Annotated in this window: 40 protein-coding genes, 1 tRNA gene, 19 pseudogenes and 1 riboswitch (1 of these 61 running past the window's edge); of the genes and pseudogenes, 38 read left to right on the top strand and 22 right to left on the bottom strand. The window is 56.9% G+C overall.

Features of this window, described 5'->3' with window-relative positions; translation table 11 throughout:
- Window positions 1–328: 328 nt before the first annotated feature.
- Window positions 329–472 carry an SRPBCC family protein gene (locus MUBE_RS15710; RefSeq protein WP_165849755.1) on the top strand — a complete coding sequence of 48 codons (144 nt, stop codon included), beginning with the start codon at window positions 329–331 and terminating at the stop codon, window positions 470–472.
- Here MUBE_RS15710 and MUBE_RS07160 read toward each other — a convergent pair.
- A pseudogene (locus MUBE_RS07160) lies at window positions 465–1,661 on the bottom strand (aminotransferase class I/II-fold pyridoxal phosphate-dependent enzyme). The gene MUBE_RS15710 and the pseudogene MUBE_RS07160 overlap by 8 nt on opposite strands.
- 181 nt (window positions 1,662–1,842) lie before the next feature.
- Between MUBE_RS07160 and MUBE_RS07165 the strand changes: the two are divergent.
- Window positions 1,843–3,054 carry an acetyl-CoA C-acetyltransferase gene (locus MUBE_RS07165; RefSeq protein WP_116540022.1) on the top strand — a complete coding sequence of 404 codons (1,212 nt, stop codon included), beginning with the start codon at window positions 1,843–1,845 and terminating at the stop codon, window positions 3,052–3,054.
- A 4-nt stretch (window positions 3,055–3,058) separates the two neighbouring features.
- Complete coding sequence (locus MUBE_RS07170; protein ID WP_116540023.1) at window positions 3,059–5,203, top strand: 3-hydroxyacyl-CoA dehydrogenase NAD-binding domain-containing protein; 2,145 nt, start codon at window positions 3,059–3,061, stop codon at window positions 5,201–5,203.
- A gap of 159 nt (window positions 5,204–5,362) precedes the next feature.
- On the opposite strand, the pseudogene MUBE_RS20135 reads toward MUBE_RS07170, so the two are convergent.
- Window positions 5,363–6,533: pseudogene (locus MUBE_RS20135) on the bottom strand (FAD-dependent monooxygenase).
- Between the two features lie 241 nt (window positions 6,534–6,774).
- On the opposite strand from MUBE_RS20135, the gene MUBE_RS07180 reads away from it, so the two are divergent.
- The 5 genes from MUBE_RS07180 to MUBE_RS07200 all read left to right on the top strand — a co-directional run bounded on the left by MUBE_RS07180 (window position 6,775) and on the right by MUBE_RS07200 (window position 10,931).
- A complete protein-coding gene (locus tag MUBE_RS07180) occupies window positions 6,775–6,999 on the top strand; it encodes a hypothetical protein (RefSeq protein ID WP_116540024.1) in 225 nt (74 codons plus the stop codon).
- Between the two features lie 2,510 nt (window positions 7,000–9,509).
- Window positions 9,510–9,737, top strand: coding sequence for a DUF6545 domain-containing protein (locus tag MUBE_RS07190; protein WP_133297074.1), 228 nt, complete (start codon window positions 9,510–9,512; stop codon window positions 9,735–9,737).
- Window positions 9,738–9,773: 36 nt separating this feature from the next.
- Window positions 9,774–9,944 carry a hypothetical protein gene (locus MUBE_RS15715; protein ID WP_165849756.1) on the top strand — a complete coding sequence of 57 codons (171 nt, stop codon included), beginning with the start codon at window positions 9,774–9,776 and terminating at the stop codon, window positions 9,942–9,944.
- A gap of 309 nt (window positions 9,945–10,253) precedes the next feature.
- The gene (locus MUBE_RS15720) at window positions 10,254–10,403 is read left to right on the top strand and encodes a hypothetical protein (RefSeq protein ID WP_165849757.1); all 150 of its coding nucleotides are present in this window, start codon (window positions 10,254–10,256) and stop codon (window positions 10,401–10,403) included.
- Between the two features lie 297 nt (window positions 10,404–10,700).
- Entirely contained in the window at window positions 10,701–10,931 is a 231-nt protein-coding gene (locus tag MUBE_RS07200; RefSeq protein WP_116540028.1) for a cytochrome P450, read from the top strand.
- 575 nt (window positions 10,932–11,506) lie between these two features.
- On the opposite strand, the pseudogene MUBE_RS17670 reads toward MUBE_RS07200, so the two are convergent.
- Window positions 11,507–11,790, bottom strand: a pseudogene (locus tag MUBE_RS17670) (putative quinol monooxygenase).
- Between the two features lie 468 nt (window positions 11,791–12,258).
- Here MUBE_RS17670 and MUBE_RS07210 point away from each other — a divergent pair.
- Window positions 12,259–13,310: pseudogene (locus MUBE_RS07210) on the top strand (thiolase C-terminal domain-containing protein).
- Here MUBE_RS07210 and MUBE_RS07215 read toward each other — a convergent pair.
- Window positions 13,307–14,956, bottom strand: a pseudogene (locus tag MUBE_RS07215) (DNA repair helicase XPB). The pseudogenes MUBE_RS07210 and MUBE_RS07215 overlap by 4 nt on opposite strands.
- A gap of 41 nt (window positions 14,957–14,997) precedes the next feature.
- Window positions 14,998–17,211 (bottom strand): annotated as a pseudogene (locus tag MUBE_RS07220) (helicase-associated domain-containing protein).
- A gap of 171 nt (window positions 17,212–17,382) precedes the next feature.
- Between MUBE_RS07220 and MUBE_RS07225 the strand changes: the two are divergent.
- From MUBE_RS07225 to MUBE_RS07240, 4 genes and pseudogenes are all read left to right on the top strand, one after another.
- Window positions 17,383–17,583 carry a hypothetical protein gene (locus MUBE_RS07225; RefSeq protein ID WP_165849765.1) on the top strand — a complete coding sequence of 67 codons (201 nt, stop codon included), beginning with the start codon at window positions 17,383–17,385 and terminating at the stop codon, window positions 17,581–17,583.
- 10 nt (window positions 17,584–17,593) lie between these two features.
- Window positions 17,594–18,125, top strand: a pseudogene (gene moaC / locus MUBE_RS07230) (cyclic pyranopterin monophosphate synthase MoaC).
- Window positions 18,119–18,611 (top strand): annotated as a pseudogene (locus tag MUBE_RS17675) (molybdopterin-binding domain-containing protein). Before moaC ends, MUBE_RS17675 begins: the two co-directional pseudogenes overlap by 7 nt.
- Window positions 18,608–19,026, top strand: a pseudogene (locus tag MUBE_RS07240) (molybdenum cofactor biosynthesis protein MoaE). The pseudogenes MUBE_RS17675 and MUBE_RS07240 overlap by 4 nt, the downstream one beginning before the upstream one ends.
- A gap of 41 nt (window positions 19,027–19,067) precedes the next feature.
- Here MUBE_RS07240 and MUBE_RS07245 read toward each other — a convergent pair.
- The 4 genes and pseudogenes from MUBE_RS07245 to MUBE_RS17685 form a co-directional block, all read right to left on the bottom strand.
- On the bottom strand, window positions 19,068–19,760 hold the full coding sequence (locus tag MUBE_RS07245; RefSeq protein WP_116540030.1) for a transglycosylase family protein: 693 nt from the start codon (window positions 19,758–19,760) through the stop codon (window positions 19,068–19,070).
- An 8-nt stretch (window positions 19,761–19,768) separates the two neighbouring features.
- Window positions 19,769–19,962, bottom strand: a riboswitch (cyclic di-AMP (ydaO/yuaA leader).
- A 234-nt stretch (window positions 19,963–20,196) separates the two neighbouring features.
- Window positions 20,197–20,465, bottom strand: a pseudogene (locus MUBE_RS17680) (MoaD/ThiS family protein).
- A gap of 23 nt (window positions 20,466–20,488) precedes the next feature.
- Window positions 20,489–21,594 (bottom strand): annotated as a pseudogene (locus MUBE_RS20140) (radical SAM protein).
- 56 nt (window positions 21,595–21,650) lie between these two features.
- A pseudogene (locus MUBE_RS17685) lies at window positions 21,651–21,998 on the bottom strand (YccF domain-containing protein).
- 158 nt (window positions 21,999–22,156) lie between these two features.
- Here MUBE_RS17685 and MUBE_RS07270 point away from each other — a divergent pair.
- The 6 genes and pseudogenes from MUBE_RS07270 to MUBE_RS07295 all read left to right on the top strand — a co-directional run bounded on the left by MUBE_RS07270 (window position 22,157) and on the right by MUBE_RS07295 (window position 26,956).
- On the top strand, window positions 22,157–22,567 hold the full coding sequence (locus MUBE_RS07270; RefSeq protein ID WP_116540032.1) for a cold-shock protein: 411 nt from the start codon (window positions 22,157–22,159) through the stop codon (window positions 22,565–22,567).
- A 112-nt stretch (window positions 22,568–22,679) separates the two neighbouring features.
- On the top strand, window positions 22,680–22,919 hold the full coding sequence (locus tag MUBE_RS07275) for a hypothetical protein (protein WP_116540033.1): 240 nt from the start codon (window positions 22,680–22,682) through the stop codon (window positions 22,917–22,919).
- A 268-nt stretch (window positions 22,920–23,187) separates the two neighbouring features.
- Window positions 23,188–23,553, top strand: coding sequence for a hypothetical protein (locus MUBE_RS07285; protein ID WP_133297075.1), 366 nt, complete (start codon window positions 23,188–23,190; stop codon window positions 23,551–23,553).
- Window positions 23,550–23,681: a hypothetical protein gene (locus MUBE_RS18955; RefSeq protein WP_279386689.1), complete on the top strand. Its 132-nt coding sequence runs from the start codon at window positions 23,550–23,552 to the stop codon at window positions 23,679–23,681. Before MUBE_RS07285 ends, MUBE_RS18955 begins: the two co-directional genes overlap by 4 nt.
- Window positions 23,682–23,906: 225 nt before the next feature.
- Window positions 23,907–25,761 (top strand): annotated as a pseudogene (locus MUBE_RS17690) (acyl-CoA dehydrogenase family protein); the annotation flags it as partial.
- 225 nt (window positions 25,762–25,986) lie between these two features.
- A pseudogene (locus MUBE_RS07295) lies at window positions 25,987–26,956 on the top strand (glutathione S-transferase family protein).
- 77 nt (window positions 26,957–27,033) lie between these two features.
- Here the strand turns inward: MUBE_RS07295 and MUBE_RS07300 are convergent.
- Window positions 27,034–27,534, bottom strand: a complete 501-nt coding sequence (locus tag MUBE_RS07300) for a DUF2771 domain-containing protein (protein WP_116540036.1) — start codon at window positions 27,532–27,534, stop codon at window positions 27,034–27,036.
- Entirely contained in the window at window positions 27,531–29,237 is a 1,707-nt protein-coding gene (locus MUBE_RS07305) for an MFS transporter (protein ID WP_116540084.1), read from the bottom strand. The genes MUBE_RS07300 and MUBE_RS07305 overlap by 4 nt, the downstream gene beginning before the upstream one ends.
- 141 nt (window positions 29,238–29,378) lie before the next feature.
- Between MUBE_RS07305 and MUBE_RS07310 the strand changes: the two genes are divergently transcribed.
- Entirely contained in the window at window positions 29,379–30,197 is an 819-nt protein-coding gene (locus MUBE_RS07310) for a DUF3027 domain-containing protein (RefSeq protein WP_116540037.1), read from the top strand.
- 116 nt (window positions 30,198–30,313) lie between these two features.
- Here the strand turns inward: MUBE_RS07310 and MUBE_RS07315 are convergent, their stop codons facing one another.
- Window positions 30,314–30,589, bottom strand: a complete 276-nt coding sequence (locus MUBE_RS07315) for a DUF2530 domain-containing protein (protein WP_116540085.1) — start codon at window positions 30,587–30,589, stop codon at window positions 30,314–30,316.
- A 178-nt stretch (window positions 30,590–30,767) separates the two neighbouring features.
- Between MUBE_RS07315 and MUBE_RS07320 the strand changes: the two are divergent.
- The 3 genes and pseudogenes from MUBE_RS07320 (at window position 30,768) to MUBE_RS07330 (ending at window position 32,336) form a co-directional block, all read left to right on the top strand.
- Window positions 30,768–31,204, top strand: a pseudogene (locus tag MUBE_RS07320) (MarR family transcriptional regulator).
- A gap of 105 nt (window positions 31,205–31,309) precedes the next feature.
- Window positions 31,310–32,030 (top strand): annotated as a pseudogene (locus MUBE_RS07325) (TrmH family RNA methyltransferase).
- Window positions 32,031–32,039: 9 nt separating this feature from the next.
- Window positions 32,040–32,336 (top strand): DUF2537 domain-containing protein, encoded by a 297-nt coding sequence (locus MUBE_RS07330; protein ID WP_116540038.1) that lies wholly within the window; start codon window positions 32,040–32,042, stop codon window positions 32,334–32,336.
- 28 nt (window positions 32,337–32,364) lie between these two features.
- Here the strand turns inward: MUBE_RS07330 and sepH are convergent, their stop codons facing one another.
- Both sepH and serC read right to left on the bottom strand, forming a co-directional pair.
- A complete protein-coding gene (gene sepH / locus MUBE_RS07335) occupies window positions 32,365–33,120 on the bottom strand; it encodes a septation protein SepH (protein WP_116540039.1) in 756 nt (251 codons plus the stop codon).
- A 117-nt stretch (window positions 33,121–33,237) separates the two neighbouring features.
- The gene (gene serC, locus MUBE_RS07340) at window positions 33,238–34,368 is read right to left on the bottom strand and encodes a phosphoserine transaminase (RefSeq protein WP_116540086.1); all 1,131 of its coding nucleotides are present in this window, start codon (window positions 34,366–34,368) and stop codon (window positions 33,238–33,240) included.
- 234 nt (window positions 34,369–34,602) lie between these two features.
- On the opposite strand from serC, the gene MUBE_RS07345 reads away from it, so the two are divergent.
- Together MUBE_RS07345 and MUBE_RS07350 are read left to right on the top strand one after the other, a co-directional pair.
- Window positions 34,603–35,628 carry an AurF N-oxygenase family protein gene (locus tag MUBE_RS07345; RefSeq protein ID WP_116540040.1) on the top strand — a complete coding sequence of 342 codons (1,026 nt, stop codon included), beginning with the start codon at window positions 34,603–34,605 and terminating at the stop codon, window positions 35,626–35,628.
- Window positions 35,629–35,643: 15 nt separating this feature from the next.
- Complete coding sequence (locus MUBE_RS07350) at window positions 35,644–37,365, top strand: FAD-dependent oxidoreductase (protein ID WP_116540041.1); 1,722 nt, start codon at window positions 35,644–35,646, stop codon at window positions 37,363–37,365.
- Window positions 37,366–38,048: 683 nt separating this feature from the next.
- On the opposite strand, the pseudogene MUBE_RS07355 reads toward MUBE_RS07350, so the two are convergent.
- Window positions 38,049–39,033: pseudogene (locus tag MUBE_RS07355) on the bottom strand (citrate synthase).
- Window positions 39,034–39,142: 109 nt separating this feature from the next.
- Between MUBE_RS07355 and pdxH the strand changes: the two are divergent.
- From pdxH to MUBE_RS07370, 3 genes are all read left to right on the top strand, one after another.
- Complete coding sequence (gene pdxH, locus MUBE_RS07360; RefSeq protein WP_165849766.1) at window positions 39,143–39,802, top strand: pyridoxamine 5'-phosphate oxidase; 660 nt, start codon at window positions 39,143–39,145, stop codon at window positions 39,800–39,802.
- Between the two features lie 247 nt (window positions 39,803–40,049).
- Window positions 40,050–41,345, top strand: coding sequence for a citrate synthase (locus tag MUBE_RS07365; RefSeq protein ID WP_116540042.1), 1,296 nt, complete (start codon window positions 40,050–40,052; stop codon window positions 41,343–41,345).
- A gap of 731 nt (window positions 41,346–42,076) precedes the next feature.
- On the top strand, window positions 42,077–42,262 hold the full coding sequence (locus tag MUBE_RS07370) for a hypothetical protein (protein ID WP_116540043.1): 186 nt from the start codon (window positions 42,077–42,079) through the stop codon (window positions 42,260–42,262).
- Window positions 42,263–42,651: 389 nt separating this feature from the next.
- Here the strand turns inward: MUBE_RS07370 and MUBE_RS07375 are convergent, their stop codons facing one another.
- Window positions 42,652–42,891, bottom strand: a complete 240-nt coding sequence (locus tag MUBE_RS07375; RefSeq protein ID WP_133297076.1) for a hypothetical protein — start codon at window positions 42,889–42,891, stop codon at window positions 42,652–42,654.
- A gap of 593 nt (window positions 42,892–43,484) precedes the next feature.
- Between MUBE_RS07375 and arfB the strand changes: the two genes are divergently transcribed.
- Complete coding sequence (arfB, locus tag MUBE_RS20720; protein ID WP_481318832.1) at window positions 43,485–43,706, top strand: channel accessory protein ArfB; 222 nt, start codon at window positions 43,485–43,487, stop codon at window positions 43,704–43,706.
- A 453-nt stretch (window positions 43,707–44,159) separates the two neighbouring features.
- On the opposite strand, the gene MUBE_RS07385 is transcribed toward arfB, so the two are convergent.
- From MUBE_RS07385 to MUBE_RS07395, 3 genes and pseudogenes are all read right to left on the bottom strand, one after another.
- Window positions 44,160–45,500 (bottom strand): sensor histidine kinase, encoded by a 1,341-nt coding sequence (locus MUBE_RS07385; protein ID WP_116540045.1) that lies wholly within the window; start codon window positions 45,498–45,500, stop codon window positions 44,160–44,162.
- 17 nt (window positions 45,501–45,517) lie between these two features.
- Window positions 45,518–46,228 carry a two-component system response regulator PrrA gene (gene prrA, locus MUBE_RS07390; protein ID WP_116540046.1) on the bottom strand — a complete coding sequence of 237 codons (711 nt, stop codon included), beginning with the start codon at window positions 46,226–46,228 and terminating at the stop codon, window positions 45,518–45,520.
- A 437-nt stretch (window positions 46,229–46,665) separates the two neighbouring features.
- A pseudogene (locus tag MUBE_RS07395) lies at window positions 46,666–48,133 on the bottom strand (carboxyl transferase domain-containing protein).
- A 27-nt stretch (window positions 48,134–48,160) separates the two neighbouring features.
- On the opposite strand from MUBE_RS07395, the gene MUBE_RS07400 reads away from it, so the two are divergent.
- The 8 genes from MUBE_RS07400 to MUBE_RS07440 all read left to right on the top strand — a co-directional run bounded on the left by MUBE_RS07400 (window position 48,161) and on the right by MUBE_RS07440 (window position 54,163).
- A complete protein-coding gene (locus MUBE_RS07400) occupies window positions 48,161–48,904 on the top strand; it encodes an enoyl-CoA hydratase (RefSeq protein WP_116540047.1) in 744 nt (247 codons plus the stop codon).
- A gap of 5 nt (window positions 48,905–48,909) precedes the next feature.
- Complete coding sequence (locus tag MUBE_RS07405) at window positions 48,910–50,028, top strand: MBL fold metallo-hydrolase (RefSeq protein WP_116540088.1); 1,119 nt, start codon at window positions 48,910–48,912, stop codon at window positions 50,026–50,028.
- Window positions 50,029–50,269: 241 nt separating this feature from the next.
- Complete coding sequence (locus tag MUBE_RS07410; RefSeq protein WP_116540048.1) at window positions 50,270–50,500, top strand: hypothetical protein; 231 nt, start codon at window positions 50,270–50,272, stop codon at window positions 50,498–50,500.
- 482 nt (window positions 50,501–50,982) lie between these two features.
- Window positions 50,983–51,321 carry a hypothetical protein gene (locus MUBE_RS07415; protein ID WP_133297077.1) on the top strand — a complete coding sequence of 113 codons (339 nt, stop codon included), beginning with the start codon at window positions 50,983–50,985 and terminating at the stop codon, window positions 51,319–51,321.
- 789 nt (window positions 51,322–52,110) lie between these two features.
- Window positions 52,111–52,299, top strand: a complete 189-nt coding sequence (locus MUBE_RS07425) for an antitoxin (protein WP_165849767.1) — start codon at window positions 52,111–52,113, stop codon at window positions 52,297–52,299.
- A 4-nt stretch (window positions 52,300–52,303) separates the two neighbouring features.
- A complete protein-coding gene (locus MUBE_RS07430) occupies window positions 52,304–52,777 on the top strand; it encodes a type II toxin-antitoxin system Rv0910 family toxin (RefSeq protein WP_116540051.1) in 474 nt (157 codons plus the stop codon).
- A 715-nt stretch (window positions 52,778–53,492) separates the two neighbouring features.
- Window positions 53,493–53,717: an ACT domain-containing protein gene (locus MUBE_RS17695; protein WP_243632923.1), complete on the top strand. Its 225-nt coding sequence runs from the start codon at window positions 53,493–53,495 to the stop codon at window positions 53,715–53,717.
- A gap of 2 nt (window positions 53,718–53,719) precedes the next feature.
- A complete protein-coding gene (locus MUBE_RS07440; RefSeq protein WP_116540052.1) occupies window positions 53,720–54,163 on the top strand; it encodes a hypothetical protein in 444 nt (147 codons plus the stop codon).
- An 18-nt stretch (window positions 54,164–54,181) separates the two neighbouring features.
- Here the strand turns inward: MUBE_RS07440 and MUBE_RS07445 are convergent, their stop codons facing one another.
- The 3 genes and pseudogenes from MUBE_RS07445 to MUBE_RS07455 form a co-directional block, all read right to left on the bottom strand.
- Window positions 54,182–54,409, bottom strand: coding sequence for a hypothetical protein (locus MUBE_RS07445; protein ID WP_116540053.1), 228 nt, complete (start codon window positions 54,407–54,409; stop codon window positions 54,182–54,184).
- A 215-nt stretch (window positions 54,410–54,624) separates the two neighbouring features.
- A pseudogene (locus tag MUBE_RS07450) lies at window positions 54,625–56,119 on the bottom strand (carotenoid oxygenase family protein); the annotation flags it as partial.
- A 586-nt stretch (window positions 56,120–56,705) separates the two neighbouring features.
- Window positions 56,706–56,778, bottom strand: a tRNA-Arg gene (locus MUBE_RS07455).
- A gap of 768 nt (window positions 56,779–57,546) precedes the next feature.
- On the opposite strand from MUBE_RS07455, the gene MUBE_RS07460 reads away from it, so the two are divergent.
- Window positions 57,547–57,671, top strand: the 5' portion of a protein-coding gene (locus MUBE_RS07460; RefSeq protein WP_243632924.1) for a DUF1918 domain-containing protein. It continues 40 nt past the right edge of the window; 125 of the gene's 165 nt are visible here — the first part of the coding sequence; the start codon lies at window positions 57,547–57,549; the stop codon falls past the right edge of the window.

Raw genomic sequence — 57,671 nt, forward strand, 5'->3', positions numbered from 1 at the left:
AGGGGCGACGGTCTTGCATCACGACATCACCATGGTCACACTGGCTAGACTCTCCCCAGATAAGAACAGACCAAAACCTCGCTTCAACACCACCAACCAACAACACAAAACAACACAAAACAACACAAAACAACACATTAGGTGAGATATTTGCGTGGATATAGGCCACCGAACATGGTGGCGACTCAGCAACCGGAATCGTCGAGTGGGGACTGCTCGAATTACACTGGGGATCTGACTGGGCGATGTAGTATTCTTACAAGACGTTGCACCAGCACGGCCAGCACATTTAGGTATACCCTGCAATTGGTGGGAGGACGAAACATGGGTGTGTTTCGCCATCACCCTAGAGCCGTCGGCGCCGCTACCGGAGTTTTTGCGTAATCCAGGTCGCGAGAAAATGATCAAAACTGCAACGGAAGGCCTGCGAGACTTCGTCATGAATCGAGACCGTGTGGACGAGTCTAAGTAGTGGATCCGTTCCCGAGCATCGAGAGCCGATCGATTGCCTTGTCTAGAGTATCGTCGTTTTTGTGGAAGGTAAAGTACACCAAGTTATTCCACATGTCGGCTTTTGAGAATTACTCGGCTGCTAGATCGCAGAATGTCGACGTCGGCTGGCGGCTATTCCGACCTTTTCCGACAAGGTCACGCAGAACTCTGCGCTGTCGTCGTAACCGAGCGTACACGGGTCGGCGCAGAGGAAGTACGTGTCGTAGCTGTTGTGCACTTCGAAGCTGATTTTAGTCCAGGACAGATGCCAGTCGATGGTGCCTTGTCTGCCAAGAGCTCCGAGATGCAAACACCCAGGCGTCCTGTGTCCAACGCCAAGATCACCGCTGGCGGGAACGGCGCACCACCTACAATAGCTCAGGTACTGTTTTGCGGCCCAAAATCCGGTGATGCGATCGGATGGGCCGTATGCCCACCCGATCTTGCAGCCGATGAAGTTGAATATCTTGTTGGCCGCGTTGGAAATGGTTATCGTGCGTTCAGCCATGTCGTTAAAGCTGGCCAACAGCAGGTCTTTTCGGTACTTGAACATCAGACGCTCGATACACCTCATCGGTAATCACTAACAGGTCTGCTGCCACCGTGATCTCCACTATCTCAGCCAATTCTTTTGCGCTTAGCACCACGCCGGTGGGATTATGCGGTGAGTTGACGATAAACGCGCGGGTCTGAGGGGTCAGCGCTCAGTGCAGTGCGTCAATATCCAGCGCAAAGCCACGCACATCGAGTGACAGCGGTACGGTTATTCAATTAGCGCCGGCCATTGTCACCGCTGGGGACTATGGAGTCGTAGAACGGTTCGATTGCAATACTTGCGAGCTGGGTTTGATCAGAACGATAACCACCGCAGCGATGGCCTCGGTGGCTCCAACCCTCACCAGAACGTTGATGTCGGAATCGTACTCGACGCCAAAATGCCGCTGGTGTTGCGCGGCGATGGTTTACTACAGCGGGGCGATGTCTATTCTCGCTGGGTACTGGTTGACTCCGCTGGCGATGTCGTCTTGCGTGACCTTGCAATATCGCCGGAGGTCCCTCACTCTTCGGGTGAAGCCTTGCCCGAGGTTCACTGTACCGACGCGCTCAGCCAGAGCCAACATTTCGGCGAATACCTTGGCCGCGTAGGACCTTAGTCGTGATACCGTCATGGTGATTGAGCTTAAGGGTATCGTCGCCAGCGCGACCGCGGCGTCACGTTCGGGCGCTGACTAATGCAATATTGCCCAACCAACAGGTTTGGCCGAACTCCCTGTTAATGTGCTTGTACTGGACCTAATCTTTAAGACGGATCTAAGATTTTATAATCGTCATTGCGAACAGGAAGTCGACATGTCCGAAGAAGCTTTCATCTACGAGGCCATCCGCACTCCTCGCGGTAAGCAGAAGAACGGATCGTTGCAAGAGGTCAAGCCGGTGAGCCTGGTCGTCGGGCTAATTAAGGAGCTGCGGAAACGCCACCCTAACCTAGATGAGAGCCTGATCAGCGATGTCATTTTGGGGTGCGTCTCACCGGTGGGTGACCAGGGTGGCAACATTGCCCGCGCTGCGGTGCTGGCCGCCGGTCTACCCGTCACCGTTGGTGGAGTACAGCTTAACCGGTTTTGTGCCTCGGGGCTTGAAGCCGTCAACGTCGCCGCGCAGAAGGTGCGTTCCGGCTGGGAAGACTTAGTTTTGGCCGGCGGTGTGGAGTCGATGAGTCGAGTGCCGATGGGATCTGATGGCGGCGCGATGGGCCTAGATCCGATAATCAACTACGATATCATGGTAATCCCACAGGGCATCGGCGCCGACTTGATTGCCACCATTGAGGGTTTTTCGCGTGACGACGTCGATACCTACGCGCTGCGCAGCCAGGAGAAGGCGGCGGCCGCATGGTCGGGCGGCTACTTTGCCAAGTCTGTGGTACCGGTGCACGACCAGAACGGCTTGTTGATCCTCGATCACGATGAGCACATGCGGCCCGACACCACCAAGGAGAGTCTGGCCAAGCTGAAGCCGGCTTTTGAGGGTCTGGCGGCGATGGGTGGTTTCGACGATGTGGCTTTGCAGAAATATCACTGGGTGGAGAAGGTCAACCACGTCCACACCGGCGGCAACAGCTCGGGCATTGTCGATGGCGCCGCACTAGTGGTGGTCGGTAGCGAAGCTGTTGGTAAGTCGCGAGGCCTGACGCCACGGGCGCGCATGGTGGCCACCGCTACCAGCGGGGCTGATCCGGTGATTATGCTGACCGGGCCGACGCCCGCTACCCGCAAGGTGCTCGACCGCGCCGGGCTCACTGTCGATGACATCGACCTGTTCGAGCTCAACGAGGCGTTCGCGTCGGTGGTGCTGAAGTTCCAGAAGGACCTCAACATCCCGGACGAGAAGCTCAACGTCAACGGTGGCGCTATCGCGATGGGCCACCCGCTAGGTGCCACTGGCGCGATGATCCTCGGGACCATGGTCGATGAACTGGAGCGCCGCAACGCCAGGCGTGCGCTTGTCACGCTGTGTATCGGGGGCGGCATGGGTGTCGCAACCATCATCGAGAGGGTTTAATCGCATGGCAGACAATACAATTCGGTGGGAAAAGGATGCGGACGGCATCGTCACGCTGACCATGGACGACCCGTCCGGATCGGTCAATGTGATGAACGACGCCTATATCGAATCGATGGGCAAGGTGGTGGATCGCATTGCCGAGGAAAAGGATTCGATTATCGGTGTGGTTATCACCAGTGCAAAGAAGACGTTCTTCGCTGGCGGTGATCTTACCGCGATGGTTAATGCCAGACCCGAGGACGCCGAGCAGTTCTTCGACACCGTCGAGACGGTCAAGAAGCAGCTGCGCACTTTGGAAATGCTGGGTAAGCCCGTAGTTGCCGCTATCAACGGGACCGCGCTGGGCGGTGGCTTGGAGATCGCGCTCGCATGTCATCATCGGATCGCCGCAGATGTCAAGGGCAGTCAGCTCGGCCTGCCCGAAGTCACGTTGGGCCTGTTGCCTGGCGGTGGTGGGCTGACTCGTGTGGTGCGGATGTTTGGTATCCAAAACGCGTTTGTCAACATCTTGTCGCAGGGTACCCGTTTCAAGCCGGCCAAGGCCAAGGAGATCGGGCTAGTCGACGAACTGTTGCCTACAGTCGAGGAGCTGGTTCCGGCCGCCAAGGCGTGGATCAAGGTCAACCCCGAGGCGCACGAGCAGCCGTGGGACAAGAAGGGCTACAAGATGCCCGGCGGTACACCGTCCTCCCCAGGGCTGGCGGCCATTTTACCGTCGTTCCCGTCGCTGCTGCGTAAGCAGCTCAAGGGCGCGCCGATGCCGGCTCCGAAGGCGATCTTGGCCGCCGCGGTCGAGGGTGCGCAGGTTGACTTCGACACCGCCAGCCGCATTGAGAGTCGCTATTTCGTTTCGCTGGTCACCGGCCAGGTCGCCAAGAACATGATCCAGGCATTCTTCTTCGATCTGCAGCACATCAACGGTGGAGGTTCGCGTCCCGAGCGAATTGGTAGAACCCCGATCAAGAAGATCGGTGTGTTGGGTGCAGGCATGATGGGTGCCGGCATTGCCTATGTTTCGGCTAAGGCCGGCTATGATGTGGTGCTTAAGGACGTGAGTTTGGAGGTTGCACAGAAGGGTAAGGGCTACTCGGAGGAGTTGGAAGCCAAGGCGTTAGAGCGGAGCCGCACCACGCAGAAGAAGAGTGATGCCCTGTTGGCACGCATCACTCCGACGGCCGACTCTGGCGATCTCAAGGGTGTCGACTTTGTTATTGAGGCGGTATTCGAGAGCCAGGAACTTAAGCGCAAGGTGTTTCAAGAGATCGAAGATATTGTCGAGCCTAGTGCTGTCCTCGGGTCCAACACTTCAACATTGCCGATTACAGGTTTGGCGACCGGTGTCAAGCGGCAGGAGGACTTTATCGGGATTCACTTCTTCTCGCCGGTAGACAAGATGCCACTGGTCGAAATCATCAGAGGCGAGAAGACTTCCGACGAGGCATTGGCCCGGGTTTTCGACTATACCCTGACTATCGGTAAGACCCCGATCGTGGTCAATGACAGCCGTGGTTTCTTCACTTCGCGGGTGATTGGCACCTTCGTCAACGAGGCGCTGGCAATGCTCGGTGAGGGGGTGGAGCCGTCCAGCATCGAGCAGGCAGGGTCGCAAGCCGGGTACCCGGCGCCGCCACTGCAGTTGTCCGATGAGCTCAACCTGGAGCTGATGCACAAGATCGCAGTCGCTACCCGCAAGGGTATTGAGGATGCTGGCGGCATGTATGAGCCGCACTCGGCAGAAGCCGTGGTGGAGAAGATGATTGAGTTAGGCCGGTCCGGCCGGCTAAAGGGGGCCGGCTTTTACGAGTACGTCGACGGCAAGCGGTCCGGGTTGTGGCCGGGGTTGCGGGAGACATTCAAATCCGGCTCATCGCAGCCGCCGTTACAGGACATGATCGATCGAATGCTGTTCGCCGAGGCGCTGGAAACCCAGAAGTGCCTCGATGAGAACGTGCTGACGTCCGCTGCTGACGCCAACATCGGGTCCATCATGGGTATCGGATTTCCGCCATGGACCGGTGGCAGCGCGCAGTTCATCGTTGGCTACTCTGGCCCGGCTGGTATCGGCAAGGAGGCCTTCGTGGTCCGAGCCCGTGAGCTAGCGGCCCAGTATGGCGACCGCTTCGTACCGCCGGAGTCGCTGCTATAGTCACTTTGGTGTCTGGTCGTGTTCAGCCAGTCCCAGTGTCGAAGCATAAAGTTACGGTGCATTATTTTGGCATGTCGTTGTGGCTGGTTGAACGTCGCGGCGCTGAATGCCGCCGGTCTAGTCGACTGTTGCTGCGCTGTAGTTCTGAACTGCATCGAGTCATAGAGCCACGCGCCCTTTGACGTTGAACTCAGCTAACGTCCTGGTGAGTAGGGTCGGCAGCAGTGAGATCAGTCGTGCGCTGTGAGTCAGCTCCTACACTCCAGCAGCGGAGTTGGGGACGAGGTCCTGGGCTACAGTGCGAGTAAAGGTGCGACTGCGGCGTACAGGATCGGCCGTCTGCCGTTCGTAGGCGGCGAACGCTTGCGTGTAGCCTTTATTCGTCTGCGCTAGCTGGTCGACTAATACGTAGGGGCCAAACACCAAAAAGACTGGTGTTGTCACCTGCCGCGGGCCCCGGATAATACTCAGATATCACATTACCAGCGTGACCCGTTCGCTTGACCAGCTAGCCAGTTGCAACTGGATGATCGAGTCGAAGTAGAACGCGGATGTGTGGTCGAGTTCGCCCAATCAGCTTTCCACCGCGGATGCATCCTCGGCGAACGTCGCGTGCAGCAGCTTTTGCTGCCGTAAGGCAGCTCGGTAGTGATACTCCAGTTCGTTTTCGGTGTGGAACAGGAACACCGCGCGTGTATCTTCGAGGGCTGCGCGATTGTAGATCGCTGCCAGACAGTCAGCGCCGATGTTCCTGATTTACTTAGCCTTCGTGAACAAGCGTTTTTGGCATCGACTCCACCGCCAAGTACCTGCAGGAACTGTGTATTCTCGGCGTACTCACCGAAAGCCAGGTGCTGAACGTTTGAGTACAATCCGTCGGCGCCTACCATGAGGTCCAACTTGCGTGGCGCCGCGCGCTCGAAGATCACTTTGTCGTCGGGGAGATTGCCGCGGTCGAGTTATCGAATAGGTAGTCGACGTGGTCGCGGCCGGCGGCGTAGTAAGCTTTGTTAAAATCGTTGTACAGGATTTCCATGTACTGATCGGCTACGGCGTCAATGGCTTTGGTGATATCGATGCGGACCGGCTGGTGTATGTTCTCACGGTAAATCGTCGCAGCGTTCGTTCCGGTGGTTAGCGCCTTGATCCGCGACAGCACGCCTATCTTCGCCGAAATTTCCATCGACGGTCGGAATAGGTCAACGGTGTGACCACCCGTCTTTCGCAATGCCGGCACGCATTCGATAACGGTGATCTCGAATCCGTACCGGGTGAGCCAGTACGCTAGCACAAGACCAGAGATGCTGGCTCCGGCGATCAGAATCCGCATGACGCGCTACTAACTTACCTAGCGTTCGGTAAGTAACGTGGGTGCTTACCTATCGGTAAGTAAATTAAGCTCGTTGAGTGGGTAGTCCGCGGTCAAGAACCCGCCAGTGCATCCAAGAAGGTCGCTCGGTATTTGTTTCTTCAGCAAGACGTGCAGCACACCAGCCTGCAAAACATCGCCGACAAGCTGGGGATCCTTAAAATCTGCGTTATGTCACCATTTCCTTTAACGAGACAACCTGGTGTGCAGCATTCTGGTACCGTTGATCGACGAGGGCGAGCAATTTGTTACCAACCAGGAAAACCTTGGCTACACTGATACTCGCCAGTTCCTGCAGGGCTATTTCGATTTCCACTACTGGCAACATGAGGGCCCCGTGCTAGCGTTGGCCGAGCTGGCCGGCACTGGGCTGACCTTGGCCTTGTTGACAAGGTGCTGGCGTGGGGTGACCGGCTCAGCAAGCTAGCATCCGGGCCGAAGCCGACGCTCGCTTGAGTCTACTCACGCGGTGGGTGCATGTAGTGGGCTGCAACACTGTTGTCTGTGGTTTCCCCGATGTACGCTTATGAATCGTTAAGCGTGTCCTGGGTAGACGTTGAACTGGGCAAATGCGACTAACCTCCTCAACCAAACTCGCAACGTCGATGATGACTGCAGCCTAGAACTCTAAATCGAATCTGTTGCGCGCAAATGCCAATAAGTCATCGAGTAATGCGTTGGCGCTACCCCAAACTTATTGCAGGTGAAAGTGTGCTTCCTCATTGGGGGTAAGATCTTTTGGTGGCTAGTCGATTCCGTGGTCTACTTTGGTTAGGCTCAGCAACTACTGGCGGCTAGCGGCATTATTGAATCGCGCGAGATATCCGGCACCGCCAGCGTGGAGGTTGAGTTTGATCACGGGGTTGTTGACGAGTACATAAGCACTGAGCGCCCCATAGACCAAGTCCGATAGAGCTAACCTGGTACAGGTAGTACTCGGGTCGGAAAGTTTGTAGCCCCGCTCGTCACCTTCGGGCGCGACCCAGGATGCGAACGCGTTGTCATTGATGCCAAACGTTCTTTAGATGCTGTGACTGGTAACCAGGAAGGCTGGCGTGTTGGCTGCGACATAAGGCTGACGAGCCGCGATTCGTTTGGATACCGAGACCGCAACGCTGTGACCATGGGCTGGGTTGAGGCTGTTCGGGAAGGTTGCGAGAGTCGTATTGTATTGATATAAGTAAATTTTCGATGTTGCAACATGCTACTAAAATAAATATAATATCTCGATCCCCGAGGTCGTGTAGCAACTTCGGCACATACCGCGATACCACATATGCAACTAGGGTATATTGACCAGCGCGGTTGAGTCAGATAGCTCCTCGGGAGAATTTGAATTGTCGGTGAAGTTCGACAAACTCTTCAAGATCATGCGGAACTCCGCTGTCCAACGTGGCCGAGGCCATCAACAACACCAAAAGGCCGGGGTGTCGATCAGCTCGGCTTACACGTGGTAACCCCGTATCGGGGTCAAAAACAACCCGACCGTCCAACATCTACGGGCGACTGTTGAATTCATCAGCGTTGTCCCATCCTCTCCTTGTAGACTCTGGTCTCGATCCCCACACCGACGTCCAATCCAACCTCGTCTAAGCGCTATCCAAGCGCGATGTGACCTGGAGCACGTGATCTGGCAGTGTGTGTATTTGGCTTAATTTCTCAGTCTCTCAACCGCTTGACAACAATGGCTGATCATGTGCGTCAGCTTGAGCAATTGTCTCCGATAACCCCTTCTCAGGAAGGTGACATCAATGACAGCGCCTAGTGCTGAGCTACTCACTCTAGCACGTATACTGTTTATTTCTGTGCCCGAGAATAGAGATGTCTTCACTGAGAACCTCACCCACCGAAGAGATCGGCCCATCCGGCTAATCCCTACCGATATCTCGGCGTTCACCGAAAGCCTCTATGGTTTAGGGTTAATCTGTGACAATGATTTCAGCACACCGAGGCGGTAGATTATTGTATAGATAAAATTATGTGTCACGAAATCGGACATATGGTGTTGAGTTACGTCGGTGGCCGCCAGGCTGATACCAGTGTAAAACTAAACTTCTTGATTCTTCACAAACTGCTATCCAAAAGTGATTCTGCTACCGTGTAAAAACGTGCTTAGGTGTACAGTCCTTGTGGACGATCAAGAGTGTGGCACTGAAATGTTCGCGAATATGCTTATGATCGTCACAATCGAAGCCAACGAGTAGACCTTGATTATGCGCAATGCTTTTTCCATCGCACATAATTCAGACAATCTATCGATGAGCTCGACACTGCCCGGTGTGATCCATATTTACGGTCATCATTGTCGTCGCGCGCTACCGATAGTTAAACAACAATCTTTACGGTAGATACCTCAACAACTTGATGGCATTGACGCTATTGGCGCATATTCTCCATGAGCACCTAATGGAGAATATGCTCTTCCTGGCTTCCGCGGACGTTCGGCAACTGTCTAGAGCTGTGTTGGGCTTGGCTGCCACTGAATTTATTGGGTTCACCCTGTTGTGGACGGACCGGTCGTCGGCCGAAAGGTGCCGAAGACACTGCTATTATCGTCTGGCTGCGCTGTTTTTGTGCGCGACATACCTCACATTGTGGCATCCGCTCTCGGACCTTCAGCGAGTCTCTTGAAATCGCCGGCAGCTGGGACCGGGTAGCCGCCTAGACCTTCTCCGTATGTGTGTCCGTGGTCCTTAGGTGTGTACTTGCTCTGAGGGTATCTGCTTGAGCGGCATACCGTCACCCAGCACCGCGAACGTCTGATCCCCATCAGTATACTGCTGCTGAGTGCAATTCTTGTACTTACCGTTCTGTAAGAGGTGAGCCTACAGTATATTTCTGACCAGCTTGGCTAGACGAGCACGGCTGATTACAGGCTTCGGTATTACAGGTCCACTAATTTCTGGACGGTGTTCGGCATCTGCATGATTTAGTGCTGTGCCGTGCCTGATGAAGCTACTCGGCGGGTTTAGCTTGGATCTAATCAGCCGCAGCTGGCGTAAGTTGCAGCTGTTGTGGCAGAGCATGAAAATCACGTTCCCAGAATGTGTTTTCGACTTTGACGATCATCAACACCTCAAAACCACGTTGCAACTACACTGCATTGTCGTCGAAATCCGTGACACCATCTTGCAACTGCGTCCCTTTTGTCGCGAAATGTTCTGACACCATTTGGTTAGTTTCCTAGGAAAAGCTAGCATTGTGCCTGCTCGCGAACGCAACGTCGCGATCGAGATTTTCCACCCGACTCAGATTGTCAGAGCCAAGATGGTCGACGTCACGTCTCAACTACGTGAGGTAGCGCTGATCTGGGGGTCGCGTGCATCTAGCCTTGAGAAAGGAGTAACCGAACTATTAAAGTTGGCGAAGTAGTAGCGGGCTGCTTACGCTACAGTTGAGCGTATCACAGTATCTGGCTCTGACATGAAAGTGAGCTCTTCAGTATTACTTTGATTATTGCCATACCGATTTCTCATTCTTGTTTTCGATTGCCTTTCCTTGGTGGTTTCTTCATGACCGACTTCGCCAAACTCGCTCAGGGATTCTAGTGTCGAGTTCGACAAGCTGGACAGTGGAATCAGCGAGCAACGCATCTTTGGTATGTAGCTAATAGCGCTGGCCAATCCCGAACTGATTGACGAGGTCAACGATGAAACCGTGTGAGACAAGTACATCGGACACGTGATGCGCAAACTGCGCTTCTTGATGAGCGATGGGCTGTTCACCGCTTATAAGCATGAGCCCAACTGGCGCAAGGCGTACACTAATTTTAATGATTTTAATGCCGGACTTTACCAAAAAAGTCATGATGATTTTTCTATTGTAGCATAACTGTTACGGTCGGCGAACTCATCGAAGTTTGGCGCGCTTATAACGCCGACTAATCTTGAATCGGTATCCTTGCCTATGCTAATTGGCGCAACATCGCAATCATCGTTCGAGCCGGATCGGGCTACTAGTTCAGTACGCTCAGTGACCCCAGCGACAACGTGTTTATCGTCGTTGTTATCTGTGAACTTTCCTACTTCAGGCTCACCGCCCGCACCGACGCCATACCGTATCTATACCAAACTCTTTGGACAAAACAGAAACAACAGGATGTCGTAGATAACACCTACATCTGCTGGTATGTCTGCGACATTGTCGACACTCGCCGCCGTAACTGCGATAGCAGGTCCTCACGACGACATGCTCGACATCATGTTGCACAGCATCGGTTCCGATACCGACGATCAGCTCGACACCGACAACGTCATCAACTCTATCTTTACGCTGCTGGTTGCCGGCAGCGAGACCTTGGCCAACACCATCGCATTCGCCCTGCGTTATCTGTCCGCAAACCCCGGCATCGCTGCCTAAGCTCACTGCGAAGTCGACCAATGCCGGTCCGACCGCAGCATCCCAATATATCGTTTCATTAGGTGACGTCGCCAAGCTGCGCTACCCACTCCGCGTCATCGATAAAATCCTGTACCTGTGGCCGGTAACGCCCGACTAACTACGTAAAGCCTGTCGCGACACCATCCTCGGAAACAGCAAACACCTTGTGTGCGCAAGTGATTGAATTTTTATCCTGCTTACGATCACTCACTGCTACTGAAACTGGGAAAATGCTAACGAATTCAACCCCGACCGTTTTTGCCTGAAAATCTACCAAGCTATCTGCTTACACTTATAAGCCCGTTGGTACCGGGACCCGGGCCTGCATCGGCCGCTAATTCGCTCTCCACGAAATGGTGTTGGCGTTGGCTGCGATAGTGCATAAATTCACCGTGAAACCACAACCTAGTTACCAACTCCAGGTTATGACACTTAAGCCCAAGGGCCTGCTCTTACGTCTCCACCGTCGTCCCGAAGCCAAAGGTGCGGCCGACTGGGTACAATGAAGCTGGTGTTGAACTTGAGCTCTTTTGCTAATTGATTCCTGCGTTGAGTTAGATATCGGTCGTGATGTATTTCGCTTTGATCGGAGGCACAGTTGGCAACGAAGGCAGCTCCGTCAATCGACCTTCGCGGGCACGAAATCTGCGGTAGGCACTTGTAGTGTTCGATCGTGTCCCAGAGTTCGTAGATGATCCAGTGGCGCTTCGTCGTCCTGATCGACGAGTACGTCAGTGTGGAGATTGCCGTCGAATGCTCGGGTGTCCTGTAGCGCCCGACCCATGATGCCGTGAGCCGCCTACACCACTTCCGTTTTGAATTCAAGTTCGAGTAGCATTGTCACCGGTACGATAGCCTCCTAAGGTTGAGATTGTTATCTCAAAATAACTGTCTTCGTGCGGTTGCCTCATCAGCTTCGCGCGGTGCATGGGTACCGTGCGGGGAGCACTACATGATCTGGGAAAGCGATATCGCGAGTGGTACCTCTTCGGCGGCTCGCCTATTGGTCGATGTTCCGCATCGTTACGGCAGTTAGAACGTAATTTCCACCTAGTCGGGCACTTCTACACTTTTCAGCGAGTAGCGTTATTGTGCTGTGGACTTTGGACGATCCTGGGGATTCCTCGATGCAGAAGGTATTCGTCTTCGAAAGCTCGTCCTGGCCTGCCGAGAACCCACAGCTAGTCGGCGGTTAATGCGGTGACTGTGGTGCCACCACCTACCACCGAATCAAGATTCGGTAACAAGCCCCTTACGTACACGGTTACATCGGTAGGAGTCGGAGATGGCCAGTGCTGACTAATGTATAGCCATCGTTGGCGTGAGCCTGTATCCCTTTGACAGGTTCGACCAGACCGCAATTGCAGATGGGTTACGAGGTTATCCAATCCGCGCTGACGGACGTTGGGTGCAATTGGAAAGACATGCAATTCGGCTTAGACTGCAGCCACGAAGTGTCCAACCTCGATACGGTGACGCGTCTGGTCGGGCTGGCCAGTATCCCGTTCACCAACGTGTTTAACGCCTGTGCCACGGCAGCCAGCGTCATTCAACAGGCCGTTGACACGATTCGGTATTGCCGTTGGCCTGGACGAGCGTCTCCGCGGCGCCTTCACTGACTATTCAGCTAAGTTGACGTTGCCACAATGGTACGGGCAGAGCGGACAGTTCGTCACCACCAAGTTTTTCGGAATGAAGGAGAACAAATACTTACACGACCACGACATCTCTCAGACCATGCTGAACAAAATCGCCGCTAAAAACTACCGTAACGGTGCACTTAACCCGAATACATTCCTTCGCAAGCCGATGATTGAGGACGAGATCATCAAACTCAACTGTGCTATGTTGTTGATTCACGCAATGCATGTTCTGTGTGTCCGACGAGGGTGTTGTCGCCATGACTGCGTGCCTCGGCTATACGGCGCTTACAACGTGTATGCTGCCTTTGCTCCGTTCGCGGAAGATGCCTCGCCGGTGGTGTACGTGGCCAAAGTCGTTTACGAATCCGCAGGTATCGGACCCGAGGACATCGGCCTCGTCCTAGCTGCAGGACATCGATGCCTGTGCTTAGGTCATCCACATGGCCGAGATGGGCCTGTGCGCTGACGGCGAGCAAGAAAAACTGATGGCTGACGACGCCACTTAGATCCACGGATCGATTCTGATCAACACTGATGACGGGTTGATTGCAAACGGCGATTTGATCGGAGCACTAAGGCTGCGACAGACGCGCGAGCCGATTATTCAGTTGCGAGGCGGGCGAACATCAGGTATTCGACAACTTGCGTGTTGGTCTGGGTCAAGTGTGTGTATGGTGCGCTGAGGGCTTCGTCAACGACCATCCTGTCGGTCTAGATCGCCGGTCCCAGTAGGTCGTCGGTGTCGTGGATAATGTAGCGGTAGCCCTGCTCGGCTAGGAATCGCTGCCGGTGTGCTGCGTACTCGGCGTCCAGGCTGTCGCGGGCGACCACTGTGTAAAAGATGGCTCCATTGTCGTCGGCCTTGGGCCGCAGCAACCGGCCCAGACGCTGCGCCTCCTCTTGACGTGAGCCAAAAGTTCCCGAAACTTGTACTGCCACAGTTAGTTCTGGAAAGTCGATGGAAAAGTTGGCGACCTTGGACACCACCAGTGTTGAGAATGCACCGTGACGGAACGCGTCGAACAGCGCTTCGCGTTGTTTGGTTCTTGTTGCCCCCCTGAATGACCGGAGCGTTGAGCTCGACGCCAAGCTCGTCGAGCTAATCCAAGTAGGCACCGATCACGAGGGTTTGCTCGCCGGGGTGGCGACCCAGCACCGACTTGACCACTGCAATCTTCGATTGCGCCGTCGCGCAAACACGGTAGCGCTCTTTGGGTTCGGCGGTGGCATAGGCCATTTTCTCGTTGTCGGTCAACGTTACCCGAACTTCAACGCACTCCGCTGGCGCGATCCAGCCCTGCGCCTCAATCTCTTTCCACAGCGTGTCATAGCGTTTCGGGCCGATCAAGGAAAACACGTCACCCTCGCGACAGTCTTCGCGAATCAACGTGGCGGTCAGACCCAGTCGTCGCTTGGATTGCAGGTCGGCGGTCATCCGGAACACTGGTGCCGGCAACAGGTGCACTTCGTTGTAGATGATTAACCCCAGTCTCGGCTGCCGAACAGTTCCAGATGCCGGTACTTGCCCTTGGTACGGCGGGTGATCATCTGGTAAGTTGATATGATCACTGGTCGGATTTCCTTGCGTTCTCCGGAGTACTCACCAATTTCGCCTTCAGTCAACGAAGTGCGCGCGACCAGCTCGTTTTTCCACTGTCGCGCAGCTACGATGTTGGTGACCAGGATCAGCGTCGTCGTTCCGGCTTTCGCCATCGCGGCCGCCCCCACCAGCGTTTTGCCGGCGCCGCACGGCAGCGCCACCACTCCGGAGCCGCCAGACCAGAACGAGTCAGCGGCCAGCTGCTGGTAGTCGCGCAGCTGCCAACCGTCTTGCTGCAAGCTGATTGGGTATGTCTCACCGTCGAAGTAACCAGCGAGATCTTCTGCAGGCCAACCAATCTTGAGTAAAAGTTGTTTGATTCGGCCGCGTTCGCTGGGATGGACGATGACGGTTTCGTCGTCAATCCGGGATCCCAGCATCGGTGCGATTTTCTTGTTACGCAATACCTCCTCAAGCACTGTGCGATCCAGGCTTACCGATGTCAGGCCGTGGGCAGGATTCTTGACCAGCTGCAGCCGCCCATAGCGGGCTATAGTGTCGACGATGTCGACCAGCAGCGGCTGCGGCACCGCGTAGCGGGAGTGACTGATCAATGCGTCGACAACTTGCTCAGCGTCATGGCCTGCGGCTCGGGCGTTCCACAACGCCAACGGTGTGATGCGGTAGGTGTGCACGTGTTCGGGTGCGCGTTCCAGCTCGGCGAACGGCCCTATAGCGGCACGTGCAACATTGGCCAGCTCATGGCCCACTTCGAGCAGCACTGTTTTATAGGACTGCACTATCAACGGCCCGTCGGTCACTAGTACCGCTCCTTTTCATCGCTGGCGGTCATGGGATTCCATTATTGGTCGTCGGGCGACATCATTGACGTGATGTGGTGGATGGCAAAATCGCGTAGCCGCCCGGGCTCCGAATCGAAGGCCATCAGCTGATTGCCCCGTATGGCGATTGGCAATATCACCTGCTGGGTGGTCACGCCGGCAGCTTCGCGATAGCCGATCCTTAGCGTGATCTGTTCTCTCGTGGCGCGTTGCAACAGCGACATGGTGACGGCAGGGTCGATGCGGATATTGCTAAACGGTGTAGCGGTCACGTTACGTAGCACTGCGATGACCGCGTTTAGGGTTTCAGTGCTTGGGTGCTGCGGTGAGTGGTATAGCCATCGATGCTGTGGTGTGAGTAACCGTGCTCCGCGAGGTCGGATGTCAACGACGGAGCCGGAGGAGTCTTCGGCGGCTGGAGCGAACCCTGCGGCCCGCAATGCAACGAGGACTTTGACGATGGGGCGGGAGATATCGCCACTGTGGGAGCCAGGGCCCTTAGCTGCAGCTCTTCTGCGGCCGTCACAGCTTGGGCCAGCAGCGCCGGGTCCTCGCACCGGATAAACGATGCGGCCATGCCAACCCGGAGTTGGCCATGTCGACGCGCAACATCATTAATGAGATATATAAGTCCTTGTGGCACTGGCATTTTAGAATGTTTTGTAAAGAGTGCATGCATCCAATCGCGAGTTTTACTGATGTCTAACGCATGCCGGATTGACTGCTCGCTGATGCGGTATACGCACGCTGCGCCGGCTGATTCTAGGGTGGCCACCGCGCCAAGTTCCTTGGCGAGATCGCGTTGTAGCGGCCCGGGTACGACGATCGTCAGGTCAGCCTGCACGAGAAAATAGTCGGTCGGTTTGGGCAGTGCCCGTGTCATCGCCGTGACCGTGGCCGCGAGGTCAGCGGAGGCAACGGTCTCGTCCAGCAGCGCGCGTCCGGGTATGCTGATCGCGCCGCGACCCACCAGGCCCATTGTGTGGCTTTCGGCCAACAGGTCGGCGATAGGTTCGGGCTGCAGCCTCTTGGCCCAGTGTGGGCGCCGCCAGGTCAGCGCCGCCGACACTTCAGCTGCGCCGACACCGGCTCCGGCTGGTAGTTCGGCGAGCAGGCCAAGCAACAGCCGGCGATCTAGCGGTGCTGCTGTTGAATACAACGAATCTGAAAGGGCGACATACGGTTTAGCGTCGGTTCCGCGGCTGCCTATCAACGCGGGCCGGCACGGCAAGTCAAGCCAGGTGCTGGCCAGCAGATACCAACGCTCCGCGAGCGACATCGCGGTGAACCGGTCGGCTGTCACCGTCGGTGCCCAATAGGGGCTGTCACCAATGGTTGGTTCAGAGTCGGGCATGCCGCTGGCGATTAATCCAGCCGCGGCCGCGACCTCGAGGAGCAAGCCCAGCCGCGGCTCGTCGATGCCGGTAGCTTTGGCCAGCCGCTTGACTTCACGAACTCCTAGTCCGCCGTTGCGTAGCTCGGAAACCGGTGCGTTGCCGAGGATCTCAAGCAGGACATCAAGTTCGTGTAGCGTCTCGATGACCGCCCCGGCGGCCGCGGCGTCGGCGTCATTAGGGTGTGGTTGTCGAAACCACCGGATCCGGCTGCGTCAGCTGTCGTGGACCGGGATACTTGCCGCGCAACACCTGCCCGACGCGGCGGGGCAGAATCACCGTTTCGGTATTGATCCGTCGTAGTAGACCTATTTTAATTAGCTGGGATACTGGCTGATCGGGTGAGGCTTCAGGTATGGCGTCGCGGGTGTGCTCCAGCGGGGCCCCTTCGAGCAATTTCTGTAGCACGTCCAGCTGCGCTTGGTTGAGTCCGGCTATCAGCTCGGCGATCTGTTCGCTGGTGCGCGAAACGTCCTCGAGCGTGACTTGCCCCGGATGCCATAGCAATGCCGTAGCGGAGTTGGCGGCTATCCGGACCGTTGTCTCGCCCCAGGCCAGAGCGCGTTGTCGAAGGCAGTCTAGCGCGCTGACCACATCGGCCTGGGGAGCGCGGTCGCCGATCAGTGCCTGCAGTTTGGTGGTCGGTACTGGCCTGCTATCGGCCTGCAGCACTAGCAGTGCATCGATCACCACGATTTGTAAGAAGTCGAGCTCGTCGGTGGCAGCCTTGATTGACTGGCGGGCCTGTGCCCGCTCAGCCAGTGCCGCGATACTGCCGGGTGGCGGTTGAGCCAGGTCGGGCCGTAACTCCAGCAGCTGGATCAGTCGCTCGTCGGGCAAGTCGGCTAGCTAGGACCCCAGCGGGATATCCGGGGTGTTGTCGGTCATTGCTGATTAGCGTAAGGCAGCTGGGCGCGATGCAAGGCTTGCCCGAATCAGCGGGCGGGCATGAGCCCACAGCAGCGGTGCGTAGCGTCACGTACAGGTATAAGACCTGTAAGAATGTATGTTGTGATTGATATTGCTAAGAGTAAAGTACGCAAAAACAGATACGTGGACAATGGCTGGCCGACGATTGATCCAGACGGCCACGCGGTAAGCGAACTGGTGACCGACTGCACAGGCGCGTTATCGCCCTTCGGTGAGGTGGTGTTTCCGCTGCCCGCCGACGACTTGCCCTACGTGCATCCGGTCACCGTCATCAACCGGTAGAGCCACCGAGATGGCTAGGGCCTATGGGGTGCCTAGGCCTGCTGTGACATGCGGATCGGGAGAATCCCGTTCGGGCCCGTTGTCGCATCTAGATGAGCAGGGGGCAGAGCATATAATCGATGGCACCGAAAAGGTCATCATCAAGCGTACCGCCGTTGCTGCGGGAGCCTTGCATCCCTCAGCACACGTTGGTAACGCTGATCTCGACCAGGGAGCCTGCCCAAAGGTGGTGCGTTGGCTGCCGCACGGGTAGTGGGCATTCTGGCGGTCAAATGCACCAGCGACTTGGTCCTGCTATCTCATTAGTTTGCCCTCACCAGTGTCGACGTGGACTTCACCGTCGGCGAATCGGATATCGAGATCACCGCTACACTGAACAGCACCGACCGCACCGGTAGTGGAGATGGAGGCGCTGACCACTGTCAGCGTGGTCCGGCTAACTCTCTATAGACATGATCAAAGCGGTTAACCCGGTCGCCCGCGTCGACTACACTCGCGTGTTTCGCCAGGAGGGTGGTAGAAGAGGAGCTTGGGCATGGTGACAGGCGGTCGTTCCGCGTTAATCATCATTGCTGCTACCCGTGCGTTGTCTGGTATGTTTGACGATGGATGTGGGCTAAATCATCCTGGAGTATCTTGGACAGCTTGGGTTTTTCCTGCCTGTGCAGCCGGAGGTGGTTGCCGACGGGAACCCGGTTAGTGAAGCGTTGCGGTACGCGGTCGATGCGCACGCCGGTGTTAACATCACCTCCGGTGACACCAGCATCTCGTATAGTCTAGCATCCCCAGCCAGACTGTGGCGGTGCTGAACTAAAAGATCCCCGGGCTTGCCGATGCTATACGTCGGAGCGGGTTACCAAACGTACCGACGTCGGTACTACTTCGTGGGCTGTGCAGTGTGGCCAGCCGGATCTTAATCGTAAATTTGCCCGGTTTGCTCAGCGTGGTGCGTGACGGTCTCACGATACATCGTTAATGTTCTAGAACACGCGTTCGATCAGCTCGCCAGAGGAGATCACCAACGATGACACTAGTTCTGTTCAACGAGCAGCCGATCTCACTGGCCGAGCACGAGGATTTGGTGAGTTATCAATCGGCCGGAACTGTCGTCGGTTTCGTTGGAATGATCTGTGACCATGACGATCGACGTCGAGTGTTGCGGCAGGAGTATTCCGCACATCCGTTGGCTGCTCAGGTGTTCACCGACGTGGTGATTGAAGTAGCTGAGCAGCCCAACGAGGTGCATGTGGTCGCAGTCAGCCACCAGGATCGGTGTGCTGCAGAGCGGCGAGGCCGCCTTGGTGGCCGCGGTCTAAGCAGATCATCGACAGGTGGCATTCAACACCTGCGTCCCTCTGGTCAATACCATTGAGGCACGGTTGCCGACGTGGAGGGTATCAGCTCTTCGATGACGGCACTGACCAATCGGCGAGTTCGGCCTGACCGAAGCTGGCCACATCAAGACCTGCCTGCGACGCAGGGCGTCAACTAAGGAGGAACGATTGGGCGAGTGTGTCGAGCGCATCGTTTCCGTGCACGTCTTCGGTCCGGATCGCTTGCCATAGTTTCTGTGTATAGCCGACGCTCGAGGTCTGCTGCGGTTGCGCGGGTAGAGGAAGTGGGGGAGGCGTGTCAGCGGATGGTGCCGGGGGGAAGGCGTCGGCTGGTGGCGGGAACAGGGTAAACGGGAGGGTGTCTGCGGGTAGAGGAAGTGGGGGAGGCGTGTCAGCGGATGGTGCCGGGGGGAAGGCGTCGGCTGGCGCACCGTTGATCCCGGGCGTGTTCATCCCGGCGGGAAGGACCTCCCGCGGGGTCGGGCCCGATAATCCGTGACCGCAGGCAGGCCAGGCGCTGCGACCCTGGGTCGCCAGCACGCGTTCAGCGACAGCGATCTGCTGTTCTCTGGTGGCCAGCTGGGCCGATGGAGCGTACTCGCCGCCGCCATGCGATGTCCAGGTACCTTGCGAGAACTGCAGGCCACCGAGGTATCCGTTGCCGGTGTTGATAGCCCAGTTTCCACCTGACTCGCAACGGGCTACTTGATCCCATTCACCGTCGGTGGCCGCACTTGCCTGGCCGGCAAGGGCGATGGTACCGCCGCCTAGCACCGCCCCGGTAAGGGCGATTTTCGCGAAGCTGATGTTTGATGTAGTGGGCTTATGGTGACGTCCACTCATGCGCCAGGTATTCCTCTCGATACGCGCCTACGGAGTCAGCTGTCGGATTCGGGTTAGATTTAGATAAAGCCACCCGGCCGGCGCTGTACTCGTCAAAGAGATGACGCCGGCTTCATCCCAAAGGGCCGTATACGGCCCTGGTCCGATTTCGGCGTATCTAGCAAGTCCTCCGTCTCCATCCACCGCTTGGCGTCCCCCGCCTACTGGATGGAGCTCGACGCTGTAGGGGGGGAGGACCGCCACTAGCCAATTTGGCGAGCCTTCGGAGAAGGTAACGGTTGCAGGCGCTATCGTCACGTGTTGAGGAGCTTTGTGTTTCGCGTGTCGTAATGCGACAAAATTCCAAGAACTGACCATGTTTACGCAGTTCACAAGCACTCGATATCGGTCCGTGTCCGTGTCGTTGTCGTTCCGTTATGTGCTGAACATCACAGCCCTATACACCCGCAAAAGGTGGCAAGACGTCGATCGTGTCACCGGAATACAGTGCCATGGCTTGGTCGTGAACAACGATGCTGTCGCGCAGATAGGAGCATCAGCTCAAATACTATGGCGAGCCACACACCCCGCACCGCACGGGTCTCTACCAACTCGGCGGCTGTGGCTCCCGGTCACAACGTCACTCCCGGTCACAATGTCATCAGTCTCCAATTCGGCGCCAGCAACCACCTGCGTGGCGGCTAAATAGCGTACCTTGACCCGAATTCCGACCGATTTGGTCGGGTACTTTAGCTGCTGTTCGCGCCCCTTGGGCGGTTGGGCTGGACAAAGGTTGGGTTTCGTTGATGCCAGGGCCAGCGGACTTGCCCTCAAGGCGATGCGCCACGCTGTTTCGATGGTCTTGTCGTCCGCGTTGCTGCGCAGCAGGACGTGTTAGGTTGGTCTTCATCACTTGAAAACAGACAGCTACGGATTTGGCCGTCGACCGTCAACCGGGTGCGGTCACAGCTCGTGCATAAGGCGTTCGATGCCGAGGCAATGACGCCGAACTTCCCCGGCGGCATGGCACAATAGATATTGATTAAGTTAGAATTCGGTTGTAGGCGGGCCGTGCGGCGCTAGGTCCTATCGCAACCGGAAGTGAGGTTGTTAGTGTCGCTAGAACGTCGCCGGTGTCAGTACAGCCTCCTACTGTCAGTGTTACTTAGGGCATACCATCATCTGCTTGATGAGCTGTAACTGCATCGCTTTGATCCAGGCAGAATTGCAACAACTTGACGACATTTTCGTGCCTGTTTGTAGGGTCCAGCACGGCTTTCACCTTGACCGGCACGCAACCTGTCTGCTTGGCGGCAGCCAAGGCGGTCACCACGTCAGTAAGTCGGTCTCGACGGGTGGTGGCCGCAAAGCGGGCGTGGCCCACGCTGTGCATCGACACGTTGACTTAGTTCAGGTCTGCGTCAGCCAGAGTGGGCAGCCCGCCAGGCCAGTCCTAACACTGTTGGTAGTTAATGAGACCGCCGGTCGGCGGTGCAGACTGGTTGTCGCTGCGACCATCTCTTTATAGGTAGCGGGACAAGAGTGGCTCACCACCGGTGAACTGCACGCTGGTAACGTCGCGCCTGGATGACCGCGATGCCCATGAGCCTGGTGAGTTCGTCGGGCCGCCGCAGCTGCTGGTCCGGCAGTTGATCCAGACCTGCTGCTAGCATGCAATTAGGCGCAGCGTAGGTTGCAGCGGTCAGTCAGCGATACCCGCGGGTTCGGTGGCTAACCTGCCGAATGTGTCCACTAGAAGGCAATCGGTCGGTACGTTCCGAGTGGCGGTGTGGTTGTTCATCTGGTTCGGCATGTGGTCAGGTATTGCCGGCACTCCTAAAGTGGTCAGCGTCATACGGTTACCCGCTGGAATCGAGTTGACGAGCCGATTTTGGCGATGTCTTTGTTTAGCTAAACCAACGAAGTTGAGATGAATTTGAGGTTGGCCAGTGTCAGCGGAACTCCGATGATTGTGACTGCTATCGTTGCGACACTGACCAGGTGCTCGATAGTCGAGCCATACCCCGAACAGCAGTATCCACATGACGTTGCCGACGAGAGCGCCCGTTCTGGCACTGGGCTTGTCGATGATTGTCCGGCCTAATGGCCACAACGCGTATGACGGGATGAGCAGGGCTGCGAAGTTGAAGGAAGTGGTGACGATTAAACAAGAAGCTGATAACTGCCGCAATGTTGATAGCCGAGAGTCGGCCAAAGGTCGCCGAAAACTAGCCATATGGCGTTCAACATCAGTCGCATATCTTCTCCAGGTAATAATACCACCCTACCGAGTAACGACTGATCTGGGTGCTTCGCTGGCAACCGTCCGAGTAGAATCCAGGAACCAACATCGCGTCTCGCCCGCGTAGGCGGGACGCTTATTCTTTTGTCCATCTTAGTGATAGCAGGTGAGACCAGTGCCGACCGGCAAGGTGAAGTGGTACGACGCCGATAAAGGGTTTGGCTTCCTTTCGCAGGAGGATGGCGAAGATGTCTACGTCCGCTCGTCGGCATTGCCCGCGGGTGTCGAAGGGCTCAAAGCCGGGCAACGAGTGGAATTCGGCGTGGCTTCTGGCCGACGCGGGCCGCAGGCATTGAGTCTCAAGCTGATTGATCCGCCGCCGAGCCTAGTTCGCCAGGCGCGCCGCGACGCGCTGGCCGAGCACAGGCACAGTCCGGATGAGCTACACGGCATGGTCGAAGACATGATTACTTTGCTGGAGAGCACGGTGCAGCCCGAGTTGCGTAAAGGCCGCTACCCGGACCGCAAGACGGCCAGGCGGGTATCCGAGGTTGTCAAGGCGGTGGCACGCGAGCTCGACTCCTAGTCGGTCTGACTAGGCTGATTCGCTTCAAGACCGCTCTGCGTGACGTCGTTGTTCGCATCGTGGCGAACTTCCTGTTCTGAGACCCCTGATCTAGTGCACCGAAAACACCCTGGTGGCGTCGATCCCGATGCCCACGTACCAGGTCGGCTTGCGACAGGTCAACTTTATCAACGACAGCAACCCCAAAGTGGATGCGCGCCACCTCCCACTGAACGTCTTTTACCCTGTTCAGGTACCAGGTCCCTCGGACAAGCCGTTCCCAAAGGCCGTTTTCACCAACCTGGGCTTCTACGGTGAGTTGCTGCCGGTGTTAGACGGTCACTGGTGTCCGCTGATTCTTGTTCTCGCATGACCGCGATGTAACGGGTTGCAGTATGCGTGGTTTGCTCAGACACTGGCCAGCCGTGGGTATGTCGTGGCCGCAATCAACCATTACTGCGCCAACATCTACGACTCCAGCATCGAGTACCTCACCAGCAAGCTGTGGCAGTGGCCAAAGCATTTGACCTTGACCGCGAATTTATTTGTTGACAACTCGTTTTGGAGTCCATTGGAGGATCTCAAAACGGATTAGGGTAACCGGACACTCGCATGGGTATTCATGTCATTATGGATTGGCGGTGCGCAAGGTCAACACCGAGAAATTCCTGACCTTCCAACAAGGCTTCAAAAACAATCTGGCGATCCCGGCGGATATTCACGACCAGCTATCACTGGACGTTGCCCCCGCTCTTGACATCGCTTACCCACGAATCAAAGCAGTTCTAGCGATGGCCTCCGGCGTCCTCCAAGACTTCGGTATGGATGAGGCTGGCCTGCATCAGTTGAGGGTGCCCAGCTGTCTCATTGTCAGAGCTCATGGCACTCAGACACCGGTCAAGGAGAATGCGGAATTTGCAGCCGCCAATTTCCTAGTGCCAAGTTCAACATACTATCCAGCACTGTCGACCACGAGATTTTCGGCGATGAGTGCAACCAGGAAATGAATGCAACCAGGGAACGCTATGAGTTTCCCGAAGTGTTCATCGACGCTCCGAGTGTGGACCGCCTCGCAATCCACACCGAGATCGCCGAGGCCGCAGTGCAGTTCTTTGCGACTGCTTTTGGCAGTTGAGCAGCCCATTTCTGAGGTCGGCAGCAGTGTTTAAGTCCGTCCAACTCAAGACTCGCAGCTTCGATATGATTCATCCACCCAGCTCGGCGATGACGTGCATCAGCTGACGGCTTACGGTGGAACTCGTATCCATCCTTGGATATCGTTGTCTCGTAAGATTCGGGCAGGGTGTTGGGTACTCAAATACGGTGCGAAGTCGTTAACAAAGAGGCGGTGATGGGGTAGCAAGCACGAGCCCTTGCCGAAGCATCTCCGCGAAAGCGGTTGGGGTAAGCTGTCCTTCACCAAGGAGCGGTTACTTGGTGTAGTCTATGCGCCTATTTCCTAAGCCCTCTGATGTCGAACAGGCGGGCTTGGCCGTGTTTCTCGAACAGCTGGAGGAAGTTCTTGTCACCGTCGACGGGAGTGTCATCGAGCGCGGTATCCAGATTTCTGATGCATACGTGCAAGGCTTTGCTGAACTGGGTTGCTTCGGTATGGAAAATACTGACAGGGTATGGCGGTCTAAGGAATGTCACAAGCTGCCTATAATTGTGCTTCGATGCTGGTTACCAGCGTTCATCCTAGTCTCGGCGCGTTGCTATCGGCTCATCAGTCGAATCGGAGTATCCTAACCACTCAAGCTTGCCGGGATCCCATACTAGAAGCGGAAAGTTCTTGCCGCGGTGTGCCTCTGGCCCCGCATCGGCGTTTCTGTTAATCGAACCGGATGCGGGTTCCGATCCGGCTTGCCTACCCTCGACGGCTATCCTGGTCGAGGATAGGCAAGCCTGTGAACTCGAAGGTATGTAGTTATGGACCACCAATGGTGTGGTCTCCGAATTTCTGATGGTCATGGCCCGGGTGTTTTACAGCGAAGGGGATTGAGGGGAATCAGCGTCTTCGTGGTCGAGTCCGATTTGTCGGTGATTACCGTGGAGCGGTGCAACATGTTCATAGGGCTACAGGGCATCGAAAACGGCTTGACCAGGTTCCCTCGTGTTCGAGTCTCCGCTGAAAACTTAATCGAGTGAGAAGGTGACGGCCTAAAGATCGCGTTGATTACTCTCAACGCTGGGCGATTGGCGATACCAGCGATGGTGACCGGGTCGTCGAAATGGTCACTGAAGATCGCACGCGAATCGTTCGATGAGTGCGTGCAATGATGCAAGCTAGTTAGCAAATAGGAAACGGTGGCCAGCAAGATTGCATTCATTGTTGCCACTAAGTGTGCACTGGAAGTGGTGGTGGAGCTATCTGGTCAGATAGCCAGCGAAGGACGTAACGATATCCAGATCAAAGTGGTGCTTGCCAAATTATGGTCTAGCAAGATGGTCTGCCGTATTGCCGACGAGTTGATCCAAACCCGGGGTGGGCGGATTACGAGACCGTGGAGTCTTTCGCGGCGGGCGTGCGGTTTTTGCCGAGCAGATACTACGTTACCTGCGGATCAACGGCATCTTCGAATGATCGAGCGAAATCATGTGGCTGCGCATCGCTCGGGAGGTGATCGATGCTCATTCCACTGCTGCAGGTGCACTGATGAAACGTAACGTCAAGTTACCTGAAAGGTTGTGGCTGCGGTTGGTGCGAGAGAATTCTACGTAAAATGATTGTCAAAATGGTCTTTAGCAGAAAATTACCCAGCTCGTATAACGAGTTTGGCCGCCTAGCTTTTCACTTGCGGTATGTCGAACGTTCCACACATAAGCTGGTCCACAACACTTTCTACACGAGATGACGCATTAGCAGGCCAGCCTGGAAGACAGGCAGGGATTTCTTGGGCGCATCGTCGATATTGGTGCCGAACTGTTCGACGTGTCGGTAATGTATGTACGTGCTGAGGCTCTCGTGTTGGGCGATTCGATCGTCAGTCAACAGGCATACGAGCTGGTTGAAATATATTGCTATACAACTACTGTCCGAGCGGAGGAACTCTTCCACACGCTGCTGACTAATACTGACAGCAGCGATGTTCGACTGACAGGTGCCGTGTTGTAGGGCTGCTACACGTGGCTGGAGGAGGGGGACGATTGATCAGTTAGCGGGCACTGGGCTATGGATGCCGATCGCGCTTTCGAATGCGATCAACTGGATATGATGGCTGACAAGATCCGACGCAGGTGTGGTTGCGTCTCAACCGAGTGCTCGACGGTGACATCGCCCGACAGGGGTAGTGTTCTAACCAGGTAGCTGTTCATTTATATGCACCAATTGTACCAGGATTCGTCGGATGGTTCGAAGGTGCTTAAGCGGTGTTCGTTACGTGACCTGCATTGTGCTGAAACGTTTCAACAGGCGTGTCCATCGGGGCAACATTGGCGACATGGCTGCCTATGGTGCCGGGACGGGAAAATTCACCGGCTACACCAGTTACCTCACCACCTGCATCACCGCTGACGGACGTGATGGCTATCCAGTAGAGTAGCGGCCGGTGCCAGCTTGATGTCGCGTGTGCTTACCCTTAGCCTCCTTAGGCTAACTGCACAATTATTGCGTGGCGGCTACAGGCCCTGTAAAGAGTTCTTTCTATTGGATTTTGCTGATCAATTCATGATTAGCGCAACTGGACATTTGATCTCGATCCGGGCGGGATCGATCCAGTGCTTAAAATCCTCGGTTGCAGGATGTACCTACTGCAAGCGCTGCCTCGGTTGTTCTAAAGGCATCTCGATGCCAGCGACCGTCGACATCCCCACCGGCGCGGTGGTCACTAACGATTTCGCTTAGATGACTCTGGATTTCTCCACGGAGTGGACCGCTTACCGCCGCAACAGCGCACCCCAGCTACGTCCCGATCGCCTACGAGCCGAAATCGACGAGGTAAGTAAAAGAATTTAAATCGAAATAAACAATTAGGGCGTGCCGTCGCGGCTTTGCCGGCTCGCAACAGGCTTACGAAGCGGCCTTTGGCTGTTCGCCGTGCTGGACTGCGTGAACAGTCGCCTTGCTAGCCAGCGATGCCTAGTGGATGATAGCTTCATAACAGTCGGCGTCCTGCTATTTATTCACCCTGGCCTGTTTCGACTACACCTATTACGGGTATTTCAAGTGCAACAGGTGCAGACTCAGCGAGGCGCCGGTGCTATGGGCTTGTGATCGCGATCTGTTTCATACGCCAAATTTCGGCGATACTGTCGACTTCGTCCAGATTAAGCAGCACTACTACTTCGTGCACACCGATATCAATCCCACCGGTATCGTGCACAAGAGCCCGAACTTAGCTGGCTGAATTACCGCACATGGCTGGGAAGAGTTGGAGGCCTTCGGTGGAAGGTTGTCCTCCGGGGCCGTGACTATTCTGCGCCTAAATTGCCGTCAGGGCTGTGATTGGGCACCGACCACGACCATGGCGGCAATCTTGGCGTAAAAGTCAGAACGTCAGTCGAACTGACCATTCGGCGTGCGGGACATCGTGTACTTCTCCGGTGGAGTCGACCACCAACGTGAGTAACTGCACGACTATCCCTGTCAACCGCCCGCGGTGCGGCTCGAGGGTGGGGATGGTCACCGCCAGGCGTGTGTTGGGTCGATAGAGAGTGCTAGTGGTGTCGGTCGGGTCTTCATAGACTCGCAGCAGTCGCCAGGGTGCTCGGCCAATCGCCTCGGGAATCGATAGCTGCACCGGATCGTGTTTGTCCACCGGCAACACGCCTTGCGCTTGCGGGGTCTGACAATCATCGAGGTTGAGCACATTACAATACAGGTACGGTCCCACACGGGTCAAGTGCCCGTGCGAATAAGCGCTAATCTCAGGTCGTTGCGGACCGGGCTTACGCACCAGCAGCCACGCACCGAACCCGGCCTCGGCGGCTAGAAGCATCACTATGGTCGCGAGCAGCACGGTTATCCAGCGCTGTACGGGGGGCCTCATTGAGGGCTTACCGCTGTGTCGCGATGCGTGCTCTCCTGCTCGACCATCACCGGACGATTACCTCCGAGGCCTGGAATTAATGAGTCACCGCGGAAGCTCACAATGGTTTGGGCCAGACCCAGGATCAGCAAAGCACTGACCGCGGTGAATCCGACCCACAAATCCGTGTACACCATCACGCCTAGCGCTCCACCCAGCACCCATGCCAGCTGTAGTGTTGACTCTGAACGCCCGAATCCCGATGCTCGTGACTCTTCGGGCAAATCATTTTGTAGTGAGGCGTCCAACGAGGCCTTCGCGATCGCACTGGACCCGGATGTGATCAGAGTAGCGACAGCAGCCATCAGTACACTGCCGGCCACCGACGTCGCTAAAGCTAACGCTGTGACTGCGATTGTGCAGCGCACCACCAGCACGGCCGGCCTGCCCAGCTGCAGGCGTGCGCTGGTGAAGTTGCCAGCGAAGTTGCCGATCGTGGCCGCACAGCCGATCAGGCCCAGCATCCCCAACTGAACCCAGCCGTTGGTTTGGCGCGCCTTGGCAACAAACGCTGGATATAAGAATAGGAATCCGACCATCACCTTGATGGTACAATTGCCCCACAACGAGGTAATGATGTTGCAGCCCAACGGTTGTTGAAGTCTTCCGCCGACCTTCTTGACTTCATCTGGCCAGCTTCGCCGCAGTGGTTCGCTATGCGAGCGGTAGCTCAAGGTAGCTGGAACTTCACCAGCGGTCACTTCGACCCAGCGCGGAATCTGCATTGACAGTAAAGCGCCGGTGATCGTGATTAAGACGACGACGAACAACGCGCCAGGCAGTTTGAATAGGTGGACGCAGACGAACTCGACACAGGCCGCGATGACGCCACCGGTGATGGTGCCGCCGAGAAGACCGAACACGGTCAGCCGGGAATTGACGCGGACCAGATCAATGCTGGGCGGCATCACCCTTGGCGTTACAGCGCTGCGCAGTACGCTGAATGACTTCGACAGTGCCATCATGGCCAGTGCGCACGGGTAGAGCACCATTGACGGGTAGCTGCCGGTGGTGCCGTCGTAGTTCATGATTAGCAGCGCCGCCAATCCGGTGCGTAGCGCGAACGAGGTCGCCAGCGCGACGCGGCGGCCGTGTTGCAGCCGGTCCAGCGCTGGACCGATAAGTGGCGCGATTACCGCGAACGGTGCGATGGTGATCAGCAGGTACAGTGCGACTTTGGACTTGCTTTCTCCGCTGGCCGCGGCGAAGAACAACGTGTTGGCCAGTGCCACGGCCATGGCGGAGTCGACCGCAAAATTCGCTACCACCGGCCACGTCAGCGCAGTCAGCCCAGATTTGTCAGCACCGTCAGCGGTGGCAGCACGCTGGACCATCCAGTACATGCGGTAGCCCATTTCACGACTTCGCTGTGCGGCGGCGCGAGTGACTGTGATTCGTTCACCGGCATTCGGGCCGCGTTGTGATGCGTTGTAGCGTTGGGGTTTCGGCCACTGCTGACCTAGGGGTGGTAGATAACGGTTGGCGCTGGTAATTGGTGGCGGGTAGCGCACGCGGTTGGATTGTTCTGCTCCTTGCTCGCGCCGTTCCGGTGTTCTCCGCCGCTGGGCTGGCCGAAAGTCTGAGTCGTCGGCTGGGTAGTTCGCCATGCCCGGATGCGGATTACCCGCGCCGGTGTGGGTCCGGTGGCCTGGTGTAGAGGCCAAACGGCCCGGATGATCACGCCGCCGTGCAGACACGAATCAATTCTGTCCTATATTGCCTCCATGCGTGTGTAGGCGGCCGGGTGTCGCTTGCCAACTGTGTCTTCCGGCAGAATTGCAGATGTGTTACAAGGAGGAAGCAGTGTGATCGGGCCTGTCGAGGATTTCGCCGTCGCGACTGTGGCCGGATGGCCCGAAGAATTGGCGGCGGTGCTCACCGGTGCGGTTGACGAGGCTAAGGTGGCCATCGAGGAGCTCAGCGGCTCTGCGACGGTCGGAGATTATCTAGGGGTCGGTTACGAAGATCCGAACGCTGCCACTCATCGGTTCTTGGCGCATCTACCCGGTTACCGGGGATGGCATTGGGTGGTCGTCGTCGCCGCCTATCTCGGTGCCGAGCACGCCACGGTCAGTGAAGTGGTGCTGTTCCCCGGACCGACGGCGCTGCTCGCGCCAGAGTGGGTGCCGTGGGAGCAGCGGATCAGACCGGGGGATTTGAACCCGGGAGACCTGCTCGCACCGGCATCAGAGGACCCACGATTGGTTCCGGGGTACAACGCCAGTGGTGACCCGGAGGTAGACGAGACCGCCGCCGAAATTGGGTTGGGTCGACGCTGGGTAATGAGTGCCTGGGGCCGGTCTTCGGCGGCCGAACGGTGGCATGATGGCGACTACGGTCCTGACTCGCTGATGGCGCGATCCACCAAGCGTGTGTGCCGCGATTGCGGTTTCTTTCTGCCGATGGCTGGATCGCTTGGCTCGATGTTCGGGGTATGCGGTAACGAAATGTCTGCCGACGGCCATGTTGTCGACAAGTTGTACGGTTGCGGCGCTCATTCTGATACCCCAGCTCCGGCGGGTAGCGGTTCATCCATTTATGAGCCGTACGATGACGGTATCCTAGATATTTTGGAGCCTCGTATAGTGCAACTGCCAGAGTCTCCGGTGGATTTGTCGGACTAGCCTTTGGCTGACAGCACCGAGTCACCGCCGATGGTCTGGTGTGACAGGTCAAATGCACTGGTCAAGCCGCGCCTAGCCTAAGGGTGCAGGGATCTTGAATTGCCGAATTTGGCAAGCTATTTCGGGGCGAGATAGTTTTCGAGTCCGGCTTGCCGGCCGCGTGCGCCATGGCGGGCAGCGGCAAGTTGCCACACGAAGATGCCCGTACCAAGCAATCCGACGACCAGCCCAGCCAGTGTTACCGGACGCCAACTCTGTAGGCTCGGCACCACGAACGCAGCAGCCACAGCGACCAGCCAGGCCACCGCGCCGACCGTGATAACTGACCACACCTCGAGCAGTATAGGCGGCAGCGGCGGTGGCTCGTAGCTTCCGTCAAATTCGACAGCCATCATATCCGAGTTTAGCTGGTTACGCTGTGACCTCAGGTGATTTCCCGTGTATACGGGAGATTAACGGGTCGAGCGTCAATAAAAACGTCGGTAATTGCAGCAGTACAGCGAAAGGACCGAAGTCTGCCGTTCATAGTTTCTGATCCCGAATTCTTGGGTTCCAATGTAATCTCACGCCATGCTATACAGCGATGCGCGGTTCGCCAACCGTCTAGCGTTGGCCGTCATGCAACTGGTCCGCCAACTGTGAGTTCTGGGACCCGCCAGTCACCAGTGTCGCTGTCGCAGTCGTTTGTGCTGACGACGTTGGCCAATGAGAGTGCCATGACGCCTGGGCGCCCTAGCGATTCGCGAACGGGTCCAGCCGACGTCGATGACCCGGGTTATCGCATCGTTGGCTGACATGGGGTTCGTGGACTGCTATCCGCAATCCGTCGATGAGCGACAAGTGCTGGTCCTCGGCATCGCAGTCCGGCGCCGAATTGGTTCAGGTAGCTCGGCGCGCTCGTCAGGAGTGTCTCGTCGAACGGCTGATGACGCTGGATAACGATAAACGTGACATCTTGCGTCATGCCCGTCGATCTGATCTTGGCACTGGTTGACGAAAGCTCGTGATTCCACGCTTCGGTGACTGACTTTGACGGTCTGGATGGCCTCGATGTTTAAGACGTCAACGACCCCGACGATCCGCGGCTCAATGATGTCCGCGACCTTAACAACATCGATTGTCGTCCTGATCTGCCGACCGGCAAAGGCCTGATGATCATTGAGGGCATGCTGCTTGTAAAATATTATTTTGGCGTTCCGATTTACTCCGTTGGCATTGCTGGGTATCAACCGCAGCTTGGTCGGGCTTAAGAATGATCTGGCCGGTGCCAGTGACGTCAAGGTGCTCTACTACTGAGTGTCCGCTGATGTTATGGCCCGGGGTGGTTGGCTTCTAGCTCAATCGTTGGAATGCTGGCCGCCAAAGACGGATGTCCGAGCCAAGTGTGGCGTAGGTGGTCGCCGACGCCCGGACGGTCGCAGTGCTTGAGGGTGTCAACGGCCGCGAAAACCTGGGTTTGATCTTTCGTAACGCGGTGGTGCTCGGCAGCGACTGCGCTTATCCGCTATGCCAATGCGCGGTCCAGGTATCCATGGAACACGCTTTGCCAGTGCCGTATGCCCGAGCAACCGACTGGCCCGCCGACCTCGTGGTACTCAGAGAGCGAGGTTTTCACTTGTTGGTGATGGCGCCAAACCATGATATGTGTGTGCTGCTTGGAGGTAATGACGACGGTGTGCGATGATACTGATGGGTCTGGAAGGCCCGAGACTGATGTCAACCATTCCGCGGTTAAGCGATGAGCGGGTGCGTGTCTCTCTGTTGCGAGGTACGGACTCGCTGAACGTGGCGACGGCGGCCGTGGTCTTCTACGAGAGGGGGCGATCAGACTAGGCTCTGCTCATGAGTGACAAGGGTGACGAGGACGACCAATCCCAGCCTTGGGCAACGGGTTTGACAGTGGCCGGGTTTGTTGCCGTGGTTATTGCCACCGGGATTGTGATACTGAGTCTCGGATTGATTCGGGTGCATCCACTGTTGGCTGTCGGGCTCAATATCGTTGCGGCTGGTGGGTTGGCGCCGACGTTGTGGGGGTGGCGACGCACTGTGGTCTTGCGCTGGCTTGTGCTCGGCACGGGAGTCGGTGTGACGGGGGCGTGGCTGGCGATGCTCATGTTAATCGCATCGGGTAGGGCTTAACTGCTACCGGCTGGCCTACGCTATGCAATCAGCGTTGCTCGCCTGACCGCACACTGAGCAGTACGTCCTCCCAAGCCGGAACGGCTGGTTTGCTTCGTCGGCTGCTCACCGGTTGGTTGTGCTGCGTGACGGTTGCCGTTGTCGTGGATTCAACGAAGTCGATGTGTGCTACTGGCGCCAGTGGGCGCAACGGACGGTTAAAGCCTGGGTTAATGAGCTCATTGGCCGGGTCATCGCTTGCGGTAACGGTTCCGCCATGGGCACCGGGCGTAAAGTAGAAATGTGCGAGGTTGTTGGAATGGCCGGCCTGCCAAGCGAGTTGCACCGTCCAGCGACCGTCCTCATTGCGCCAGGCATCCCAGCCCAGCCTATCTGGCTCGAGGCCACGCATGACCAGTGCGGCGCTGACGGTCTCTAGCAGCGTCAGTACTGCTGGGCCATCGGTGAGGACTGGGTGTGCGGCGGCGGCCAGTTCGGCAGCGCGTGAACGTTCCAATAACACCGGGTGGGCGAATCGGCGAATCCGCGCAATGTCGGAACCCGACGCCATGGCCACCTGCTCAACAGAGGCGCCAGCCCGAATACGGGCCTGAATTTCTTTAGGGCTCAGCATGTTGGTGGCGTGGATATCGAGAGACGGTTGATCCAGCACAGCCGTGTCGCCGCGCATGGCAGCGTGTAGCCGGTTGTCGACCGGCAGCCTAAAACGCTCACCAGTAACGTCACCCTCGCAGATAATGGTTTTGCCGTCGGGATTGAGTCCGACGACTTTAAGTTCCCGCATGGCTTCTCCTCGCAGACTTCGTGCAGGGCCAGCACCGGGCCTGTTACGTACTTTAGTGCAGCGAACGCCTCGAGCCGTGCTGACACGCTGGATGGTTGGGGGTCGATGAGCGCTGCGTTATAGGCGTTCGACTATCCAGTCAATGCACTCGGTGAGGGCGCTGACGTCATCGGGCTCGACCGCAGGGAACGTTGCGACCCGCAACTGATTACGTCTGAGTTTACGGTATGGCTCGGTATCAACGATGCCGTTGGCTCGCAAGATCTTCGCGACCACCGTTGCATCAACGTCGTCACTAAAGTCGATCGTGCCCACCACCTGAGAACGCAGCTCAGGATCGACGACGAACGGAGTGGTGTATGGCCGGTCTTCCGCCCAAGCATACAATCGCCCCGATGAGTCTGCTGTGCGCTTGACCGCCCACTCCAACCCACCGTTTCCTAGTAGCCAGTCTAGTTGTTCGGCCAGCAGTGCCAAGGTACTGATAGCCGGTGTGTTGTATGTCTGGTTTTTTAAGCTGTTCTCTACTGCGATTGGCAGCGACAGGAAGTCCGGAACCCAGCGACCGGACGCAGCAATGGACTCGATCCGGGCCAGTGCGGCTGGGCTCATGATGGCCAGCCAGAGGCCGCCGTCGCTGGCGAAGTTTTTCTGTGGCGCGAAGTAATAAGCGTCGGCTTGGGACATGTCGACGGGTAGCCCGCCAGCGCCAGAGGTCGCGTCGATGGCGATCAGAGCGTTGCCCGAACCGGCTGGACGGCGGATCGGGACTGCGACACCGGTCGATGTCTCGTTGTGTGGCCACGCGATCACATCGACCGACGGATCGCTCGTTGGCTCGGGCGCACTGCCCGGATCCGATTTGATGACGATGGGGTCGCCGATGAACGGGTTTTTAGTGACGGTGGAGGCAAATTTCGAGCTGAACTCGCCGTACGTCAAGTGTAGCGAGCGCTTGTCAATCAATCCGAAGGCTGCGGCATCCCAGAACGCCGTTGCGCCACCATTGCCCAGAATGACCTGATAGCCGTCTACCAAGCTGAACAGTTCAGCCAACCCCGACCGAACCCTACCTATCAGATCTTTAACTGGCTTCTGCCGGTGCGAGGTGCCGAACAAGGCGGTCGCAGTGCTGGTCAGCGCCTGCAACTGTTTGTGTCGGACCTTTGATGGTCCCGACCCGAAGCGGCCATCTAAGGGCTTGATAGCGCTGGGAATATCAAGGGAAGGGGTGAGCTGGTCGGTCATGCCACCAAGGTTAGTGCGCTGATCCGGCACGGTGACCAAGCTGGCCGATTAGCTAGACTCGCTGAAAGCTGGTGTAGCCACGAGAGACGGTGCCATAGCTGTGAGGCAGTTCGCATTACAGCAGAGGTTCCGGCATCGATCACAGCGCTCCGGAGCGATCTGGAAATTTACCGATACCTGCGGTACTGTCTACCTTATGTGCATATTGGAGTACACTCCGTCGAGGAGGCTTTGATGCCCAGGACGCAAATAGTTCGGCGTTGGCGCAACAACATGGAGGTGCGCGACGACGCTAACTATGTGGGTATGATCGCCACATTGTCCGAGGGGTCGGTGCGGCGAAACTTCAACCCGTACACTGATATCGATTGGGAGTCACAGGAGTTCGCGGTAACGGATAACGATCCGAGGTGGATGCTGCCGGCCACCGACCCGCTAGGTCGTCATCCCTGGTACTTGGCACAGCCGAAAGAACGCAAGATCGAGATCGGGATGTGGCGTCAGGCCAACGTGGCCAAGGTTGGGCTGCATTTCGAATCCATCCTGGTCCGCGGTCTGATGAGCTATACGTTCTGGGTGCCAAACGGGTCACCGGAGTATCGGTATTGTCTGCATGAATGTGTTGAAGAATGCAACCATACCATGATGTTCCAAGAGATGGTCAATCGCGTTGGTGCGGACGTCCCTGGGATGCCGCGGATGCTGCGCTGGATCTCGCCGTTGATTCCGCTGATCGCAGGCCCGTTGCCGGTACCGTTCTTTATAGCGGTGCTCGCCGGCGAGGAGCCCATCGACCACACCCAGAAGAGTGTGCTGCGCGAAAGCAAGTCGCTGCATCCGATCATGGAGCGGGTGATGGCCATTCACGTGGCAGAGGAGGCGCGACACATCTCCTTCGCTCACGGGTACCTGCGTAGGAGGTTGCCACACTTGTCTCGCATGCAGCGATTCTTTATCTCGCTGTACTACCCGCTGATCATGTGGATGTTGTGCCGGGTAATTGTGGTGCCGCCTAAGGAATTTTGGCAGGAATTTGATATTCCGCGTGAGATTAGAAAAGAGCTTTTCTTCCGGTCGCCGGAGTCGCGAAAGTGGTTGCGTGACATGTTCGCCGATGTGCGGATGCTGGCTTATGACACTGGGTTGATGGAGACGCGTTCCGCGCGGCTGGTGTGGCGGATATGCAAGATCGATGGCAAGCCGTCGCGTTACCGCAGCGAACCACAGCGTCAACACCTGGCGGCGGTGCCTGTCGCGTAGGCTGTACGGGTTCCTATGCCGCACATCATCACTCAGTCGTGCTGTAACGACGGGTCTTGTGTCTTCGCTTGCCCGGTGAATTGCATTCACCCAACACCGGATGAACCGGGGTTTGCCACCTCGGAGATGCTGTATATCGATCCGATGGCCTGCGTGGATTGTGGTGCCTGCGTGAGTGCCTGTCCAGTTAGCGCGATCGCTCCCGATACCTGGTTGGATCTTAAACAGCTGCCGTTTGTTGAGATCAATGCGTTGTATTATCCGGTGCGGCCCGCCGGCATGAAGCTTCCGCCGACGTCGAAACTGGCTCCGGTCATCCCGGCTGCCCAGGTAAAGGTTCGTTGTCGGCCGTTGACTGTGGCCATTGTCGGGTCCGGACCAGCGGCAATGTATGCTGCTGATGAGCTGCTTACCCAGCCTGGAGTGTGGGTCAACGTGTTTGAAAAGTTGCCTACTCCCTACGGTTTGGTGCGTGCTGGGGTGGCACCTGATCATCAAAACACGAAAAATGTGACCGAGCTCTTCGACCGGGTGACCGATCATCGCCGCTTCCGGTTTTTTCTCAATGTCGAGATCGGCAAGCACTTGAGCCACGCCGAATTGTTGGCCTATCACCACGCTGTGCTGTATGCGGTCGGTGCGCCCGATGACCGTCGTCTGAACGTCGACGGGATGGGTATCCCGGGTACTGGAACTGCTACTGAGCTAATCGCCTGGGTCAACGGGCATCCCGATTTTGCTTGTTTTCCAGTCGACCTAAGCCACGAACGCGTTGTAGTCGTCGGCAACGGCAATGTCGCTCTCGATGTGGCGCGACTGCTCACCGCTGATCTGGACGACTTGGCCCGTACCGATATTTCCGAGCGTGCACTGCACGCATTCGGCGGCTCTGCGGTCCGCGAGGTAGTGATCGCCGCCCGGCGTGGGCCCGCGCACTCGGCGTTCACCCTGCCTGAGCTGATTGGACTGACGGCTACGTCTGAGGTGGTGCTCGACGTCGGCGACCGCAAACTGGTGGAACGTGATTTGGCGACTGCTTCAGACACGGGGGCATCGTCCGCTCGTGGGAGATTGACCAGAAAAAAGCTGGAGATCTTGAGCAATCTGAGTGATAGTTCGACGTCGACCTCGCGGCGGCGAATCCGGCTAGCCTATCAACTCACGCCCAAGCGCGTATTGGGTAAGCAGCGTGTTACCGGTGTCGAATTTTCGGTCACTGGCACCGAAGAATCACGTCGGCTCGACGCGGGCCTGATGCTGACGTCGATTGGCTATCGCGGCAAGCGGATTCGTGGTCTCCCATTTGACGAGGCAGCGGCTGTAGTACCGAATGACGGTGGCCGTGTCATTGATCTCGGCAGCGGCCGGTCGATGCCCGGCGCGTATGTAGCTGGCTGGATCAAGCGTGGGCCTACCGGCTTCATCGGCACTAACAAGTCGTGCTCGGTCCAAACCGTTCTGGCAGTGGTCACTGACTTCAACGCTGGCCGGTTGGCTGACCCGGTAGCCGAGCCGGAGGCGCTAGTCAAGTTGGTGCACGCCCGCCAGCCCGATGCCGTCGACTTTGCGGGATGGCGGGCTATCGACGCTGCTGAGATTGCGCGGGGCAATGCCGAGGGCCGGCCTCGCCACAAGTTCACTGACGTCGCCGATATGCTTGCGGCAGTAGCCGGCCGCCAGCCGCCGCAGCGGCTGGCGGCCGGCTACTTGGCCTGTCGTGGTCGGGTACGAAACTAACTGTTTGCCTGCTCAGGCGTCGCCGCTGTGATCTCATCCATGTTGACTTCGTAGACCGGCTATCCCAGAGATCAACGATGGCCGAATGAGTCGGCGATTACACCGTAATGGTCACCCTAGAATTCGTCCGCCAGTAGTACCACTACGGTGACACCAGCGTCCAGCGCCCGCTGGAATTTTGTGTTCACATCGACTTGTCGCCACGAGTTTCCGTGAAGTCGTCATTGAGCAGCACCGTGAAACTATATAATGCGTACGGCGGCATGGATCAAGCTTGCCGTCGGGAGACCGGGCACTCGCTCTAGTTCGATACCGTCAATTTTTTTTGCGGGGCCAATCCTGGACCAGTATCCGCTCGGGGTCGATGTGTATTGACCCTGCACAGTAGGCAAGTTCATCGCGCGTGTCATTTCATTACCGGGCCCCGACAGCTATGGGGCAGCATCGCAGCCGGTGATGCTCCACGGTTCGTGAGTCTATAGGCGACATAGCGATGGCCAACAGAATCGACCATCGCACTGCGCGACTGATGAGCTCTGCAAGCTGGGGAAAGTCCGGCGAGACGGCGGAAACCGAACTTCATCGATCGCAGATGTGTTGATTTCGTTGCGGAACTCTAGGCTTTCGCAGAGAGGACTTGATCCTAGCCGTCTACTGGCTCCGGGCTGCGCGCTTGGGTGGTCTTATCTATAGAGGGCTGACGGGCGTACGAGCTGGCCGAGTTGTTTCTGCTATGAGAACGTAGGCGCGCCAGTTCGTGGTCTGACCGCAGGTGAACATTGTCGGCATAATATTGGCTGGCAACTGGGCGAGGTCTAAGATCACAGTGGCCCAGAATTCGACGTTGGTCTGGGTGGCGCGATCCGGACGGTGCTCCCGTAGCTCTGCCCACTCCAGCGCTACCGCGACCTCGTGGCGCGGTACGCCCAGCCGTTCGCAGTATCCGTGCCCGGGGATCCTCCCTACGGTAGACCTGGTGCCCGAACCTCAGCAGTCTTTCGGCTCGGTCCAGGATCCTCTTGACCAGGCCACCGTGTGTCGTTATTGCGCTCGACCTATTTAAGCATTGGCAGCACTTGGGTCGGCGTCCCCACCACCGTGCAGTGGTCTGCTTATTGCACCGGCCGCTCCGGACAGCGCTGCTGCCACGTCTACGCCGGTTGAGGCGATGACCCTCGCGGTGAACGTCGAAGCGTTCATGTCGTGTTCGGTCGTTGGCATCCGATAGGTGTCGACAGCATCGATATGTTTCGGGTCTGGATCCACCTGCCAATGAGTTGGGAATTCATCGATTGTTCGTTGTGGAACTGCTAGCTGATAGATGCTGCATGCGTACTTAGCGACATAGGACAGCGCCATTTACCTATGCTGGGGATAGCTGCTCGCGAGCGGTGGTGCCGCCGATGTTCATAGTGGTTTGTATCCTAGATAGGCGTCAGCATCGTCAGGTCTTTCTGGATGTCGACACACACAATCGTTGGTGTGGATCGACAGCGGGAGTGGCTCCGTCGGGGGCAGGCCGCTACCGAATTTGCCGTCGGCGAGTAATGCTCACACGTCACCGAACGTGACCCAGCGATGCATATGATCCTCGAGGTCAACACTTCGGTAGCGCAGCGCATCACCGCCTTTGTCCGGCTTGGCGGTAAAAGCCGCCACGCCGCTCATGCCAGAGACAAAATCTGCTGGGGGCACAGACTTATAGGGAGTTTCTCCCACCTGGCCCCAGGCCGATGTTATCGGCTGGTAACATGTCCAAGGTAGCCTTGGCTCGATGATGGCAGGACTAGATGACCAGCATTTGTCGGAGATGCGGGTGGAGTATGGTTCCGCGGAGAAGGATGACAGCCCTGATCTTCACACGGACTGGCTAGCTGACGGTTGGCTTGCGCTGTTCTGCAGGTGGATTGATGACGCGCAGCGCGCTGGAGTTGCCGAACCCAACGCCATGGTGCTGGCAACCGCTGCAAATGGCAGGCCGATGAGCCGATCGGTGTTGTGCAAGAGTGTCGATGAGGCAGGAATTACTTTCTTCACCAACTATGATTCTGCTAAGGGTAACGAGCTAACGGTGATGCCGTATGCTTCGGTGACTTTCCCATGGTATCAGCTGGGGCGGCAGGTGCACATTCGCGGCCCGGTGAGTAAAGTCGACCCGCAGGTTAACGAGGATTACTGGTCCAAACGGCCGCGGGGATCGCAACTGGGGGCATGGGCGTCGTGCCAGTCGCGGCCGATTGCCTCACGGGCAGTACTGCTCGATCAGCTGGCAGAGGTGACCATGCGCTTTGCCAACTCAGAGCGCGTTCCGATGCCGCCGAACTGGGGCGGATACCTCATTGCATCCGAGGTGGTGGAGTTCTGGCAGGGCCGGGAAAACCGGGTGCACAACCGGATTCGGGTGATCGGAGATCATATTGAGTGTCTGCAGCCCTAACGGGGTGAGGATGTGCGTTCGGTAACAACGTCAGGAAGCAACGGACGATAGTAATCGCTTCGTTGATGCCGGCATTCATTCGTTACCGGGCGCTGAGAGCCAACTCACGTCTCGACGCATCGGGGCTTGCCGGACGGACCGTCGTGAAATTCTTAGACTCGACCCCGGGCAGGCGCTCGATTGAGGTAACGACTACCTTCACAGCTATATCAAATAGGAATATCAGCCAGAGTGCAAAGGGGTTCTCGTGGCCGACATCGACGACACCGCCACCCTGAAATATCCGGGAGGTGAGATCGAACTGCAGATCGTCCGTGCCACTGAAGGTAATGACGGCATTGCGATCGACCCAGTGTTGACCAAGACCGGGCATACTACGTTTGATGTCGGCTATGGCAACACCGCATCTACCAAGAGCTCCATCACCTACATTGATGGTGATGCCGGGATTCTGCGTTACCGCGGCTATCCAATTGAGCAGCTTGCTGAGAAGTCGACCTTCATCGAAGTTTGCTATCTGCTAATCTACGGCGAGTTACCGGCTGCCGACCAGCTGGCCGAATTCACCCGTCGGATCCAGCGCCACACCATGTTGCATGAGGACCTCAAGCGGTTCTACGATGGCTTCCCGCGCAACGCGCACCCTATGCCGGTGTTGTCCAGCGTGGTTAACGCATTAAGTGCCTACTACCAGGATGCGCTGGATCCGATTGATAACGGTCAAGTAGAATTGTCTACTATCCGACTCTTGGCCAAACTGCCCACCATAGCTGCCTATGCGTATAAGAAGTCAGTCGGTCAGCCGTTCCTTTACCCGGATAATGCGTTTTCGCTGGTGGAGAACTTCCTGCGAATGACGTTTGGTTTGCCGGCTGAACCGTATGAACCTGATCCTGAGGTGGTGCGAGCTCTGGACATGCTGTTCATCCTGCATGCTGACCATGAGCAGAACTGTTCGACGTCAACCGTGCGTATGGTGGGTTCGTCGCGAGCCAACTTATTCACCTCGATTTCGGGCGGCATCAATGCACTGTGGGGGCCGCTACACGGCGGTGCCAACCAGGCGGTGCTTGAGATGCTCGAAGGTATTCGTGAGAGTGGCGACGACGTCGGTGGATTCGTCCGAAAAGTAAAGAACCGCCAAGCCGGTGTGAAATTGATGGGCTTTGGTCACCGTGTTTACAAGAACTACGATCCGCGGGCCCGTATCGTTAAGGAACAGGCCGATAAGATCCTGGCTAAGCTTGGCGGCGACGACGATCTACTGAACATCGCCAAGGGACTTGAGGAGGCGGCGCTGACCGATGACTATTTCATCGAGCGCAAGCTGTACCCGAATGTCGATTTCTACACCGGCCTGATCTACCGGGCCCTCGGTTTCCCAACCCGGATGTTCACCGTGTTGTTTGCGTTGGGTCGGCTGCCTGGCTGGATTGCGCATTGGCGTGAGATGCACGACGAGGGTGACAGTAAGATCGGTCGTCCACGCCAGATCTACACTGGCTACACAGCGCGCGACTATATCGCTATTGAAACGCGATAACTATCGCGTGGCGGCCACTTAGCGCATCCCAGCGGGTTCCGGTTGGCGATGTTGCCAGGGTGGCTAACCTCGGCAATTGATGTCCACCTTTGGTGGTGTATGCACTCAGTGGCCAACATGCTGTTCGAAGTCGTCTAGTTGGTGGCCTCAGCAGCAGGGATAACGACCTAATCAGCTTGAATTGAGTGTCGAAAGACATCATTATAGCGGAGCCTGGTCCGAGGCATGGGTAGTGTGTGCAACGGTTCTGCCATCAGCCACGTGTTGGAGCACTTGATTCGGCGGCGTTGAGAATGCGCCTTCTGCCTGATGTGGCCGACAATAGGTGTCGGCGATTACCCGTCCGGACTGAGAACCCACCACGGGTGGGTAACTGTTAACCCGACCTGGTCCGCTGCGCAGTTGAGTACCGAAGGTTCTTCCGTGACCACTCAAAAAGTGGCGAACCGGATCCATAGGGAAGGATAAAGAACCGTACCGAACCTCACCGTCATCGTAGGCGCACGAACCTCGGTGTGGATATTGTGTTTTCGCCCGCGATCTCGTCAAGATCAACGCCCTTGCCGCATGAGTTGACACTGGGTATCCCAACTTCAGGTCGCCAACGACCACCACCATCCCAGGCAAACCATTTTCAGGTCGTAATAACTTAGGTGATGGCAGCTGAATTGAATTCGTACTGTTAGGTGTTACTGGTGACCGGCACGGCCATGGCGGCGTTGTGACCGCCGGTGTCTGAAACTGCTCTGCCGCGGTGGGTGCTCGAGCTGCAAAGTATGACCCGCTCGTGGGCCATGGTGACTTCACCATTGTTGCGCCGGGGTGTGCAGCTGGTTGTCGTTTTCGGCGAACGACTAGCTCAACTCACCGTGGAAGATGTTGCTTCCAATCCTCTACAGTGTGCGTTGCCAATCTAAGGTGGTTGTTGTTTCGGTGCACGGTCAGTCATGTGTGTGGTTCATTAGAAGTTCCTGAATCTGTTCTTCCAGAACGGAATTCAGCGCAGCCAACACTAGCTCGGTCAGGTGGTAGGGCAAGATATACGAATCTTGGCGACCAAGCCTAAAATACAGAGCACAAAAACTCAATACTATCGTAGTGTAAGCGCTTGAGTCGCACAAACCGACCGACAGGGTGCTCGGGTTGGTCAGTGAATGACAGTAGGCCCCGCACGGCGGTGGATTCGGCAGCTGACCGTCAGACGCATGCGAAAGCGCCGTATCCAGTTGGCTTAATATGTCGTTGACATGGAACGTCCCGGAAAAGTCTGCTCCAGTGTGACACTGTTGTCGCGCAAACGAGACAGTTAGTCTAGCACCATGCTCATCTTGGCTTGTGCGGCCTGGGCGAGCGACGGCGGCTCGTTTAGCAGCTCAGCCAGGACCGTCGGTGTGACGCCGGCCAGAACGAACCGGCTGCGTACCGGGTGCTCCCCATCGCCGATACGGTAGTGTACTGTGCGGTCTGGGCTAATGGCGTAAATTTCTCTGCCTATAGTTATTTCGAGTCTATGATCGACAGCTATCGTGACCAATGACGTGATCACCGAACTCATCCCACCGATGGATGATGTTCCAATACCAGTCAACCACGTGTTGTGGGAAGCCGATTTCCTTCCCCAATAACTGGTCTTCAATGCGAGTGAAGGTCCTGATCAGTGCGTTGGTGACGATCATCCTGCGGACCAGGTCGTTGCCTCTCCGCGTCGGCAACGGCGTGCCCGATCGGTGTATCGACCATTGCCCGCACGCGGCTGCCGCAACGTGTTGGCGAGCCTGCCTTCTGGATCTCCCGACTCCACCCCGTTTGGCCCCCCTCCGGCTGATCCGTGTGCCGATTTGCAGTCAGCCATTAGCACTGCCATGGGTGGGCCGATTTCCTTGGGGAACGATGCATTCAGCTTGACCCCGGTTAACAAGCAGGTCCTGACGCAGTTTGCTGACAAGCTTAAGGTATGTCCAAATGCGCACGCGACGCTCAATGATGACATTGATAATTCAGGCGTCTAGGGCATCGATATCCCGTTGGTTGTCCAGTAGGTCGGTACAGTTGTCGATTTTCCGGTTACCCATGGCGTTGCCCGTGATCGCCTCGCCGTGAAAGGTTCGATTAACTCGATCTCCAGCAACGACACGTCCGATGATCGTGCCAACAAATCACCACGTCGAAGTAGTGTTCAGCTCAAGAGAATCCGGCGTGAATTTGGTGGTCCAATGGTTGTCGTACCTGTTTGTTTTTGTCGTGGGATCGACGGTTTCCTGGGTAGTTGTTGTCTTGTCAATCAAGCGAGCGGGCGACAACCAAGAAAGACAAGAAGCTCCTGCGGAAGTGCCCGACTTGAATGAGATGGGTGCACGGTGATGACCCTTCTGATGATCGACCACGCACACTGGGGGCTAGTTGCGTTTGTTCTTTGTCATCAGGTTGATGTTGACCTTGACGCTGATGGTTCGTTGCGTAAAATACCAACTGCAGTTTCCGGTGTCCGACAGGTGTGTCGGATTATGAGTCCGGATAACAGCCGCCGACGATTTCTGTTGCAGAAGAGTCACCAACGACCAAGGCTCCCGTGGTGCTATGCTTGCCTTTTGGTCCGGGCTCCGCTCGTGCCTGCGCCGACGGGCAAATGGGCCTGTAGCGTGGCTGGTAAAGGGCCGGTCGGATACCTGGCTCTAACTACAGGTGCGGCAATCTAGCATATGATTCTGCCGTGTCCTCGTTCTGGTTCAAGGGTGAGGAATCCGCGAAACGGACCTACTTCATACCGTGGCTTAAGAGCTCACAGTGATAAGGAATTAAGCAAGATTACGCCAGTTAACTGGGTGCGGGTATAAGCAGCAGTAGCCGTGCGCCGCCCAGGGGGCTGGTTTCTAATGAAGCTGTACCGCCGTGCAGCTGGGCCTGCTGGGCCACCAGCGCCAGCCCCAGGCCCGACCCCGAGTGAGAGGCTGTTGAGCCTCGAGAGAACCGTTCAAACACCACCTGGCGCTCATTTTCGGGCACTCCACTGCCGTTGTCGTCGATGGCGATTTTCACTCCGGACCGCGAACTGACCGCGGACAGCTGGACTCGCGTGGCGCCGCCATGTTTCACGGCATTGGCGATTGCATTGTCAACAGCAAGTCGCAACCCGGCCGGCAATCCCACAATGATGCAGGTCGGTGATGGGACCAGCGAGACGTCGAGGTCCGGGTAGCTCCGGGTCGCGTCGTGAGCGGCACGGTCGAGCAGGTCGGTGATGTCGACCGGCACGTGATCGTCCGACGTCGACAGCTCTCCCTGGGCCAATCGCTCCAGCGCGCTGAGAGTGGCTTCTATTCGCGACTGGGTGCGGATCACGTCGCCCAGGACTTCTTTGCGTTGATCGTCGGCCAGATCCAGGGTGGCCAGCACCTCGAGATTGGTGCGCATCGCGGTCAGCGGGGTGCGTAGCTCATGGGAGGACACTGCAGCGAAGTCGCGGGCCGAGGCCAGCGCCTCCTTGGTCCGGTTCTGTTCCTTCCAAATGCGCTGCAGCATTCCTCTTATCGCCTCGGCGATTTCCACGGCTTCGGTGGCGCCATGCACTTCCACTCGGGGTGCCTCGTCTCCGGCATCGATTGATCGTGTTTGTTGGGCGAGCTGTTTGAACGGGCGCACTGCGAATGCGGCCAGCAACCAGGCAAACACGGCTGCCGCGGCAATGGCGAATCCGCAGATCAATAGAACTCGGCGGTGCAAGTTATTGGTTTCAGCGACGGTAGCGTCGTACGTTGCGCCGACGGCAATTGACGTTGGCTCCGGTGCTGGGATCTCCACCGTGCGCACTCGGTAACGTATTCTGCGGAGGTAGGTGTCAGCGTAGTCGTCTTTCAGTTTGGGCAGTGTGATGTCGGAATTCGACGTGACCAGGTTGCCACGGCGCACGGTGATGATGGCGTCCTGGTCGTTGGGTGAGCGTGGGATTTCGTCAAGGCCGCGCGGCACGAACGGGATCGCGAAACCTGCGGCCTCGTCTAGTTTGCGGTCCAGCCGCTCCTTGCGATCGTTGGTGATCCCGACCCAGACGACGGTGCCGACAATGAGCACCGGAATTGCTGCACCGATGGCTGTCGCGACCACCACCCGGGTTCGCAACGACGGCGTACGAGCGAAAATCCGCGACAGGATATTCATGGCCTGCTTTGATTCGGTTACTGCATGCGCAGCACGAACCCGACTCCTCGAACGGTGTGCAATAGCCTGGGTCCACCGTTGGCTTCGAGTTTGCGGCGTAGGTACCCTATAAACACATCGACGACATTGGTGTCGGCGGCGAAGTCATAGCCCCACACCAGCTCCAGCAGTTGGGCGCGCGACAGGACTGCGGTCTTGTGTTCGGCCAGCACGGCCAGCAAATCGAACTCTCGCTTGGTAAGGTCGACGTCGACGCCATTGACCCGAGCCCGTCGGCCGGGTATATCCACCTCTAGCGAGCCCACGGTGATGGTTTCCGAGGAAGATGTTGCGGTGGCGCCGCGACGGCGCAGCAGCGCCTTCACTCGTGCTACCAGCTCGGCCAGCACGAACGGTTTGACCAGGTAATCATCGGCGCCGGCCTCCAGGCCTGCTACCCGGTCGTCAACCGAACTGCGTGCGGACAGCACACAGACTGGGACATCGTTGTCCATGGCTCTTAATGCTGTGACGACGCTAACACCATCCAATACCGGCATGTTGATGTCGAGCACGATTGCGTCCGGCCGGATCTCGGTGGCGCTGCGCAGCGCCTCAGCACCATCAACGGCGGTCGATACCTCAAATCCGGATAATCGCAGGCCGCGCTCCAGCGAGGCAAGCACATCGGAGTCGTCGTCGACGACCAACACTCGAGGTGAGCTTACACTCGTGTCCATGCCGCCCATTTTGCCTGATCTTTGCCGACGGCGGTGGGAAGGATCACCCCCCCGGGTCGCGGGGACCCACCGCACAGTTGCTCCCAGTGCGTCTGTTTTTGATACGGCGGACCGTCGGTTAAATGATGATTTTTGGGGGCCGATTGTGTCTCCGTCGAAATAAGTTGGCAAATAACGATATTCACTGCATCTATCACTGTATTAGGAGAACCGATATGGCGAGGGTGAGGGCATGCTGCTGGTATTAGGACGTGTAGACACAGTTCATCTACGATCTGCTGTTTGGTATCGACTTAACCCGTCGCCGTCTAGGTGACTTACTCCTGCTGCCGCACCGTGGTCTGCTGAGCGCACTACTGGCTCCACGACTCCGCTGCCGGTACTTTCGGCAATGTGAAAACGGGGTAATAAGTTGCTGTGCACTGTCGGTGCGCAGGTCCCCGCGCTCACCTCAACCCGATGCGGCGGTAACGCTGCAACCGTGCCGCAAGACGTTGGGCATCGGGTACCTTGCGCAGCGCGTTTAGCTCGGCGGCGATAACGCTGGATAGTCGTTGGGAAAACTCGATCGGTTTGTCTGCGACATTGGGATGTTCGGGCGATCACGTCGACGATTCTGGACGTCAGCAGGTCTGCCGGCAGGATGCCCTGGGCCGCTGCCAGTTCGGTGGCATGAGCGGTGTTACGGAAAACAATCGCGTTAACGTCCTCCGGCCGGAAGTGGAGCCAACCAGCCGTGCAGCGCCGCTAATACTCGGTCGGTAAGCACCATGGCCAGCGCTGGTCTGCTGCTGCCCTGATCCAATGAGATCGACACCGTCGAAGTACTCTAGTGTCACGAGTTCGGCCAGACATTGGGAGATCTGGCCGGCCAGCCCACTCTGCTTAGCTTCGGCCGACAACGCCGGGCCAGTGGTGTCGATCACTAGCACGAGCGACAGGTGTAGCTTGGTCGGCCAGCGCCATGCTGCGCTGGATTTCTCGCAACGATGTGGGCCCAACGAACCTGTTGGCCTCCCGTTGCTGACCGAGAACCACCGCGGGCTGGCCGCCAAATCGAATCAGTGCCAGCAGTGTGGTCGCTGCCTCCCCGTGACCGGTGTAGGACAGCAGCACTCGGGGTGCAGTGCCACAACGCTTGTTCGACACTTGGCCGGTCAGGTCGTAGCGACGCCATCACAGAATCCCAAGCCGGCACACTCGGTATCGGTTTGGGTCGCTGCAGTGCTGGTATTGGCGTCGGAGACGTCGGCGATAATTGTCAGCGCACGATCCAACGTCGTTCGCAGTCCATCCAGCGTGACGAAGTGTCGATTATCCCGGGTCGCTGCAGATTCTCCGCTGTCTGGATGCCGGTCGAGAGGGTTCGCCGTATAGCAACTCGTACGCCCGGGGTTCAAGGAAGCCCATTAACGCACCTGGCTCGGCTACGGTGACGTGGCCCAGCGAACTCCACAACGTGAAGACCCCGCTGGTGGTCGGGTTACGTAAATACACCTAGGTAGGGCAGACCTGACCGTTTGTGGAGTCTGATGGCCGCGGTGTTCTCCACTATCTGCAGGAACGCAACGGTGCCTTCCTGTATACGGGTGCCGCCAGAGTTCGGCGAGGCCAGCAGCAACCGTTCAGCTGTCGCCCGCTGCACGGCGGCGGTGGTCCACTCCGCGGCTGCTATCCTGCTCGAGCCCCCGAAGAAGCTGAATGCGCAGACCACTATTGTTGCCTGTCGCCCGAATACGTACTCTTACTCGGCCAGCACTGATTCGTCTAGATCGCTGGCGGTTTGGGCGCCAGTTAGTTCCCGTGCGTAGGACTCGGGGTTACCGGCTGCGTTAACGGTTCGCGGTCCCAGCTGACGAATGAGCCAGCGTCCAGCACCGCCTCGCGGAGTCGGTCGGTCGTGATACGACTCACCTCGACGAGCCTATATAGGCTGGGCTAATGATCGGTATTAACCAGGCCGAAGGCGTTATGACTATCGAGCTACAGCGTCCCGAGCGCCGTAACGCCCTGAATTCGCAACTTGTCGAGGAGCTGCGGGAGGCTGTGCAGACAGCTAGTAACACTGACGGCGAGGTGCCTACACGCGTGATTGTGCTGACCGGGCAGGGTACAGTGTTCTGCGCTGGCGCGGACCTCAGCGGAGACGCGTTTGCCGCTGGTTACCCTGACCGGCTAATCGAGTTGCACAAGGTTATGGACGCTGCCCTGATGCCGGTCATTGGCGCTATCAACGGCCCCGCCATCGGTGCCGGCTTGCAGTTGGCTATGCAATGTGATTTGCGGGTTGTCGCACCGGAAGCATATTTTCAGTTTCCGACATCGAAATACGGTTTGGCCCTTGATAATTGGAGTATTCGTCGATTGTCTTCGTTGGTAGGGCACGGCCGGGCACGCGCGATGCTGCTGACAGCGGAGAAGTTGACCGCCGACATCGCACTGCAGACCGGGATGGCCAACCGCATTGGAACGCTGGCCGATGCTCAGGCTTGGGCTGCCGAGGTCGCTGGCTTGGCACCGCTGGCGATCCAGCATGCCAAGCGGGTACTCAACGATGACGGCTCCATCGAGGAGGCGTCACCGAAGCACAAGGAGCTCTTCGACAAGGCGTGGGCCAGCCAGGATGTCATCGAAGCGCAGGTCGCCCGGGTGGAGAAACGGCCGCCGAAGTTCCAGGGGGTATGATATTTATGCTGCGCAGAGCGTTGCGATTGGCTGCTGGTATGTCCGTCCTAGCGGGGGCCTGTTGGCTGTTGCGAGCACTGCACGGCGTGCTGGCCGCCATTGGTGCCGACCTAGCCTCGATCCAGGCGGTGGCGGAGGGTTCTCCGAACTACCAAGATGGCGTCTTTATCAACCTCGAATCCGCTTCGGTGTTCGACATGGATCGCGAGCAACTGCGGCTGATCGCGTGGGAGTTTATCGGTGGACGCGGCGCCAGTCGGCCGGCAGCGCCGATCCCGTTGGCTGCACCGACTATTTCCGAGGTTGTCTCCGGTCAGCTCGCGGTCAGCTGGTTCGGTCACTCCACGACATTGTTGGAAATCGACGGCTACCGTGTGCTTACCGATCCGGTGTGGAGTGACCGATGTTCGCCCTCGGACGTGGTTGGACCGCATCGGCTGCACCCGCCGCCGCTACACTTGGAAGCGCTGCCCGCCGTTGACGCGGTGATCATCAGCCACGACCACTACGACCATCTCGATATCGACACTGTTGTCGGGTTAGCCTCTACTCAGCGGGCCCCATTTTTTGTACCGCTCGGTGTCGGTGCCCACCTTCGCGTGTGGGGCATCCCTGAGCACCGCATCGTCGAACTCGACTGGGATCAGAGTGCTCGCGTCGACGAGCTCACGCTGATCTGTATGCCGGCACGGCATTTCTCAGGGCGCTTCCTGAACCAAAACACCACGTTGTGGGCATCGTGGGGGCTGATAGGTCCAGGTCGTCGCGCATATTTTGGTGGCGACACCGGCTACACCAAGAGCTTTGCGCAGATCGGCGCCGACCACGGACCGTTCGACCTGACGTTGATGCCCGTCGGAGCCTATCATCCGGCATGGCCGGACATCCACATGAACCCTGAGGAGGCGGTCCGGGCACATCTGGATGTCACGAACTCGCGGTCAGGATTGCTGATGCCGATCCACTGGGGCACTTTCCGATTGGCTCCTCACCCGTGGGCTGAACCGGTCGAGCGGCTGCTCGTGGCCGCGGAAACTGCGCAGGTCCAGGTCGCAATACCTGTCCCCGGTCAACGTCTTGATCTAGCTGTGCCGTTGAGGTTCCATCCATGGTGGCGGCTCTGATTCGCTAACTCGGCGTTTCTCGGTTCGCTCGGGAAGTTTGCGGTTCCCATATGGTTGAAAGACCATATCTACCAAGGACTTCAGCGTAAAAGACATAAACAAAGGCGACGGCCAAGACAACAAGGTTGACGCGGAAACCGTCTTACATCTAGCTTTGGTGTCAAAATCAGTGGGTGGCCAAAGTCGTGGCGCATGCGGCGACCGGTTATGTCATCATGTCATCAGGTGGTGGGACACATCTGTGGTGTTTCAGTTGCCGTGGTTTGCGTTGGCTTATCCTTACGTCACCAGCAATGCGACTATCGCTGATCTGTACTCACATCGTTCCGGCTTTCCTGATCACACAGGCAGCAAGCTGGAGGATCTTGGCTACGATTGGTGCCAGGCTATAGAGCACATGCGCTGTTTGACGCTGTTAATTTTTCAAATTCCTGTTGCTTACAACAGCTTTAGCTTTACTGTAGCCGCTTAAGCAGTGGTTGCTGTGGTGGGTGAGTCGTGGGAGGACCTGTCCTATGAGGTGCTGTACCGCCGCTAGGAATGTCTTCCACGAGTTCGAGATCCGCTGACTCCATGGCCAGGTCTAATCACGCGGTGAACCGCGTTGAAGTTTCAGACAAGTAGGAGCCACGCTTCCAATACGATCCTGATGCGCAGAAGCCCATATCCAATGTAAGCATGTGGGCGATAGCCGAGACTTATCGATGGTTGCCCTGCTGGATCGTAACCGCAACAGTACCTTTCAAGTCGGCGACCAAGTAGAGCGGAGTGTCCTACCGCGACCATGGCAACTAGGTGATCGATGCGCTTGATGTGCTGCTGAAAAGGTCGAGCGGATCGGCGAGCAGGGGTTGTGGGTTCTATATGTGCGGTGCCAGCTACGTGGTCTGTAGACTATCCACAGGTGCCAAGCCGTGTTACCCCGGTCGCACTGGTGGTGCTGGAGAAGAAGACGTGACCAGAAGCCCGCGATACAATGGAATACACTTCAGTAAAATATTTTCGTTCAAAATAATCTCCTGTGACAATGCCGTATCGGTTGGCGCTGTCGCCAGCAAGATTGGGCTGCATGGGGACACAACGGATGCTCGTCAACTCCCCGCGAAACAAACTGAACTGGCTGACGCGTTGGAAATGCACACTACGTTTGGCAGGGTGCGGCACGATCAGAAACGCACCATCGTGCGCGCCTTGTCATCGCGCTGTCGTACCACCGCGATGACCGGCGACGGCGTCAATGATGTGTTGGCGCTCAAGGGTAACTGGTATCGGCGTAGCGACGGGTGCAGGTAGCCCCACATCCCGCGCGGCGGCTAAGATCATGTTGCTGGACAAAAGGATTGCTACACTACATTATGTTGCCAGCTAGGGGTCCCGGATAATTTGCAATATTGAGCGTATAGCCAACCTCTTTTTACCAAGACGGCGTATTCGGCACTGCTGGCGGGTACCGTATGTTTATTCTCCAAATTGGTCAACGCCGATCCGCTGCTGTAATCATTTCAGCCCATCCACGCTACCATCTCGGTGTGATTCATGATCAGAATCCGATTGTTCATTCTATCGCTGGCACCCCACAACGAGTGCGTTTACTCTGGTTTCTGCGGATGTTGACGTTGGCGCTGCCGGCCGGGCTAGCGGTCGGCAGCGCGGTTCTCGTCTCCTAGACGAGGTGGCTTGCCGTGGTCGTCACGCCCGTTAGCAGCAACAGGACCAGGCGTCGACTGTGGCACTGTTTACGTTGCTGGTGATCGTGCTATCCGTGCGTATAAGTGGCGCGGCTGACACTAGGTCATTAGCTCCAGTCTAGCCCACGTGGTTATCTTCAGTTAGGCCGCTGACTCGGCAAAAGCTCTTCCTGGACCCGTCGAATATGGCTGGGTGATGTCGACCGTGTTGGGAATCGGCGTGATCGGTGCTGTAGTGATCGAGACAATGTGATGGATTCGGACCAGTACGCTTGATGTACCAACACGGTTGTGGTGGTGACCCGGCTAAGGGTAGCTAGGCCGATAATGATCTGGCAAGTAGGATTGTACTAACACCAAGATTCTCTGAGAATTGATGAGGAAAGATATAGATATGGGAATTCTGGACAAAGCAAAGGACTTGCTGGCGCAGAACGCCGATAAAGTCGAGACGGTGATCGACAAGGCCGATGAGTTCGTCGACGAAAAGACGAAAGGCCAGTACACCGACACCATCCATAAGGTGGCCGAAGAGGCTAAGAAGGCCGTTAGCTCAGACACCTCGGGTAGGCAGCAGAACTAAGCACATGGCGAAACTCACCGGATCTATCGATGTACCGCTGTCGCCGGATGAGGCGTGGATGTGCGCTTCCGATCTGTCCCGCTTCAACGAATGGCTGACGATCCACCGAGTATGGCGCAGTAAGTTGCCCGAAGTGGTGGAGAAGGGCACAGTAATCGAGTCATATGTCGAAGTCAAGGGCATGTCCAATCGGATCAGATGGACGGTCGTGCGTTACAAGGTGCCCGAAGTTATGACGCTCAACGGAGACGGTGTTGGCGGTGTCAAGGTCAAACTGATTGCTAAGGTTGCGCCTAAGGACGACGGCTCCGTTGTTAGTTTCGATGTGCACTTGGGTGGCCCCGCGCTGTTCGGACCGATCGGCATGATCGTTGCGGCTGCGCTGCGAACCGATATCCGCGAATCGTTGGAGAACTTTGTCATGGTGTTCTCCGGGCTTCAACCAGACCTGAACCCGAGTCGTGGCGGCCATCGCTGACCGCTGGCTCACTGATTTGGAACAACCGCCGGCTTCCGGTCGGTGACTTTAATGGTTTGGCGCGAGTTGCTAATGGTGCACCCCATCGCCAGAGACAGACACCATGAGGGGTCATCATGCTCCGTCCGTAACAATGCGCAGCTAGGGTGTTCCCTATTGGGTCGATTTGACGTCGTCGGACGTCGAGTGTGCCCGAAACTGCTACGGTACGGTATTCCGCTGGACGTTTGACTCGGCCGGACCCCACTACGGTGGATACATCAATGCCGCAAAAGGCGGCTACAGGGTGGCGGGCCTGATGGCCAACCGGTCCGAGATGCAATCGCCGGACAACTAGGCCACTTAACTTCCGCACCAGCGATATAATCTATGCGATTATGCACGCGGTCGTCCCGGCGAATGACATGGTAGATACGAGACCACTGGAGGTCCCGTTCAAGGCTTCATGGTGACTGGCCAGTCTTTTGGTTTGTGGCAGCCGCTGGAACGCCGCGGTTTCAAGGTAATCGGCGAGTCTAGTGTGTTAATCTGATGTCAAAACTGCCCACATACGATTACCTGGCCGCTTTCGCATTTTACCGCAAAGTCCTCCGCTAGCAGACCGAGCAAACTCCCCCCACTAGCAAACTCTATAATATCACGGCATGGTTCGGTGACCAACAACTTCTCGGCGTGATGGACGGCGCTGCTTTTCTGAGGATGGTGTACCGGAGAATTGGAGTATCTTTATTTGGCGCTGGGGATATTAGGCAAAATGCTGCAAGCGATCACCGAACATGGCGGTGCCGTGTTATGTGCGGCTGAGGACATCCCCTACGGACGTATTGCCGCGGTGACCGATTTGGACAGGTGTGGTTTTCGACTTGTCTTCACTGCAGAGATGGTCACACATACCGCGCACCGCCCGCAGAATCGATCGGGTACCCCACTAGGGTCGTAACCATGACCTATCGACTACGCCTCGGTTGGCTGGTGGCGTTTTTTGCCACGATCGTCTTGGCCAGCGCCTGGATGCCGTGGCTTACGACGAAGGCCAACGGCGACGGCTGGGCCAACGCTATCGGTGGCACGCATGGTAGCCTGGAACTTCCGTCCGGTTTCGGTGCGGGCCAGTTAATCGTGTTGCTGTCGTCGACGCTACTGGTGGCCGGTGCGATGATGGGTCGTGGACTGTCGGTCAAAGTTGCGTCGATTGCTGCGCTGATCATTTCACTGCTCATTGTGGGACTCACGCTGTGGTATTATCGGCTCAACGTTAATCCGCCAATTGCCGCTGAATATGGGCTCTATATCGGTGCGGGTGGTGCTGTATGCGCAATGGTGTGGGCGGTAATCGCAGCAGTGGCCGCCGGGCGGGGCAGTCCAGGCTGTGATGTCTCAGGCTGACGGAAATTTTTATTTACCTTAGCCGGCGCTGTCGCCGGGCTTGTTGACGCCGAATACGATTTTAGTGGCTATCCTGATCGTTATTGGGTGACGGCTCCCATCGCGTCCCAGTACGGATGCTGTTGCACGGGTTTGGTCATAGCCTTGCAGCAGGCGACGATCGAACCTTCCTGCGCCTAGCTTGTCAGGGAAGTACAGGAACAGCCGCTCACGGTAGTCTACGACGAGCGCATTGGTCGCCTTCACAATTTCCAGCTAGGCAGCACGAATATTACACTGTTGCCGCCGTAGCGTAACGCGGATTCCTTGTAAAAGGGCAATTTTACCATTTCAGGAAAAAAATTGAACTTTCTTTTTGGAATTCGATGAGTGGCGAGCAAACCGGATGGCGCTGACTGACGTCAATTCCAGGGATCAATGTGTTGTCCGGTGCGGCATGCGTCCTGATTCGGTGTCGCTAATAGTACAATTGCGCTTACCGCGGATTCTGAGGTTTTCCATAGCAGCAACTCGGTGCCGGACATTCAGATTGAATTCGTGCTGCTGGAAATACGGTTCTACAGTTGTAGTTTGCACACCAGATTGCCAGTGATCCGAGCTGCGTCGAAAATCAGACAATTAAGACACGTCGGCATTCATGTCGGTGATCAAGGTGATCAGGTAGCCGTCGTCTTCACCGTATACTACTGACCGCGGAGCCATCGCGGTATTACTTCCGTATATACCGTGGCGGAATGAGTAACGTTCCTGGTTTTCGGTAAGCATATCGTGTTTGGCCAATCCGTCGAAGAGGAACCAGTCCGGTTTGCCGGTGGCAGCACAGACGAAACGATACTTGCGAACAGCGTAGTCGGTATTGATAATCTCGAATTTGGTGATTGACTCTGGCAGTTGCTCTCTTGTGACCGCACCGGTGGCCGGGTTGAATCACCAGTGGTTGTAGTCAGGACTGCAAAATACCTAGAACCAAGAAGCGGAAGAGTCGATCCCATTTCGTTCTACCAGTGGCGCCGTGTTCAAAGAAGTACGGTTAACCTTCGAAGAAGTCATCAAGCACGATCTTGCTACCTTTTTCATAGGCGTTGGCGAAATGCAGTAAGAACGTCAGATCCTCCTCGAACCACCGGGTGTCACCGGTGCAGCCGCGGTGCGGGAGTACCGCGAAACGAGACAGCATGTCAGGATATATCTGTGACGGGTGCACATTACGTTCAAACAGTCTTTGATCCCAAAACAGCGGTAAATCGTTTAGGACCGCCTAGTTTTCGGTTGACACCATGTCTTGTAGCAGTTAGCGGGATATCGATGTATTGTGCCAGTGAGTTGCTCGCTTTGGCGAAACCATAGCGCATTTACGGGTCCTGCTTACTGGACAACCAATTCGCCGTTCTTTTGTCGACTTTGAGATGTGCTGGCACGCTCAAATTCGCTCGGAAAGCGGCTGTTCCAGATCTCCCTGCTGAGCGGAGTGGTGGAATCCGGATCGATGCGGTATAGATCTCCGCACTGGTGGAAGCTGGTCAGTGCTATACTTCGATGGACGATGACATCCAGTTCTCGATGTGTCCTTCATTCGGGTACAAGAGCACCAGTCTTGTTTCTGTTTAGCCTATTGTATCGGTTCGGCCAAACCGAGCCACAGCGGCTAAGCTTGTAGTGTTCTCGGCTAAGAATCCATCTGTTCAGGTAAAACTTTTACAGTAGAAGGTTTTTCCATAACAGAGGCCGACTAAGTGCAGCATCACGTTTCCATCGAACGGGTGATAGGCCAGTGAACACTGGGTACAGTGGTTTTTCGGTGTTGCGTAGGTAAATACCGTCTAGGTTGCGGAGGCTTTCTCCCGCTATGGCGGTGATACTGTTGACGTCCTATTTGGTCATATGTGATAGCCGCGGGTTAGTTCGGTAGTGGTGGTAGTTGCCTTCGAGCAGAGTGGACAGGAATTTACCGATAATTTAAACATCCACGTCAGGATTCCGCTACAGTGCTGACAGCGAAACTGATCGTGATGGCGGTTGTGCCGCTACAGTTTAATGTGGCGACTCTCTCTGCATTCTGTACCTGATAGCCACCGGCCAAGCCGCTAACCTGCGTGACTGCGTCCAACAGCCTCCACCTAAATCAATACGGCCTCAGCAACCCGGTCAAGGATCGCTGCTGCCGGAACGATGGTCTCCTGGGACTTCGGCGTATGCATTGCCAGATACCCCGCCGCCGTCTTCGTCACTGCGTCGACAGCCGGGGCAAAATGCCGCTTGTCAACGCGGCAGCTTCGTTATGGAGCATGATGAAAGGTCTGCACTCTCGGCCGTTGTCGTCGGCGCTACGGCGACGGTGAATACAAACGACATGTCAACGCCTCCTCAAGACCACCTAGCAAGTACCAGGTAATGGTCAAATAACCGCTTGCTTGCGCTGGTAGCACCGAAGGAATTTGGTGGTGCCAGCGGTAACCGCTGCGCGCAGTTATGTGACGAAAGTAGTTCGATTAAATTCATCCAAACTGTCAACTGATAAACGGTGGTTTTACAGATCACAAAGTGCCCCCGACAGGATTCGAACCTGCGCCACCGGCTTTAGGAGAGCCGTGCTCTATCCCCTGAGCTACGAGGGCCAGGGACGTTCTGGAATACCTGACTAAACCTGGACGGTGGAAGCGGTGTGCGGGTGTCAGTGGTGTTCTTGGCGTCCTAGCGCCGTTTCCCGACGGTAATCTGGCCGTCGATGTACGGCAGATATCTAGTATAGCGGCTATAATAGGCTATAATAATAGCTATGTTGGGCGCGGTAAGCGCTCTGCGCGGCGGCCAGTGCTAAGCGGCCTGCTCGTGCGGCTGTCGTCGGTGTTGGTTTTGACAGGTTGGTGAAGAGACTCGGCGTGGTTATAGTCGCGTCTGCGAGATCGGTGTCGGTGGCGTCGATGCGTTAACGGTGCACCGTGCCACAGGAGAGAGTGAGCTTGACATGCCAGCGGTAGCTGACGTCGGCATTGTGGCGTGAGTAGATATTGGCGACTAGCAGGCCTGTATGTGTGTTTCCCGGTGTCGAAGATCTAGCGTTCGTAGATGCGCCCATCGAGAAGCCGAGCGTATCTGCACATGTCAGCGTGTCTCGCTACGGTGTACCGCATCCGGTTCGTTGAAAGACATGCGGTTCGAATCCTATCCGGGGACCTGGGGAACAAACCACGCATCGTAGAGGGGCGCGCCACGACCGCTTGTAGCGTGGTCGAGCTCAAGGACCTGTCTTGGACTATCAACCGAAACGGAGACTGACCGTTGGTTATCCAAGTTGGTGACAATGTACACTTTCCGCCGATCGGCCGGACGTGTGCACAATTGACTTGCCGGGTGCCAGGAGAATTGTATGAAGGCAAAGGCTGGTGACTGGGCCGGCTACCAAGGGAACCAAAATCGGTCGGCCAGATCAACTGGGACTGATCACCAAGGTTCATGCACCAGACTGCACACTACTGTATGCGGTGCGGTGGCTTGCTACCGAGCATGA

This window comes from Mycobacterium uberis (assembly GCF_003408705.1).
Lineage (GTDB): Bacteria > Actinomycetota > Actinomycetes > Mycobacteriales > Mycobacteriaceae > Mycobacterium > Mycobacterium uberis.

Coding starts and splice junctions, on each gene's coding strand:
- MUBE_RS07165 (WP_116540022.1), top strand. CDS start 1,843: ATGTCCGAAGAAGCTTTCATCTACGAGGCCATCCGCACTCCTCGCGGT.
- MUBE_RS07170 (WP_116540023.1), top strand. CDS start 3,059: ATGGCAGACAATACAATTCGGTGGGAAAAGGATGCGGACGGCATCGTC.
- MUBE_RS07200 (WP_116540028.1), top strand. CDS start 10,701: ATGTCTGCGACATTGTCGACACTCGCCGCCGTAACTGCGATAGCAGGT.
- MUBE_RS07245 (WP_116540030.1), bottom strand. CDS start 19,760: ATGAGTGGACGTCACCATAAGCCCACTACATCAAACATCAGCTTCGCG.
- MUBE_RS18955 (WP_279386689.1), top strand. CDS start 23,550: ATGAATGCAACCAGGGAACGCTATGAGTTTCCCGAAGTGTTCATCGAC.
- MUBE_RS07300 (WP_116540036.1), bottom strand. CDS start 27,534: ATGAGGCCCCCCGTACAGCGCTGGATAACCGTGCTGCTCGCGACCATA.
- MUBE_RS07315 (WP_116540085.1), bottom strand. CDS start 30,589: ATGGCTGTCGAATTTGACGGAAGCTACGAGCCACCGCCGCTGCCGCCT.
- MUBE_RS07330 (WP_116540038.1), top strand. CDS start 32,040: ATGAGTGACAAGGGTGACGAGGACGACCAATCCCAGCCTTGGGCAACG.
- sepH (WP_116540039.1), bottom strand. CDS start 33,120: ATGCGGGAACTTAAAGTCGTCGGACTCAATCCCGACGGCAAAACCATT.
- serC (WP_116540086.1), bottom strand. CDS start 34,368: ATGACCGACCAGCTCACCCCTTCCCTTGATATTCCCAGCGCTATCAAG.
- MUBE_RS07345 (WP_116540040.1), top strand. CDS start 34,603: ATGCCCAGGACGCAAATAGTTCGGCGTTGGCGCAACAACATGGAGGTG.
- MUBE_RS07350 (WP_116540041.1), top strand. CDS start 35,644: ATGCCGCACATCATCACTCAGTCGTGCTGTAACGACGGGTCTTGTGTC.
- pdxH (WP_165849766.1), top strand. CDS start 39,143: ATGGCAGGACTAGATGACCAGCATTTGTCGGAGATGCGGGTGGAGTAT.
- arfB (WP_481318832.1), top strand. CDS start 43,485: ATGATCGTGCCAACAAATCACCACGTCGAAGTAGTGTTCAGCTCAAGA.
- MUBE_RS07385 (WP_116540045.1), bottom strand. CDS start 45,500: ATGAATATCCTGTCGCGGATTTTCGCTCGTACGCCGTCGTTGCGAACC.
- prrA (WP_116540046.1), bottom strand. CDS start 46,228: ATGGGCGGCATGGACACGAGTGTAAGCTCACCTCGAGTGTTGGTCGTC.
- MUBE_RS07400 (WP_116540047.1), top strand. CDS start 48,161: ATGATCGGTATTAACCAGGCCGAAGGCGTTATGACTATCGAGCTACAG.
- MUBE_RS07405 (WP_116540088.1), top strand. CDS start 48,910: ATGCTGCGCAGAGCGTTGCGATTGGCTGCTGGTATGTCCGTCCTAGCG.
- MUBE_RS07425 (WP_165849767.1), top strand. CDS start 52,111: ATGGGAATTCTGGACAAAGCAAAGGACTTGCTGGCGCAGAACGCCGAT.
- MUBE_RS07430 (WP_116540051.1), top strand. CDS start 52,304: ATGGCGAAACTCACCGGATCTATCGATGTACCGCTGTCGCCGGATGAG.
- MUBE_RS07440 (WP_116540052.1), top strand. CDS start 53,720: ATGACCTATCGACTACGCCTCGGTTGGCTGGTGGCGTTTTTTGCCACG.